Genomic DNA, 54,853 nt, shown 5'->3' with positions numbered 1-54,853 from the left:
TTGAGGTACTGGTACCAGGCGTCCAGCTCCTCGACGCTGTCGACGATGAAACCGTAATGATCGACCAGCGGCACGCCATGGCTTTCGGCGTAGGCGCGGCCGAGCGACAGGTTGTCGTTGCCGCAGGTCAGGTAGACCAGATCCTGGTTGGCGCGGTGCAGCACCTGCATGCCCAGTACATCGACGTAGAAGCGCTCGCACTCCTCCAGATTGGGCACCAGCAGCGCCAGGTGGCGCAGGCCATTGAGGCGGGAAGGACGTTCGAGCATGTGCGGGTACTCCATTATGTATACAATTTGTCTGTCAATATAAGACATAAAGGAGTTCGCTGTGTACTGCCTGCTGCTCAAGACCCAGCTCAAGCCGGGTAGCTTCGATGCCTTCATGGACGCCATGCGCGTCAACGCCGCCGCCTCGGTGCGCGACGAGCCCGGCTGCCTGACCTTCGACGTGCTGCGCGACCGCAGCGACCCGGATCTGCTCTGGCTGTACGAGGTCTACGTCGACGAGGCGGCCTTCGAGGCGCATATGCGCACGCCGCATTTTCTCGCCAGCCGGCCGCTGGTCGAACCGCTGATCGAACGCCAGGACGCCATCGAGGCCGACCTGCTGGCGCTCAATCCGTCACGCTGACGGCGCGGCGGTCGGGTGCGCCGCGCGCCGACCCCGGCGGGCTCAACCCAGATGAAAACCGCCGTCGATGGGGATGATGGCGCCGGTCATGTAGGCGCCGGCGCTGCCGGCCAGGCTCAGGGCCAGCGCCGCCATCTCGTCCTCGCGCCCCCAGCGCTGCATGGGGATGACCGCGGTATCGGCGGCCAGCGCCGCCTGGTCCTCGGCGATAAAGCGGGTCATCTTGCTCGGGAAGCGGCCGGGGGCGATCACGTTGACGTTGATGTGCTCGCCCACCAGCTCCTTGGCCAGCATCCGCGACAGTTGGTGCAGCGCCGCCTTGCTCGGGCCGTAGGCGTAGGCCTGCTCGCCCATGGCGCTGAGGCCAGCCACCGAGCCGATATTGATCACCCGCGCCGGGCAGTCGCTCGAGCCGGCCTTGCGCAGCAGCGGCAGCAACTGCTGGATGCAGCCGAATACCGAGGTGACGTTGAGCTGCATGACCTTCTCCCAGCCCTTGGCCGGGTAGCTCTCCAGCGGAGCGCTCCAGGTGGTGCCGGCGTTGTTGACCAGGATGTCCAGGCGCTCGATGCGTTCGCCCAGCTCGCGGGCCAGCGCCTGCACGCCTTCCTCGCTGGCCAGGTTGGCGGCGAGGCCCTGGCAGTGGCCGAACGCCGACAACTCGGCGGCGGTCTGCGTGCAGGCCTCGCCGTCGCGGGCGCAGATATAGACCTGGGCGCCGGCCTCGACGAAGGCCTTGGCGATCATCAGGCCGATGCCGCGGGTGCCGCCGGTGACCAGGGCGGTACGCCCGGCAAGGGAGAAATAGCGATGCATGGAGCGGGCCTCTGGGTTGGCTGATCGGGCCTCCAGCCTAGGGCCGCGCGTGGCAGAACGCAGGCATCATTGCCGGGCGAAATGCCGTCTTATACGCAGGTTGCGTGGTGTGCTGCGCTGCGGGCCTGTCCTCGATGCGCTTCGGCGCGTCCATCGTGCGGACAGAAAAAAGCCGGGCAGGTGCCCGGCTCTGGTGTCTCGCCAGAAGTCAGTCGCGGCGGCCTTCGACCGGCTTGCCGTCGACCGTGCCTTCTTTGAGCATGATCTGGTATTCCTTGCCGTCCTTCTCCACCTGGTGCAGGCGCACCAGCAGGTGGCCCCAGTCCTTGGCGAACCACAGCACGGTCTTGCGCGTGCTCTGGGTGGGGTCGCGCACCCGCTCGACCTTGATCGCGTCGATCAGACCGGCCTTGGTGCGCACCACTTCCTCGCCGAGCACGCGGAAGTCGTAGGTCTCGATCTCGTCGCCGTCCACCACCTGGTAGCTCATGCTCTGCTTGCCGGCGGCGACGTCCTGCTGCAGGGCGAGCTGGTAGGTCGACTTGTCCTGCAGGCCGCGGTTGAGCGGGAAGCGCACCGCATCGCCGCGGTCGTTGCCGAGCACCTGCTTCTGTTCCCAGTCGAAGTCCTGCTCGACGGTCTTGCCCTTGCCCAGGCCGCTGCGGTTGAAGCGGTAGGTCAGCGGCAGCAGGGCCTGGTTGTCGACGCGGAAGGTGCTTTGTTCGGTGAGGCTGGCGACCAGCATCGAGGCCTCGAAGTTGAGGGTCCAGCGGCCGTCGTCCTCGCGCTTGAGGCTGCGCTCGGCGCTGCCGCTGACCGGCAGCTGCTTCCAGTCCGCGGTGTAGCTGGCGGAGAAGGGTTGCAGCTCGTTGGCGAGGGCGGGCAGGCTGAGCAGGGTCAGGGCGAACAGCAGGGCGCGACGCATAGAGTCTCCTAGGTTCGAATCAGGTGGCCGCTGGCGGGCAGCGGCTGGCCATCCAGCATTGCGCCTTGGGCGCCAAGACGCAAGCGGCCCTCGGCGAACCAGCGCACGGCCAGCGGATAGATCTGGTGCTCCTGGCGGTGCACGCGTTGGGCCAGGCTGTCGGCGCTGTCGTCTGCGGCAACCGGCAGCACAGCTTGTACGACCAGAGGGCCGCCATCGAGTTCCTCGGTGACGAAGTGCACGCTGCAGCCGTGCTCGGCGTCGCCGGCTTCCAGCGCCCGCTGATGGGTATGCAGGCCCTTGTGCTTGGGCAGCAGCGAGGGGTGGATATTCAGCAGGCGGCCTTCGTAGTGGCGCACGAAATCGCCAGTGAGGATGCGCATAAAGCCGGCCAGCACCACCAGCTCGGGCTGGTGGGCGTCGATGGCCTGGATCAGCGCCGCGTCGAACGCCTCGCGGCCGTCGAACTGCTTGTGATCGAGTACCGCGGTGGCGATCCCGGCGGCCTGCGCGCGCTGCAGGCCGTAGGCATCGGCGCGGTTGGAGATCACCGCGGCGATGCGTGCCGGGTTGCCGTCATCGGCGCTGCTGTCGATCAGCGCCTGCAGGTTGCTGCCCGATCCGGAGATCAGGACGACGACGTTGCAGGGCATCAGTGGGCTTTCAGGTTGTTCAGCTGCACCTGGGCCGCGCCTTCGCCGGCCGCGGCGATCTGGCCGATCACCCAGGGCGCTTCGCCGCTGGCGCGCAGGCTGGCCAGGGCAGTCTCGACCTGATCCTGGGCGACGCAGATGACCATGCCGACGCCGCAGTTGAGCACGCGGTGCATCTCGTGCTCGTCGACGTTGCCTTGCTGCTGCAGCCAGTCGAACACCGCCGGGCGCTGCCAGCTGGCCACGTCGACCACCGCCTGGGCGCCTTGCGGCAGTACGCGCGGGATGTTGTCGAGCAGGCCGCCGCCGGTGATGTGGGCCATGGCCTTGACCGCGCCGGTGTCCTTGATCAGCTTGAGCAGCGGTTTGACGTAGATGCGCGTCGGCGCCATCAGCAGGTCGGCCAGGGCCTTGCCGCCGAGTTGCACCTGCTCGATGTCGGCGCCGGAGACTTCGATGATCTTGCGGATCAGCGAGTAGCCATTGGAGTGCGGGCCGGAGGAGGGCAGGGCGATCAGCGCGTCGCCGGTGACGACCTTGGAGCCGTCGATGATTTCGCTCTTTTCCACCACGCCGACGCAGAAGCCGGCCAGGTCGTAATCTTCGCCCTCGTACATGCCCGGCATTTCGGCGGTTTCACCACCGACCAGGGAGCAGCCGGCCAGCTCGCAGCCGGCGCCGATGCCGGTGACCACGGTGGCGGCCACGTCGACGTTGAGCTTGCCGGTGGCGTAGTAGTCGAGGAAGAACAGCGGCTCGGCGCCGCACACCACCAGGTCGTTGACGCACATGGCGACCAGGTCCTGGCCGATGCTGTCGTGCTTGTTCAGGTTCAGCGCCAGGCGCAGCTTGGTGCCGACGCCGTCGGTGCCGGACACCAGCACCGGCTGCTTGTAGCCGGCCGGGATCTCGCACAGGGCGCCGAAGCCACCCAGGCCACCCATGACTTCCGGACGCGCGGTGCGCTTGGCCACGCCTTTGATGCGTTCGACCAGGGCCTCGCCGGCATCGATGTCGACGCCTGCGTCCTTGTAGCTGATGGAGGGTTGCTTGCTCATAGATCCGGGCCTTTGGATGGGGAGTTCGTGTAGGCGCCGATGTGGCGGGGCCCGTGCAGGGGCCCGGCGCATGCACCGGCTGGCGAAGGCGCGCGATTTTATCAGGCTTGCCCGGTAGCGGCCACTCGCGTGCATGCGCTTCGTCGTGGGCAAGCGCTCAGGTTGCCGGGGCTGGAGCGGCTGTTTAAGGTATACGCCTTTGCGCACGGACTCCGTGCCATCACCCCTCTGCGAGAGCCCGCCATGCGCCTGTCCGTCCGCCCGATCCTGTTCTGTCTGTCGCTGCTGTGCCTGCCGGCCCTGGCCGCGCCGGTCGCCGACCTGTACCAGGTGCGCGAGGCGGTGGCCGACCAGCAGCCGGAGACCCGCGATGCGGCCATGCAGCGTGCCCTGCAGACCCTGGTGCAGCGCCTGACCGGCGATGCCGAGGCGCTGCAGAGTGCCAAGTTGGAGGGCCTGCGCCAGGACCCGCAACAGATCGTCAGCCGCTACGGCTACGAGGGCGAGGTGCTGCTGGTGGAGTTCGACCCGGCCAGCACCGAGCGCCAGCTGCGCCAGGCCGGGCTGGCCCTGTGGGGCGCCAATCGCCCGGCGATTCTCACCTGGTGGCTCGGCGAGTCGGCCGAGGGCAGCCAGTTGATCGGCGAGAGCCAGGGCGCCGCGACGATGCTGCGCGACGCCGCCCAGCACCGCGGCTTGCCGCTGCGCCTGCCGCTGGCGGATCTCAGCGAGCAACTGCTGGCCACGCCGGAGACCCTGGCGGCCAACGATCCGCAGGCGCTGCGCGAGGCCTCCGAACGCTACGCCGCCGACGCCCTGCTGGCGGTGCAGGCGAGCGAGAGCGGCGGCGCCTGGCAGGCGACCTGGCGCCTGTGGCTGGGCGACGAACGCGAGCAGGGCAAGGCCGAGGCCGCCGATCCGGCGGCGCTGGCCGATGCCGTGCTGCTGGCGGTCAGCCAGCGCCTGGCCCCGCGTTTTCTGGTCAAACCGGGTGCGGCCGAGAGCCTGACCCTGGTGATCGAAGGCGCCGACCTGAGCCGTTTCGCCGCCCTGGAGCGCCTGCTCGAGCCGTTCGCCGCGCGCCTGCAGGCGATCGACGGGCAGCGCCTGACCTACCAGGTCAACGCCAGCCCGGAACAGCTGCGTGCGCAACTGGCCCTGGGCCAGTTGCAGGAGGTCGCCGAGCCGCAGGGCGCTGCTGCGCCGGCCGACAGCGCCGACGCCGGCACGGAGGCGGCGCCACAGGTGCTGCCGCGCAGCAACCAACTGCGTTTCCGCTGGTAAACTGCAGCGCCCTGGCCATGTGCCGCGCCAGGGCCCTATCCGCGGCGCCGGTTGGGCGCCGTTTCGCATCGAGGACGCGAGCATGACCGATTCCACCCGCTGGCTATGGATGGCTGGGCTGTTCCTGCTCGCCTGGCTGCTGTACCTGCTGCAGCCGATTCTCTCGCCCTTTCTGATCGGCATCCTGCTGGCCTACCTGGGCGATCCGCTGGTCGACCGCCTCGAACGGCAGCGCCTGTCGCGCACCGGCGGCGTGGTGCTGGTGTTCGCTCTGTTCGCCCTGGTGCTGCTGATACTGCTGCTGGTGCTGGTGCCCATGCTGGGCCGGCAAATGGTGCGTCTGTACCAGCTGGCGCCGGAAATCATCGACTGGCTGCAGGGCACCGCCTTGCCCTGGTCGCAGTCGCACCTGGGCCTCGATGAGGGCTTGCTGCAGGTCGATCAGCTCAAGCAGGTGTTTTCCGACAACATCGGCAAGACCACCGATGTGCTCAAGACGGTGCTGGCCCAGGCCACGTCTTCGGGCCTGGCGCTGCTGGCCTGGCTGGGCAACCTGTTGCTGATCCCGGTGGTGAGCTTCTACCTGATGCGCGACTGGGACCTGCTGGTCGAGCGCCTGCGCCGCCTGCTGCCGCGCCAGCGCGAGACGCTGGTGGTCAAGCTGGTGGGCGAGTGCCACGAAGTGCTCGGCGCTTTCCTGCGCGGCCAGTTGCTGGTGATGCTGGCGCTGAGCGTCATCTACGCCGCCGGGCTGATGCTGGTCGGCCTGGAGCTGGGCCTGCTGATCGGCGTGCTGGCCGGTCTGGCCAGCATCGTGCCCTATATGGGCTTTATCGTCGGCATCGGCGCGGCGGTCACCGCGGCGCTGTTCCAGTTCGGCCTGGAGCCCTATCCGTTGCTGGGCATCGCCGCCGTGTTCATGGTCGGCCAGTTGCTCGAAGGCATGCTGCTGACCCCGCTGCTGGTGGGCGACCGCATCGGCCTGCACCCGGTGGCGGTGATCTTCGCCATCCTCGCCGGCGGCCAGCTGTTCGGCTTCACCGGCGTGCTGCTGGCCCTGCCGGTGGCGGCGGTGATCATGGTTCTGCTGCGCCATGCCCATGATTTGTATAAACTTTCCGGTCTTTACGGTGAGACCACCAGCGCTCCCGACGAGCCGCCGAGCCCCGCATGAAACCGATCCAGCTGCCCCTGGGGGTGCGTCTACGCGACGACGCCACCTTTGCCAACTACTACCCCGGCGCCAATGCCGCGGCGCTGGGCTATGTCGAGCGGCTGTGCGAGGCCGACGCCGGCTGGACGGAAAGCCTGATCTACCTCTGGGGCGCCGAGGGCGTTGGCCGCAGCCATCTGCTGCAGGCGGCCTGCCTGCGCTTCGAGCAGCGCGGCGAGGCAGTGGTCTACCTGCCGCTGGGCGAGGTGGTGCAGCACGGGCCCGAGTTGCTCGACAACCTGGAGCTGTGCGAGCTGGTCTGCCTCGACGATCTCGACGCGGTGGCCGGGCGCAGCGACTGGGAGGAGGGTCTGTTCCACCTGTTCAACCGCCTGCGCGACAGCGGCCGGCGCCTGCTGCTGGCCGGCACCGTGTCGCCGCGCGAACTGCCGGTGCAACTGCCGGACCTGAAGTCGCGGTTGACCCTGGCGCTGGTATTCCAGCTGCACGAGCTGGCCGACGAGGACAAGCTGCGCGCCCTGCAACTGCGCGCCTCGCGCCGCGGCCTGCAACTGAGCGACGAGGTCGGGCGTTTCATCCTCACCCGCGGCGAGCGCAGCATGAGCGCGCTGTTCGAGCTGCTCGAACGCCTCGACCAGGCCTCGCTGCAGGCCCAGCGCAAGCTGACCATTCCCTTCCTCAAGGAAACCCTGGGCTGGTAGCGGCAAGCTTCAAGCCGCAAGCCAGTGCGCGTCGGTCGGGGGCGATCATATGCCCGATTCAGAGCCCGAGTGGCCTTCGGTGCGCACGGCGCACCCTACGATGCCCAGGGCTTGAGCCGCAAACATGTAGGGTGCGCCGTGCGCACCAATCCGATGGACCCCGCGACTTCGCTTAATCGAACGGCGTTGCCAGCCAGCGCGAGCCGTTCGAGAGCGCTTGGGGTTGTTTCTTATTCCCCGGCCAGCTTGCGGTCGTACTGGAAGCGCCAGCGGGTGTAGAGCAGGGCGCTGCAGAACAGGCCGAGGCTGATCACCGCTTCCAGGGCGCCGAACAGGGCGCGGGCCGGGTCGATGGCGGCCAGCACGCCCTGGATGAAGTAGAGGTTGACCACGAAGCAGGCCCAGGCGTGGGTGCGGGCGTTGCCCAGCAGCAGGCCGGGGGCGAGCAGCGCCAGCGGCAGCAACTGGATCGCCAGGACCACGCCGATGCGGGCGCCGTGCAGGTCGGCGAAGGCCAGGTTCCACACCAGCAGCAGGGCCAGCAGGGCGAAAAAGCTCAGCAGGCTGAGGGCGCGGCTGAGCTTCAGCCGGGGTTGCAGCCAGTCGAGGCTGGGCAATGGTTTCTTCGCGCGGGCCACGTCAGTTCTCCAGTTTGCCGGCGGTTTGCGCCAGGCGTTGGCCGAGGGCGCGGCACAGGGCGATCTCATGTTCGTCCAGCGGCCGCTTGCCGTCGCCGCCGGCGTGGTGGCTGGGGCCGTAGGGGGTGCCGCCGCCGCGGGTATCGAGCAGCGCCGACTCGCTGTAGGGCAGGCCGCAGACCAGCATGCCGTGGTGCAGCAGCGGCAGCAGCATCGACAGCAGGGTGGTTTCCTGGCCGCCGTGCAGGCTGGCGGTGGAGGTGAATACGCCGGCCGGCTTGCCCACCAGTTCGCCGGTCAGCCACAGGCTGCTGGTGCCGTCGAGGAAGTACTTCAGCGGCGCGGCCATGTTGCCGAAACGGGTCGGGCTGCCCAGGGCCAGGCCGACGCAGTGCCTCAGGTCGTCCAGGGTCGCATAGGGCGCGCCCTCGTCGGGCACGGCCGGGGCCACCGCCTCGCATTCGCTGGACACCGCCGGCACCGTGCGCAGACGCGCCTCCAGGCCGGCCAGCTCGACGCCGCGGGCGATCTGCCGGGCCATCTGCGCGGTGGCGCCGTGGCGGCTGTAGTAGAGCACCAGGATATAGGGCGCGCTCATGCCAGCAGCTCCAGCACCCTCTCCGGCGGACGGCCGATCACCGCCTTGTCGCCGGCCACCAGGATCGGCCGCTCGATCAGTTTCGGATGGCGCACCATGGCCTCGATCAGCTGTGCCTCGCTGAGGCTGGCATCGGCCAGGCCCAGGGCCTTGTATTCGTCCTCGCCGCTGCGCAGCAGCTCGCGCGCGGCGATGCCCAGCTTGCCCAGCAGGCGCTCGAGCTCGTCGGCGCTGGGCGGGGTTTCCAGGTAGCGCACCACGGTCGGCTGCAGGCCGCGGGCTTCGAGCAGCTCCAGGGCACCGCGGGATTTCGAGCAGCGCGGGTTGTGATAGAGGGTCAGGTCGGTCATGGTGGCTCGCATCCGGCTTGAAGTGGCGGCTATTCTAACCGGGTCGGTTGGCCGTGGTTAGCTAAGGAGCAGGCATGCACCATCGCGTGAAGGATTGGCTGGAGTTCTGGCTGACCCTGTCTCGGCGTTTCGTCCAGAATCGCGGCGCCGGCAGCGCCGCGGCCTTGACCTATACCACGCTGTTCGCGGTGGTGCCGATGATGACCGTGACCTTCGCCATGCTCTCCGCCGTTCCGGCCTTTCAGAACGTCGGCGAGGATATCCAGGGTTTCATCTTCCGCAACTTCGTGCCCTCCACCGGCGAGACGGTGCAGCAGTACCTGCGCGCGTTCACCGTGCAGGCGCGGCAGTTGACCTGGCTCGGCGTGGCGCTGCTGGCGGTGACCGCCTTCCTCATGCTGGTGACCATCGAGAAGACCTTCAACCACATCTGGCGGGTGCGCCAGCCGCGCCGCGGCATGTCCAGCTTCCTGCTGTATTGGGCGATTCTCAGTCTGGGCCCGCTGCTGCTCGGCGCCGGGTTCGCGATCAGCACCTACATCACCTCGCTGTCGCTGATCTCCGGGCCGGATGCGCTGCTCGGCGCCAAGACGCTGCTCGGCTTCATGCCGCTGCTGTCCAGCGTGGCGGCCTTCACCCTGCTCTATGCGGCGGTGCCCAACACCCGCGTGCCGCTGAGTCATGCCCTGCTCGGCGGGTTGTTCAGCGCGCTGCTGTTCGAGCTGGCCAAGTCACTGTTCGGCCTCTATGTCAGCCTGTTTCCCGGCTACCAGCTGATCTACGGCGCCTTCGCCACGGTGCCGCTGTTTCTGCTGTGGATCTACCTGTCCTGGCTGATCGTGCTGCTCGGCGCCGAGCTGGTCTACGGGCTGTCGCAGCCGCGCCACTGGCGGCGTCAGCCGTTGCCGCGCACCCTGGTGCTGCTGGGCGTGCTGCGCCTGTTGCTGCAGCGCCAGCAACGCGGCGAGGCGCTGCGCCATGCGGATATGCAACGCGCCGGCTGGAGCTTGCCGGAAGACGAGTGGGGCGAGGTGTTGGATTTTCTTGAGCGCGAGCAACTGGCCTGTCGCGCCAGTGGCGGTTGGGTGCTGTGCCGCGACCTGCATCGCTTCAGCCTGCAGCAGCTGCTGGAACGCAGCCCCTGGCCGCTGCCGCGCCTGGCGCAGTTGCCGGCGCAGCTCGACGAGCCCTGGTTCCCGGCGTTGCGTCAGGCGCTGGAGCACTTGCAGGCCGAGCGCGCCGAGCTGTTCGGCGCCAGCCTGGCTGACTGGCTGGCAGGGCCGGGGTGACCAAGAATTTCTGGGAGAAATTCTTGACGTCGCGCAGCGACGGCCCGAAGGGGCACCGCCAGGGATGGCGGGTGACAAAAAACGTCAGTTTGCGGCGTCCGTCTTCCGCAGCGCGGTCATGGCGATGGCCTGGACGCCAGGCAATGGGGCTACAAGGGGGCTGGCACGCTTCTGGCAAAGGCGGTATCAGCTGCTATCGAACTGCCAGCAGGGCAGGGATCGCTAAGGGTATTGGCAGTAATGACTGGTCGCAAAGACAAGGTAATTCATCTGCATCGGCGTGACCCGCAGGGGGCGCTGACGCGGCTCAACCGCATCACCGGGCTGCACTTTGCACGTTGGCCGGAGTCGCTGCTGGCGCATGCCGAACAGGATGCGCAGCTGCCGGCCGAGGCGCCGTCGCCGTTACCGGCCAGCCCCGGGGTTTCCTCCGGCTGAAACGAAAGGCTATGTACCTGTCAGCTGTTGCTGGTGCTCCAGGGAAGGCTCGGGGCCTTGTAGGGTGGGACGGGCGGCGATCCGCTTAAGCCCACGCCAACCACCGTTGGTGGGCTAAAGCCCACCCTACGGGCCTTTGCACCCACTCCCAACACTGAACGCAGACCTAGTCAAACGAAAACCCCGCGACTGAGCGCGGGGTTCGGCAGCCACTCGCCAGGCGCTCAGGCCATGGCCTGGCGGCTCTCGCTGCTGGCCAGTTCGACGGCCTGGACGAAGAACTCCTCGACCACCAGGCTCTGCGCCGGTACCGCCGAGCGCAGGCGTACCTGCATGTCCTCGATCTTCTGCCTGACCAGCATGCGGGCGATGCCCGACAGCAGGATCTTGCCCTGGGCGTTGACCTTGCCGTGGTCGACGTTGACCTCGCGGCGCTTGTCGCCGTCGCGGTAGCTGACCAGCAGCGACACCGGCAGGTTGGCCAGGCCCGGCAGCTGCAACCAGGCCGCGACGTTGTATTCGGCCACCCGGCCCTCGTAGGGCGTGACCAGCAGGCGGGCGACGTCGACGATGCGCGAGGGCACGGAGCCGATCAGCTTGTCTTGTGCTTGGGACATGACGGGATTCCAGGCTGATAGCGAATTAAATGAAACACCAGTGCCAGGAATTATAAGCAGGCCGCCGCGGCCGAAACTGTGCACTCTGCAGACAGGCGGCGTGACTGGCCTCGCAGTTTCGCGTATCAGGCCAGTTTCAGGGGATGACGGCTGACCGAGGGCGTCTCCAGGTTGCTCGCCGGCAGCGGCAGGATCGCCTGGTTGTGCACGCTGGCCAGTTGCAGCCAGAGGTGCTCGCCGGCGGCGAACTGGCCGTTGGGCAGCCATACCCCGTGGTGCCAGCCGTTGCCCGGCGCCGGGGTGCTCTGCAGCACGCCGGGGTGGGTCTGGGCATTGGGCGCGCGGCGCAGCCAGACCGGGCGCGGCAGGCCCTTGAGGTAGCGCAGGCCGAGGTGCAGGCCCTCGCTGTTGAGGTGGCGCCAGCGCACCAGGGCCAGGGTCGGGGTGCCGTTGGTGAGCAGCAGCACCAGTTGGCCGATCAGCAATTGCCCGCCCTCGTTGGCATTGCACAGCAGGCGCGCGCCGCCGGGGCTGGCGTCGAGGATATGGGCCTCGGTGCGCTGCGGCAGCTTGTCCAGCAGCTGGGCGTGGATGGCCGGCAGGCCGATCACCAGGCTGCACTGGCCGTCGAACTCGGCGCGTTCGTGGCGGCGTTGCTGGCGCCCCAGCCAGTGCTGGCGCACCTGTTCGAGCAACTGGCGCTCGGCCTGGCTCTGCAGCGGTGCCGGCTCGTGCAGGGCGATCAGCAGGGCGCCCAGCTCGAAGCGGCGCAGGTAGGCCTTGTCGCCCTCGATGCGCTGCTCGAACGCCAGGCAGGCCTGCGATTCGCTGAGATCGACTATCGGCCCCTCGGCCTCGTCTTCCTCGTCCCAGGGCAGCAGGCGCGCCAGGCCGGCCATTGGGGCGAGGGCGGCGAACAGGGTGGCGCACTCGCCTTCGGCCAGGTGGAAGGGGTTGCTCAGGGCCAGCAGCAGCATCTGCTGGTACAGGCCGCGCAGGGTGCTGGCCGGCTTGGGCTGGAAGGCGGCGGCGACCGGTTCGTCCAGGCACTGCTGGTGTTCGCCGATCCAGTACAGCAGGTGGCTGTCGCGCCACAGCGCCGGCGGCGGTTCCTGGTACAGCTGGAAGTGGCGCAGCAGCTGCTGGGCGAGGAAGTGCTGGGCCATGTACAGGCACCAGGCCAGGTGCGGGCGCGACGGCTGGCGACCCTGGAGGATCTGCAGCAGCAGGCGCTTGAAGCCGATCGCCAGCTCGCCGCACAGGCGCACGAACAGCGCGCTCGGCGTGTGGCCGCGGCCGAGCAGGGCGGCATAGTGGCGGTATTCGTCGCTGAAATTTTGCAGCGCGCGTTGCCTTTCCAGTAAGGTCAGGCCGCTGCGGTTGAGCGTGAACAGCAGGCCGAGCACCTGTTGCAGGCCGTGTTCGGGCTCCAGGTGGCGGGCGGCGGCGAGCTGTTCGGCGATTTCTGCCGGCGCGGCGGCGCCGTCTTCGCGGATGTCGGGTACTTCCAGGCGCAGGGCATCCAGCGTCATATCAACCCCGGGTGGACGAGGATCGAGTACATGGGCTTACGGCTCCGGATGGTCTGCAAGGCTGTTTTAGGTATCTGCGCCGGTCTGCTGCTGGCTGGCTGCGCCGAGGACTTCGGCCTCGACCAGTATGGACGAAAGGTAACGGCTGGCAGCGTCGATGGCCAGTGGCTAGTCATTAATTATTGGGCCGAGTGGTGCGCCCCCTGTCGCACCGAGATTCCCGAACTCAACGCCCTGGCCAAGCAGCTCGAGGGGCGCTCGGCGCGGGTGCTCGGGGTCAACTTCGACGGCCTGCAGGGCGAGGATCTCAAGCGCGTCTCCGAGGCCTTTGGCATCGCCTTCAGCGTGCTCGCCGTCGATCCGGCGCCGCGCTTTCAGTTGCCGCGCAACGACGTGCTGCCGGTGACCTATATAGTCGACGCCGACGGCCAGCTGCGCGAGCGCCTGGTTGGCGAGCAGACCGCCGCCGGGCTGCTGGCGCATCTCGAGCGCTTGCGCGGCGAATAAGGACGCGTTGCCCCAAGCAACTTGGGGGCTGGTCGTAGGTTGGCGCTGAGCGCAGCGAAGCCCAACGGGGAGCACGCAGTGCTCCGCTCGACGATCTCTGATTCGTTGGGCTTCGGCGCTACGCACCTCAACCCAACCTACGACTCGGTGTGCGCCGCGCCGCGACACCCAGGCAGTGGCCGGCTGGTCGTAGGTTGGTGCTGAGCGCAGCGAAGCCCAACGGGGAGCACGCAGTGCTCCGCTCGACGATCTCTGACTCGTTGGGCTTCGGCGCTGCGCGCCTCAACCCAACCTACGGCGAAATAATGCACTCGCTCACCAACCCGGCACCCCGCTCATGTCCGGCAGCTGGTGGGCGATGCCCTTGTGGCAGTCGATGCAGGTGGCGGAGCCTTCGGCCAGGGCGCTGGAGTGCATCTGCCGGGCGCGCGGGCTCTGCTTGGTGAAATCCATGAAGTCGAAGTTGTGGCAGTTGCGGCACTCCAGCGAGTCGTTGGCCTTGAGCCGCGCCCATTCGTGCTCGGCCAGCTCGCGGCGGTGGGCGAGGAACTTGTCGCGGGTGTTGATGGTGCCGAAGATCTTGCCCCAGACCTCCTTCGACGCCTGCATCTTGCGCGCGATCTTGTCCGTCCACTGGTGCGGCACGTGGCAATCCGGGCAGGTGGCGCGCACTCCGGAGCGGTTGCTGTAGTGGATGGTGTCCTGCAGCTCGACGTAGACGTTGTCGCGCATCTCGTGACAGGAGATGCAGAACTGCTCGGTGTTGGTCGCCTCCAGCGCGGTGTTGAAGCCGCCCCAGAAGATGATCCCGGCGATAAAGCCGCCGAGGGTGAGAAAGCCCAGGCTGTAGTGCACGCTCGGGCGACGCAGGATGCCCCAATAGTCCTTGAGCAGGGCCAGTAATGACTTCATGAATTCTCCTCAGGGCTGCGCCGCGCCGGCCGCTTCGCCCTGCAGCAGCTGGTCGATGTTCTCGAAGCTGTTGCCCACCAGTGGCTGCACTTCTTTCTGCGGCACATGGCACTGGGTGCAGAAGTAGCGCCGCGGCGACACCGCGGCCAGCGCCTGGCCGTCGCGATCCATGTAGTGGGTGATGCTGATCATCGGCGCCTGGCTGCGCGCGCTGTTGGCGCGGCTATGGCAGGCCAGGCACTTGTTGCCGTTGGCGTCGACCTGGTAGCCGCGGATGCTGTGGGGGATGGTCGGCGGCTGCTCGGGGTAGTTGCGCTCGCGCTTGAGGTCCTTGTTCTCCTCGTTGGCGATCACCGGTGCCGGTAGCGTCTGGCTGAGGGTGCCGCCGGGACGGCGGCCGTCCGGCGCCGGGGCGTCGAGGGGGTAATCGAGCTCGGCGGCGACGGCCAGGCCGAAGGCGGCGAGCAGTAGCAGGGGCAGATGACGCAGGCTCATGGCGATGCTCCTCAGGCCAGGCTGACCAGTTCGATCTTCACCGCACACTTCTTGTAGTCGGTCTGCTTGGAGATCGGGTCGGTGGCGTCCAGGGTGACCTTGTTGATCAGCTTGTTGGCGTCGAAGAAGGGCACGAACACCAGACCGCGCGGCGGCTTGTTGCGCCCGCGGGTTTCCACCCGGGCGCGCATCTCGCCGCGCCGGCTGACCAGCTTGACCTCGCTGCCGCGTCGCGCGCCGAGGGTCTTGGCGTCGTCCGGGTGCATGTAGACCAGGGCGTCGGGCACCGCGCCGTGCAGTTCCTCGACGCGCTGGGTCATGCTGCCGGTGTGCCAGTGCTCCAGCACCCGGCCGGTGCTGAGCCAGAACGGGTAGTCGCTGTCCGGTGCCTCGGCCGGGGGCTCGTAGGGCAGGGCGAAGATGATCGCGCGCTTGTCCGGGTGACCGTAGAACTGCACGCCGCTGCCTTTCTCGACATAGGGATCGAGGCCCTCGCGGTAGCGCCAGCGCGTCTCCTTGCCGTCCACCACCGGCCAGCGCAGGCCGCGTTCGGCGTGGTAGGTGTCGAACGGCGCCAGGTCGTGGGCGTGACCGCGGCCGAACTGGGCGTATTCCTCGAACAGGCCCTTCTGCAGGTAGAAGCCGAAGGCCTCAGCCTCGTCGTTGGCGTAGCCGGCCTCGATCTGCTCGCGCGGGAACTGGTCGACCTGGCCGTTGGCGAACAGCACCTGGTACAGGCTTTTGCCTTTATAGGCCGGCGCCTTGGCCAGCAACTCGGCGGGCCAGACCTCGTCGGTGCTCAGGCGCTTGGAGAATTCCACCAACTGCCAGAGGTCGGACTTCGCTTCGCCCGGCGCCTTGACCAGCTGGTGCCAGAACTGCGTGCGGCGCTCGGCGTTGCCGTAGGCGCCTTCCTTCTCCACCCACATGGCGCTGGGCAGGATCAGGTCGGCGGCCTGGGCCGAGACGGTGGGGTAGACGTCGGAGACCACGACGAAGGCCTGCGGGTTGCGCCAGCCCGGCAGCACCTCCTGCATGATGTTCGGCCCGGCCTGCATGTTGTTGCTGGCCTGGGTCCAGTAGACCTTGAGCACGCCGTCCTTGAGCTTGCGGCTCTGCTCCACGGCGTGGAAGCCGACCTTCTCCTGGATGGTGCCGGGCGGCAGCTTCCAGATCTTCTCGGCGGTTTCGCGGTGCTTGGGGTTGGTCACCAGCAGGTCGGCCGGCAGGCGGTGGGCGAAGGTGCCCACCTCGCGCGCGGTGCCGCAGGCCGAGGGCTGGCCGGTGAGCGAGAAGGGGCTGTTGCCCGGCTCGCTGATCTTGCCGGTGAGCAGGTGCAGGTTGTAGATCAGGTTGTTGGCCCACACCCCGCGGGTGTGCTGGTTGAAACCCATGGTCCAGAACGACATGACCTTGCGCTTGGGGTCGGCGTACAGCTCGGCCAGGGCCTTGAGCCGCTCGGCCGGCACGCCACTCTCCTTGGCGGTGCGCTCCAGGGTGTAGGGCTTGACGAAGGCGGCGAAGGCCTCGAACGACATGTCGCTCCAGCTGTTGGCCTTGGCCGCGTTCTTGGCCTGTTGCTCCAGCGGATGGTCGGCGCGCAGGCCGTAGCCGATATCCTCGGTGCCCTTGGCGAACCTGGCGTGCCGGGCGACGAAGTCCTGGTTCACCGCGCCGCTCTCGATGATGTGATTGGCGATGTAGTTGAGGATCAGCAGGTCGCTCTGCGGGCTGAACACCATGGGGATGTCGGCCAGGTCGAAGCTGCGGTGCTCGAAGGTCGACAGCACCGCCACCTGCACATGCGGATGGCTGAGGCGGCGGTCGGTGACCCGGCTCCACAGGATCGGGTGCATCTCGGCCATGTTCGAGCCCCACAGGACGAAGGCGTCGGCCGCCTCGATATCGTCGTAGCAACCCATGGGTTCATCGGCGCCAAAAGTGCGCATAAAGCCCATCACCGCCGAGGCCATGCAGTGGCGCGCGTTGGGGTCGATGTTGTTGCTGCGCAGGCCGGCCTTCATCAGCTTGTTGGCGGCGTAGCCTTCCCACACCGTCCACTGCCCGGAGCCGAACATGCCGACCGCCTCGGGGCCGTGCTCGGCGATGGCCTGCTTGGTCTTCTGCGCCAGGATGTCGAAGGCCTGCTCCCAGCTCACCGGCTGGAACTCGCCCTGCTTGTGGTAGGCGCCGTCCTGCATGCGCAGCAGCGGCTGGGTCAGGCGGTCGACGCCGTACATGATCTTCGACAGGAAGTAGCCCTTGACGCAGTTCAGGCCGCGGTTGACCTCGGCCTTGACGTCGCCGTGGGTGGCCACCACGCGGTTGTCCTTGGTCGCCACCATCACGCTGCAGCCGGTGCCGCAGAAGCGGCAGGGCGCCTTGTTCCAGTCCAGGCGGGTCATGTCCGCCTCGGTGACCAGGTTGCTCGCCGTGCTGGCGAGCGGCAGGCCGGCGGCGGCCGCGGCGATGGCGGCGGCGTTGGCCTTGGCGAAATCACGGCGGGAAAGCTTCATTGTGGGTCCCCTTCGGCGGCGAGGAGTTCGTGATAGACCAGGGCGGCGTTGAGCACCCCGGGCAGGGCGTTGATCTGCTCGATGCGTTCGAGAATCTGCCGCTCGTGCTCGGCCTCCAGCACCACCACCAGCTTGCCCTGCGGGCTTTCCTGGTGCAGTTCGAGGCCGCCCAAGCGGCGCAGGTTGGCCTTTACCGCCTCGAACAGTTCGGGGCGGACGTGAACCAGCAGGCTGGCGATGTGCAGGGCTTCGGCCATGTTCCGTGGCTCCAGGGGTAGTCGGGGTCAGCTGGGCGGGCCGGGCGGCCCCAGCAGCATCTGCATGAACCAGATGAAGAAGCCGTAACCGCCGACCAGGGCGACCGACAGCAGGGGAAAGAGGCAGACCACCAGGAACAGGAACAGGCGGGTTTCCTTGCCCTTCGGGGTGGCTTCGGCGGCGGCTTTGCGCATGCGATCGACTCCGTTCTCGTGTCGACTTCAGGCTAGACCTTATAAGCAGTGCGGGCAAAAGCCGTTGAGCTGGATCAAGACAAATGGCTTTCGTCCGCCCGCGCGGCGCGCAGCGCTTGTGCCGGTGCGGCACAGCCAGGTTGATAGGTAGCGTGCTAAGCTTTTTGTCGGCCGTTCCAGCGCCCCGTTTCGTGAGTCCGTTCCATGTCCGCTACCCATCTCGCCCGCGGCACCGCCGCCTACCGGCGTGCCACCCTGGCGCTGTTCTGCGCCGGTTTCGCCACCTTCGCCATGCTCTATTGCGTGCAGCCACTGCTGCCGCTGCTGGCGGCGCATTTTCGCGTATCGGCGGCCAGTAGCAGCCTGGCGCTGTCGCTGACCACCCTGAGCCTGGCGCTATGCCTGCTGGTGTCCGGCGCGCTGGCCGAGAGCTGGGGGCGCAAGCCGGTGATGGCCGGCGCCCTGGGCCTGGCCGCGCTGCTCGGCATCGCCTGCGCGCTGGTCGACAGCTGGAACCACCTGCTGTGGCTGCGCGCCTTGCTCGGTCTGGCCCTGAGCGGCCTGCCGGCACTGGCGATGGCCTACGTCGGCGAGGAATTCGACCCGGATGCGCTGCCCGCGGCCATGGGCCTGTATATCGGCGGCACCGCCCTGGGCGGGCTGCTCGGGCGTCTGCTGGCCGGCCTGCTCAGCGACCTCGGCGGCTGGCCCTGGGCGCTCGGCGGCATCGCCGGCCTCGGTCTGCTGGCGCTGGCGCTGTTTCTTTGGCTGCTGCCGCCGTCGCGGCATTTCCGCGCCCAGCCGCTGTCGCTGCGCGGGCTGCTCGGCAACTTCGCCCTGCACCTGGGCAACCCGCGGCTGCGCCTGCTGTTCGCCCTGGCCTTCCTGCTGATGGGCGGCTTCGTCGCCCTGTTCAACTACGTCGGCTTTCGCCTGGCCGCGGCGCCGTTCAACCTCTCGGCCACGGTGATCGGCCTGCTGTTCACCGTCTACCTGCTGGGCATCTTCAGCGCCGGCTGGTCCGGCCGGCTGGTGCCGCGTTTCGGCGCGCGCCGGGTGCTGCTCGGCGGCATCGCGCTGATGCTGCTCGGCGTGGCCCTCTGCGCGACGCCCTGGTTGAGCGCCGCGGTGGCCGGCCTGGCGCTGTTCACCCTGGGCTTCTTCGCCGCCCATGCGGTGGCCAGCGGCCAGGTCGGCGCCCATGCCCAGGGCGCCAAGGCGCAGGCCTCGGCGCTGTACCTGTGCGCCTACTACCTGGGCTCGAGCCTGGTCGGCTACGGCGGCGGCTACGTCTGGGAGCATGCCGGCTGGCTGGCGCTGCTGGCCGTGCTGGCGACCCTGTTCCTGCTCGCCGCGGCCCTGGTGCGGCGGTTGTAGGCGCTCTGCCGGTCGTTCAGTGCGGGTTCAAGGTGGAGGCAGTAGTCTTGGTGCAGGCGCTGCATCGGGATCGGCGCCAAACGTCAGGGCCGGGCCTCTCGCCCAGCCCGTCAGCCAATAGGGGATGCGTCATGAAATTGTTGGTGGTGGAAGACGAAGCGCTGCTGCGCCACCATCTGTTCACCCGTCTCAGCGAGCAGGGCCACGTCGTCGACGCCGTGCGCACCGCCGAGGAGGCGCTGTACCGGGCCGAGTCCTACCACCACGACCTGGCCCTGGTCGACCTCGGCCTGCCCGGCATGAGCGGCATCGACCTGATCCGCCAACTGCGCAGCCAGGACAAGCACTTCCCGATCCTGATCCTCACCGCCCGCGGCAACTGGCAGGACAAGGTCGAGGGGCTGTCCTGCGGCGCCGACGACTACGTGGTCAAGCCGTTCCAGTTCGAGGAACTGGAGGCGCGCCTGAACGCCCTGCTGCGGCGTTCCTCGGGCTTCACCAAGTCGACTATCGAGGCCGGCGGCCTGGTGCTCGACCTCAATCGCAAGCAGGCCGCGGTGGACGAGCAGCCGCTGCAGCTGACCGCCTACGAGTACCGCATCCTCGAATACCTGATGCGCCATCACCAGCAGGTGGTGGCCAAGGAACGGCTGATGGAGCAGCTCTACCCGGGCGACGAGGAACGCGACCCCAACGTCATCGAAGTGCTGGTCGGGCGCCTGCGCCGCAAGCTGGAGGCGGCCCTCGGCGGCAAGCCGATCGAAACCGTGCGCGGCCAGGGCTACCTGTTCAACGAGCGCTGCAAGTGAGCCGCAGCCGCGCCTACCTGCGCCGGCTGCGCGCGCGCCTGGGCTCGCTGCGCCTACGCCTGATGCTCGGCACCGCCGTGCTGGCGGTGCTGTTCATGCTGGTGCTGCTGCCGGTGCTGCAGGGCGTGTTCAACCAGGCCCTGGAGCAGACCGTGGAAAAGCGCCTGGCCTCCGACGCCACCGCGCTGATCTCCGCCGCGCGCATCCACGACGGCCAACTGCGCATGCCGGAGAAGATGCCGGACGAGGAATTCGACAACCTCGACTCGCACCTGCTCGGCTTCATCTATGACCGCGACGGCCAGCTGCTGTGGCGTTCGCGCTCCTCCGAGGACGAGGCGATCGGCTACCGGCCGCGCTACGACGGCCGCGGCCACGAGTTCGCCCGCGTGCGCGACGAGCACGGCGAGGAATTCTTCCTCTACGACATCGAGGTCGACCTGCTGCGCGGCAACGCCGCCGCCTTCAGCATCGTCACCATGCAGCCCACCCGCGAGTACCAGAAGCTGTTCGACGGCTTCGTCTGGCGCCTCAAGCTGTGGCTGGGCATCGCCCTGCTGGCGCTGCTCGGCCTGCTCTGGTTCGGCCTGACCTGGGGCTTTCGCAGCCTGCGTGGCCTGAGCGACGAACTGGACGGCGTCGAGGCCGGCACCCGCCAGCACCTGAGCGACCAGCACCCGCGCGAACTGCTGCGCCTGACCGGCTCGCTCAACCGCCTGCTGGACAGCGAGCGGCGCCAGCGCGAACGCTACCGCGACTCCCTGGAAGACCTGGCGCACAGCCTGAAAACCCCGCTCAGCGTGCTCCAGGGCCTCGGCGAAACCCTCGCCGGCCAGCCGGCCAACCGCGACCAGGCGCAACTGATGCAGGCGCAGATCGAACGCATGAGCCAGCAGATCGGCTATCAGCTGCAGCGCGCCAGCCTGCGCCGCAGCGGCCTGGTGCGCCACCGCGAGGCCGTCTGGCCGCTGCTCGACGGCCTGTGCCTGTCGCTGGACAAGGTCTACCGCGACAAGCGCGTGCAGGTGGACCTGCAGGTGGCCGAACACAGCCAGATCAGCATGGAGCGCGGCGCGCTGATGGAACTGCTCGGCAACCTGCTGGAAAACGCCTACCGCCTGTGCCTGCACCGCGTGCACGTGAGCTTGGAGGAACTGCCCGACGGCTGCCGCCTGACCATCGAAGACGACGGTCCCGGCGTGCCCGCCGACCAGCGCGCCCGCGTGCTGCGCCGCGGCGAACGGCTGGACGCGCAAAACCCGGGGCAGGGCATCGGCCTCGCCGTGGTGCAGGACATCATCGACAGCTACGACGGCGAACTGAGCCTGGAGGATTCGCCGCTGGGCGGGGCCTGTTTCAGGGTGCGCCTGTACGATTGAGGCAAATCCGGAACGCAACGCAGCGCCACTGCCCGTAGGGTGCGCCGCGCGCACCATCCATCCGCTCGCCGTGGCCGGCCTCTTACCTACACAGGCTAGCCGGTAGCCGCGTGTAGAGTGGTCGATGCTGAGATGGCGCCCTTGGGCTCTATCGATGGACGTGGCCGGGAGCCGCCTTAGCCCCTACTTCACCTCCAACCGATAGACCCGCTCCACATCCTGACCGGTGCACTGGGTTCCGAAGGTGTTGCCGTACACCCGCACCTCATAACTACCCGCTCGAGTCGGAACGCCCTGAATGACGCCATGCGTTTCTGGCCTCACATGGATCAATTCGAGGCCATCGGGTAAGGGCTGAGCAGGAGCAACCAGGAGCTTGCTGACGGGGGTACTGGCGTTGATGACGTCCAGCCGCACCTTATAGGGCTCTCCCGCGCCGGCGGTCGGTAGCTCCTTGGGCATCAGCTCCGGCTCTGGCCTCGTCGCGCAACCGGTCAGAACATTGCCAAGTGTGACGGCTTCGCAGCCGGACAGCGCAGCAGCCAGCCCAGCGACAGCGAGCGATCTTAGTTTCATAAATACGTTCCTCTGGGCTATGGGATGCGGCTGAATACCCGGCCGCCGTATATGTCGTTGAGCAGTTGCCGCAACGTATAGCTACGCGTTGCCAGATGCCCGACCATGCCCCATGAGAAGAACTTGGAAGCGACAATTTTTTCTTCGAATGACGTGGTCGAAGTGACGACGCCGTTGGATGTCTCGGGAGTGCCCTCCCACGCGATCCAATGGTTTTTCCCCACGCCTACACCGCCTTCGACCATGGAGGCGTTCACGAGCGACACCACATGGTGCGACGGCCCAATAAAGTGGAGGAGGTCCAGCAAGCGATCGAGGCTAACGCTCCGGAGTTGAATGTTGTCATGCACAAGCGAAGCGCCGGCTCGTGTGAACCAAGACTCAAGAGCGCCAGGAAAGGTAATGCCTGCCGTCTGGTCATCCGGCGAGTCGTAGTTCAGCAGGCCATTTTCGCTGTCGCGCAGGCTGGCCAAGGAAATCCAGTCGATTGGGGGTATTCGATCGCCCGGCGCGGCATTGCTAAAGTTCTTGGGGTTTCGGCAACCGCGGCTGGGCTTGATATACAAGCTGCCAATGGAGGTTTCTCCTTTCTCCCAGAGCTCAAGAATGGAGCGAGCATATAGATCGGGTCTGTCCATCAGCAGTGCGTAGAAGAACGCGGCGGGGCCGCACAGAGATGTTCGATCCTGATCGGGATAGGAAGGAAGTGATAACCGGCTATTGATTGAACGCCCGTGCGCTCGTGCGATTCGAACTCTTAACTGCTCGAGAATGTGCTGCTTCTCGAACGGATCACCCACTGAACCGAGCGGATAGTCGCGGTCGTTGAAGACACGTGTCGGTGTCGCTCTGCAGTCAAAGTCGTCAATGAGGCGTTCCGCCGCGTGCAGCCTGTCAACAAGCGGTACAGCAGGAGCTCGGGGCGATATGGGAGTGGAGGGTTGTACGAAATGCGACGCCATCCCCATCGCAGGTACTTGAGCGCCTCGAATCGCCACAGTCGGTATGGACGGACTCGCAGTCGCGGAGTCTCCAGACGGCGCAGTAAACGGAGCCGTAACAACCGAGTCCCCAATAATCACGGTACCCGAGCCGCCAACAACCACACTGCCATGCCCTCCTGTGCTACCTAGGGTCGCCGCCGGCAGACCGTTGATGAAAACGGTGCTGGCGACTGCTCCGACAATTGGGCTGCCGCAGGCCGACGTATCGGTCATTCGTGCTGCTGGTAGATTGTCGAAGAGAACGTCGGGGGACCCCGTCGCTATGGGGTTTGTGCCATGCCCAGGCAGCGGGCAGGAGGTTGGATCGGATTGGCGAGCCGCCGGCTTTCCGCTCATTTTCGAATGCTCCCTGCATGAAAGCTGCCGATGCTAACCCAACGATCGTTTTCGGTAGACCCCCATACGATTGCGCTGCTTAAACTGCGTGGCTCTTCACAGAGCGGTTCCTCGCGATTAGGTCTGGGTGCAGTACGTAGAGGCGTGCAACTGGCCCAAGGCTAATTCATGCGTTGGGTTCTTGCGCCTCTCGATTGCCTACGCACCATTGATAGGGGCATTCAGCTAGATGCTGTCACTCCGCGGCCTCAGGCGCGCGCAACGCCTTGCTGTAGTAGCCCGACTGATCGAAGCAGCACACCCGCTTCTTCCCCTCGCCGAGCATGGCGCAGGCGTCGGCGATACGCTTGGCGCGGGTCTTGGCCTGCTTGGCCGACTCGATCCAGTGAATCCAGTCCAGCCGCGCGATAGTCGTCGTCGCCTCCCAGACGCTGCGCGCCGCGGGTGCGGCGGCCAGTGCCGCGGCCAGATCCGCCGGCACCTGCGGCTCGGGTTCCTCCGCCACCGGTTCGATTTCCAGCGTGACCAGATCGCCGACCGTCGCGCCCGCCGCCTGCAGCAGGTCGCTATCCACCCGCAGCCAATGACTCAACTGGCCATCCGGCTCGAGCCTGGCGCGGAACGGCTGCCTATTGAGCCGACCGTCCACGCTGGTCCTGCCGCGCCTCGGCAGCTGCTCGCTGACCTCCCGCGGCAGCACCACGAATGCCCAGGAAGACTCGCCAGCCGGCAGGTGAGGGCGCAGTAGGGTGGCCTGGAACTGGGCGTTTCTATCCGTCTGAGGCATTGGGATAAATCCTTGGGGATTGAGCCTAGGGGGCAGCCAAACGCGTCGGCTGCTGTGGTCAGACTAGCGCGACGATGAGGCTTGCCACGTTGCAGACCCGGCTGGCCCCTGTTGTGCGAGCTACAGAATGCCCCGGGCAATGCCCGACGCAAGGCCGGATATACGAATGCAACTGCGCTGACGACAGCTGCAAAGCAAAGCTTTGCTCTCTACTTGTGGGGAGAGTCCATATACATTTTTAGAATTTCTATTCATCTGTTCCAATTAGGGCGCTGCGAACTGAAATTTTTGCTGTGTAGAAGGAAAAGGCATTTAGCGACGCAGCTATAGCAAACATGAAAAATAGCCAAACCCCTTCAAATTTATCGAGTCCACCAAAAAACCAGACGCTTACACACGGCAGAAGATAGATTATGCTATTTAGAATGCCTACATCGAAATGGGCTTTAAGCCTCCAGTAGTCAGGCCATTCATGTAAAATTCTACTTGTACGGTCATCAGGAAATATGACGCCAACTCCATCTTTTAGAGTCCATCCAGAAATGCCAATTGGAAATAGCATGGCCCATTTTAATGCATCTTCGTTCATGGGGAATTTGAGAAAATATCTTCCAAGTGAGTCTCCGAACCAAATGTAGATGGCGCCACAAAAAACCAGAAATAAAAACTCATAACTGATGAGGGAAATTCTTAAGTAATAGAGTGCTTTCATTAATGCTTCATATCCCTCTCATTTGAGACTTTATCAAGCTGAGATTTAGCCTTTACAGCAAGCTCGTTGGGCTCCGGTTCCTTGTCATGGAGGAAACTTTTCTGGGTGTCACTTGTTTTTATTACTACCTCATCGCCACTTTCAATGCCGACTACTTTGCCTCGTCCATAACCATCTGCAGCCATAAGGATTGCTGCATCACCAATTGCAGGTATTTCATTAGGTTCATAGTCTGGCGAGTCCATAATCCTGTCCATAAGCTCAATTATTTTTGACTTTAGACCTGCTGGCTTAGAAGTTTGCTCTTTGACTGCTATTTCTGATGCATTTCGACTGGCAATGTATTCATTTAGACTGCCCCACAATCTGCCAAACAGAGGGTTTGGTGGATAAACAGTTGCCGAAAACTCAGTAAATTTACTAAGTTTTTTCAGTCGACTAGTAAAAGCTCGGTAATCAGAGATGGGCTCAACATCACAGGCAACCATAAAGCCATTAAAGGCAGCCTCAATTACTGATTTAAATCGACGAGGAAACACATCTTCTTGAATGCCGTTCCACACATGCAAAAAAGCTATACCTGAGCACTCAGGTAAGTACACGAAGGGTGAGCTTGCCTCAAGAAGGTTTGGCACGTCAGTGTTAATTTGTGATTTGCTAACCTCGTCAATAACTTTTGCGTGCCCGTCCTTTGCATACTTGGATAGTTTTCCAAAAATATAAGGAAAATCTTCGCGCCTATTATCTTCGATGTCGGTAATGGTCCAGTCAAATTTGCCAAGCGTTATGATAGGGGCGTTTGTGATTGCATCCATTAAGCTTTCTTGGTCAAGATTTATTTTAACGACTCGACCAAGATAATATCGGCCTCTTCTCATCGGATATCCCTATGCTTCTTAAAAAAACTAACGTTTGGTTAAGAGGCGGGCTTTAGCCCGTCCCCGTGAGCGCAGCGAGCGATTTGAATCGCTATTACTATGCGTTTAGCTGCCGATAATGAATGCAAGGAAAATAGCACCAATAAAGAATACTAGTAAATTAATCCAAGCATGTGACTTGTCCCAAGTCTCACTATTCTCGCTCCAATTCTCAGGTGTGACTGTGCTCTTGTTTTCTTGAGCGTGATACTTGTCTTTTTCTGTTTCTTTGTACTTGGCTGCTAGAGCAATTTCATCTCTAATAGAATCTGCGCGGTATTTTATATAAAGAGATTTTGCTTTTTCATTGCTGCCGTCGCTATGAGCTAGGGCTTTCGCCCATAAGCCGTTTCTGCGCTGACCATTTTCAATCTCGCTTAGAACTTGGGCATATATCTGTTCATCAAGTAGACGGGACGATATTGCATCATTCTTAATTTTGTTTAGCCAGCTCATGGTTCTCTACCTAATAAGCGCATGACTATTAATTAGGCGGCATAGCTGTCGCGTTTAACCACGGCCGCTTTCGCATAACCTTCCTTGTCGTCATGTAAGTCCTTGTCTGGCCTGAAGATGCTCGCGGCAAACGCGACAGCACTCAGGGAGAAACGCGACAGGGGTGACGGCAAGCTTGTCACGTCTGGCGCAATGCCGGCAGGCTTGAGCCAGAAGCTAGTGCATGACTGCCGGTTCTGTCCATGTACAGCGCCAGGGAGCTTGCGCCGGCAGCGAATGCGGCGGTTGCAACGCCGCCAGCGCGTCTTACCCCTCTTGGGCGCGATAGGCCCCCGGCGTCAGCCCGGTCCATTTCTTGAACGCGCGGTGGAAGGCCGAGGGTTCGGAGAAGCCGAGCTGTTCGGCGATGTCCTGGATGGCCAGCTCGTCGCGGCCGAGGTGGTAGATGGCGAGGTCGCGGCGCAGGTGATCCTTGAGTTCCTGGAAGCTGGTGCCTTCCTCGCGCAGGTGGCGGCGCAGGGTCTGCGGGCTGATATGCAGCTGCTGGGCGACCCGTTCCAGGTCCGGCCATTGCTGGCAGTCGCGGCCGAGCAGGCGGCGGATCTGGCTGGTCAGGCTGTCGCCGCCGTCGGGGCGAGCCAGCAGGTCGGCGGGGGAGTGCTGGAGGAACTGCTTGAGCGTGCGTTCGTCCTGCAGCAGCGGCATGGCCAGGTAGCGGGCGTGGAACAGCAGGCTGGTGGCGCCGGCGCAGAAGCGCCGGGTGCAGGGAAACAGCAGTTCGTACTCGGCGGCGTGCTGCGGTTCGGGGTAGGCGAAGGTGGCTTCTTCCAGGCGGATGCGCTGGCCGATCAGCCAGCTGCCGAGGCGGTGCCAGATCACCAGCAGGCTTTCCACCAGGAAGTGGTCCGGGTCCCACAGGCTGCTGTCGTCCACGCTCAGTCGCGCCCAGTCGCCTTCGCGCTGCAGGCGGATGCCCGGCGCATCGGGGAACAGACCGTAGAACAGCGCACCGCGGCTCAGCGCCTTTTCCAGCGTGCGGCAGTGGATGATGGCGTGGCCCATCATGGCGAAGGTGCCGCGTTTGCTCGGTTGGCGGCCGAAGCCCAGGTACTCGTCGTCCAGCGCTTCCCACAGCAGTTGCATCAGCCGGGCGAACTGCTCGGGGGCGATGCGCGCGCGCGGTTCGATGAGCACCGCCGGCTGGATGCCGGCCTGGCGCAGCAGCGGTTCGCAGGCCAGGCCCCGACGTTGCGCGCCGCGCAGGGCGGCGCGGACGAAGTGGCTGGCGATGGTGCGTTCGCGCATGTCGAGCTTCCGTGATCGGGGTGGCCGATGGTAGGCAGCGGCTGTGGTGCAGGGCAAGCCAGCCGAGCGATTGGGTCAATCGAGGCTGAGCGCATGGGTCATTGAGGGGGGCAGGGGCGGCGCCTAACCTGCGCTGAATAACAATCAGCGGAGGAACCGCCCCATGCAGCGCAACCATTTCGACACCGAGCACAACCTGTTCCGCGACGCCTTCGCGGCCTTTCTCGCTAAGGAGGTGGTGCCGCATCAGGAGGAGTGGGAGGCCGCCGGGGTGGTCGACCGCAGCGTATGGGCCAAGGCCGGCGAGATGGGCTTTCTGCTGCCCTGGGCGGACGAGGAGTACGGCGGCGCCGGGCTCAAGGATTTTCGCTACGAGCAGATCATGTGCGAGGAGCTGGCGCGGATCAACGAACCGGGCTTCATGATCCCGCTGCACTCGGCGCTGTGCGGCCCCTATATCGCCGAGTACGGCAACGCGCAGCAGAAGGCGCGCTGGCTGCCCGGCATCGTCCGCGGCGAGACCATCCTCGCCGTGGCCATGACCGAGCCGGCCGCCGGCTCCGATCTGGCCGGCATGCGCACCACGGCGGTGGACCAGGGCGACCACTGGCTGCTCAACGGTTCCAAGGTGTTCATCTCCAACGGCTACCTGGCCGACCTGGTGATAGTCGCGGCCAAGACCGACCCGGCCAACAAGCACGCCATGGGCCTGTTCCTGGTCGAGCGCGGCATGCAAGGTTTCGAGCGCGGCAAGAAGCTGAAGAAGCTCGGCATGCACAGCCAGGACACCGCCGAGCTGTTCTTCAACGACGTCAAGGTGCCCAAGGAGAACCTCTTGGGCGATGCCAAGGGCGGCTTCTTCTACCTGATGAACATGCTCGCCCAGGAGCGTCTGACCAACGCCTGCGGCGCGGTGGCCGGCGCCGAGGCGGCGCTGCAGACCACCATCGACTATGTGAAGGAACGCCAGGCCTTCGGCCGCCCGGTGGCGCATTTCCAGAACACCCGCTTCAAGCTGGCGGAGATGCGCACCCAGATCGACGTGGCCCAGGTGTTCACCGACCGCTGCGTGATGGACCACAACCAGAAGAAGCTCAGTGCAGAAGTCGCCGCAGAGGCCAAACTGTTCACCACCGAGCTGCTGTGCAAGGTGGTCGACGAGGGTGTGCAGCTACATGGCGGCTGGGGCTACATGTGGGAGTACCCGATCTGCAAGATGTACGCGAACGCGCGCATCCAGCGCATCTTCGCCGGCACCTCGGAGATCATGAAGGAGATCATCAGCCGCGGCATGAAGCTGTAGTTCGCAGGGCGACGCGCAGTTTGCCCAGCGTCACCAGGGACTCGCCAGGCCCTGCAGGAGCCAGCTTGCTGGCGATCAATAACAAGAAGAGCATGCCATGACCCTGCAACTGCCGCTGCAACGTTTCAACCACTGGCTGGACCGGCAACCCGACGCGGTCTGGCTGCGCCAGCCGGTGGCCGGCGTCTGGCACGATTTCACCTGGCGCCAGGTCGACGAGCAGGCGCGACGCCTGGCCAGCGCGCTGCTGGCGCTGGGCTGCGTGCCCGGCGAGCGCGTCGCGCTGCTGGCGAAGAACTGCGCCGAATGGTTTATCAGCGACCTGGCGATCCAGCACGCCGGGCTGGTCAGCGTGCCGCTCTATCCGCTGCAGGCGCCCGAGCAGATCGCCTATGTGCTGCAGCACGCCGGCTGCAAGCTGATCCTGGTGGGCAAGCTGGACCAGCCGGACAAGCTGGCCGCCGGCATCGGCCCGCATATCACCCGCATCGCCATGCCCTATCCGAGCATGCCGGCCGAGCACCGCTGGCATGAGCTGCTGGCCGCCCACGAGCCCCTGGCGGGTAGCCGCCAGCAGCGCGGTGACGAGCTGCTGTCGATCCTCTACACCTCGGGCACCACCGGGCAGCCCAAGGGGGTGATGCTCTCGGCCCATGCCATGGCCTTTTCCGCGGCGCACGCCACGGCGGAGATGGGCATGACGCCGCAGGACCAGTTCTTCTCCTACCTGCCGCTGTCGCACGCCGCCGAGCGCTTTCTGGTGGAGTTCAACAGCCTCTATTGCGGCGCGCCGGTGGCCTTCGTCGAGTCGCTGGAGACCTTCGCCAGCGACCTGCGACGGGTGCGGCCGACCGTGTTCTTCTCGGTGCCCAGGCTGTGGACGCGCTTTCAGCAGGGCGTGCTGGAGCAGCTACCGGCGCACAAGCTCGACCGCCTACTGCGCATCCCGCTGCTCGGCCGCCTGGTGGCGCGCAAGGTGCGCGCGGGGCTGGGGCTGGATCGTGCGCGCATCCTGGTGTCCGGCGCGGCGGCGATTTCCACTGGGCTGCTGGACTGGTACCGGCGCCTGGGCATGACCATCTGCGAGGGCTACGGCATGACCGAGCACTTCGCCTACGGCTGTTTCAACCGGCCGGGGCAGGTGCGTTTCGGCACGGTGGGCCGGCCCATGCCGCACCTGCAATTGCGCATCGACGCCAGCGGCGAGATCCTGTTGCGCAGCGAGACGCTGATGCAGGGCTATTACCGCGAGCCAGAGAAGACCGCCGAGACGCTCGAGGGCGGTTGGTTGCATACCGGCGACAAGGGCGCGGTGGATGCAGACGGCTACCTGCGCATCACCGGGCGGGTCAAGGACATCTTCAAGACCAGCAAGGGCAAGTACGTGGCGCCGGCGCCCATCGAGGGCGAGATCGCCAAGAGCCACTGGGTCGAGCAGGTGTGCCTGATGGGCAGCAACCTGGATCAGCCGCTGGCGCTGATCGAGCTGTCGCCGGCGGCCCGCCAGCAAGCGCAGGCGGCGGTCAGCCAGGATCTGCAGGCGCATCTGCAGGCCGTCAACGAGCGCCTGGCGGCGCACGAGCGCGTCAGCCATTTCATCCTGGTGCGCGAGGCCTGGACGGTGGACAACGGCTGCATGACGCCGACCATGAAGATCCGCCGCAACGTGCTGGAGGCGCGTTACGCCGAGGCGCTGGCCGGCCTGTCGGCGAGCGAGGCCATCGTCTGGGAGCCTTGATCCCTGGCCCGGGTTTCACCGTTCCACCCCCTCGCCCCTCTGGGGAGAGGGCCGGGGAGAGGGGCTAGGGCCTCTTGCCCGATACCACATCATCCGATCGGGAGTCGCCATGTCCGGCCTACTGTCTTCGCTGAAAATCCTCGACTTCTCCACCCTGTTGCCGGGGCCCTTCGCCTCGCTGCTGCTGGCCGACCTGGGCGCCGAGGTGCTGCGCGTGGAGTCGCCCACGCGCATGGACCTGGTGCGCGTGCTGCCGCCACACGACGGCGGCACCTCCACCAGCCACGCCTACCTGAACCGCAACAAGCGCGCCATCGCCCTCGATCTCAAGCGCCCCGAGGCGCTGGAGGTGGTGAAGAAGCTGGTGGGCGAGTACGACATCGTGCTGGAGCAGTTCCGCCCCGGGGTGATGGACAAGCTGGGCGTCGGCTACGAGGCGCTGAAGGCGATCAACCCGCGGCTGATCTACGTGTCGATCACCGGCTATGGCCAGAGCGGGCCGTACAAGGACCGCGCCGGGCACGACATCAACTACCTGGCGCTGGCCGGCCTCGCCAGCTACACCGGCCGCCGCGACAGCGGCCCGCTGCCGCTGGGCGTGCAACTGGCGGATATCGCCGGTGGCTCGCTGCACGGGGTGATCGGCCTGCTCGCCGCGGTGGTGCAGCGCCAGGTCACAGGCCTGGGCCAGCAGGTGGACGTGAGCATGACCGACTGCGCCTTCAGCCTGCACGCCATGGCCGGCGCCGGCTACCTCGGCGCCGGGGTGGAGCCGGACATGGAGAACCAGGCGCTCAACGGCGGCAGCTTCTACGACTACTACCGCACCCGCGACGGCCGCTGGCTCTCGGTGGGCAGCCTGGAGCCGCAGTTCATGCAGCAGTTCTGCCAGGCCATCGGCCGGCCGGAGCTGGCGGCGCGCGGGTTGTCGCCCAAGCCCGAGGATCAGCGCGCGCTCAAGCGCGAGATCGAGATCGAGTTCGAGCGCCGCGACTTCGCCGACTGGTGCCAGCGCTTCGCCGCCCTGGACGCCTGCGTCGAGCCCGTGCTGCCGCTGTCCGAGGCGGTGGAACATCCGCAGATCAAGGCGCGCGGCCTGGTCACCGAGGTGCCGCGCGATGGCTTGCCGGCGCAGCGGCAACTGGCCTGCCCACTGAAGTTCTCCGCTGGTTTACCGGCGCCGCGGCATATCGGCGCGGCGGTCGGCGCGCATACCGACGAGGTGCTGGGCGAGCTGGGCTACAGCGCCGAGCAGATTGCCGCGCTGCGGGCGGCCAAGGCATTGGGGTGAGCCCCGGTGTGCGCGGCGCACCCTACGGAGCCCGCGGCTATGCTGAAGCGGGAGGGCCAGTCCCATGACCGCCACGCTCGAAGCGATCCAGGCCGATATCGCCACGCTGGACGTCGACGCCATAGTCAACGCCGCCAACAGCTCGCTGCTCGGCGGCGGCGGGGTGGACGGCGCCATTCACCGCGCCTCCGGGCCGCGGCTGCTGGAGGCCTGTCGGCCGCTGGGCGGTTGTCCCACCGGCGAGGCGCGGCTGACGCCGGGTTTCGCGCTGCCGGCGCGCTGCGTGATCCACACCGTGGGGCCGGTCTGGCACGGCGGCGACCAGGGCGAGGCGCAGCTATTGGCCAGCTGCTATCGCAACGCGCTGCGCCTGGCCGCCGAGCACCAGCTGCGCAGCATCGCCTTTCCGGCCATCAGCACCGGCATCTACGGCTATCCCGCCGAGCAGGCGGCCGCCATCGCGGTGGCGACGGTACGCGAGGAAGTCGCCCACCTGCCGAGAATCGAGCGCGTGCTGTTCTGCTGCTTTTCCGCCGCCGATCTGGCGCGGTATCGGGATTTGCTTGCGTAGGGTGCGCCGGGACCCTTGTCCGTCGCTGTATGCCAGGTGGCGGACAAGCCTTCGGCATGTCCGCCCTACGCGGGCATTGGCGATCAACCTATCACTCCACCCGCTGCTGGCCGGTGAACTGCAGGGTCACCTTGCAGCGTCGGCAGTAGTAGCGCCGGCCCTTGGCCACCAGGGCGTGGCGCTGGGCGGAGAAGGGGAATTCGCCGTCGGGGCAGCTGCAGCGGTAGATAAAGCGGCTGACCTTGCGCCGCTGCACGTCGTAGTTGTGGCAACGGTGCGGCGGCAGTTCGTAGACCCCGCGCATGATCAGTTGCCATTCCTCGCCGTGGGGCTGGATGCGCGGGCCGAACAGCTGGTGGGCGATCAGGTGGGCCACCTCGTGGGCCACGGTCTGCTGCAGGAAGTCCTCGCGGTTGTCGCGATACAGCTGCAGGTTGAAGCGCAGCTTGTTTTCCGTCAGATGGGCGACGCCGGCCTTCTGCCCACGCAGCTTGAAGCTGATCTCGGGGCGAGCGAAGCGTTGCTTGAAGAAGGTTTCGGCCAGCTGGTAGCAGGCCTCGACGCGGGCGTGGAGCTGTTCGGGCATGGCGGCGATTATGCCTAACCGCACGGGTTACGGCAGCCCATAAACGACGAAACCACCCGCAGGTGGTTTCGTCGATTCGCCATTGCCCTCAGCTGGTGTAGACCGGGCCGACGCCCAGGCCCCAGAGGATCACCGAGGTGGCGATCATCGCCACCAGCACCACCAGGCCTACCGCCAGCACCGAACTGGAGAACATGAACCCCTCGTCCTCGGGGATGTTCATGAAGGTCGGGATGCCGACGTAGAGCAGGTACACCGTGTAACAGATGGCCACCGTGCCGACCACCATCGCCAGCCACAGGTGCGGGTAGAGCGCCGCCAGGCCGCCGATAAACAGCGGGGTGGCGGTGTAGGCCGCGAACACCACGCACTGGGTCAGGCTCGGGTTGGCGTCGTAGGTGCGCGCCATCCAGTGGATGAAGGCGCCCATCACCGCGACGCCGGCGAGCATCGCCAGGTAGGACATGATGGTCATGCTCAGGGCGCTGCCTTCGGTGAGCATCACCGGCGCTCGGTCGCCGATCGACCAGCCCACCTGGGTGGTGCCGATAAAGGCCGAGACCGCCGGGATGGCGGCGAGCAGCAGGACATGGGTCAGGTACATGTGGCTGATGGTTTCTTCCTCGCCACGGATTTCTTGCCATTCTTGGTCGGGATGGGTGAAGAGCCCCCAAACGTGGTGGATCATGCCAGACACCTCCTCTTTTTATGACGATCGCCCCCCAGCGGACGCCCGGCGCGCGTGTACAGCGCCACCGGGTGCCAGGCCGAACCTATGCGACCGTATGTCGCAGTATAGGCAGGGCCTGAAGGGCGCGTGGTATCTGGCTTTAGAGCGAATTGCTCTCTGCCGGTCAGTTGTAATAGCGCTCTAGAATTTCCATGGCCTTGTTGATCGACTGCAACCGCTCTGTGCTGCCGCCGCGATCCGGGTGGTGCTGGCTGACCAGTTGGCGGTAGCGCCGCTTGATGCTGGCCAGATCGAGGGGCGTGCCGGCAGCGTCCAGTTCGAACAGCGCCAGCGCCGCCTGTTTTTCCTCGCCGCCCTGCATGCGGGTCCAGAAGCTGGCCAGCAGGCGCTCGACGTCGCGTTCGTCGGTATCGCGCAGGTTGCTCATGTCCAGGTAGTAGTCGCGCAGCCCGTCGCGCTCGCTGAGCGCCGCGCTGCCGGCCTGGTAGGGCTGCAGGCGGATGCACAGCGGGGCGATCTGCAGCAGGTGACGGCGCTCCTGCCAGAGCCGCTCGCGCAGGCGATACAGGGCGTTGAACAGGAGGAAATGGGTGCGAAACAGCACCAGCTTGTCGGTCAGCGGCAAGTTGGGAATATGCCCGCTGTGACGTTGCTTGAGTTGCTGGATCAACTGGTATTCGGCCAGGCCGTCGGGCGCGGCGAGCAGCAGTTCGAGCACCTGGTCGGCCAGATCCAGGGCGGGGTCGAGGTCATCGTTCATCGGCCGAGCCTAGCATTTCGCCGCCGCTGGGGTAGGGCGCGAGGCCCATTGTGCGTAAAATGTCGCGCTTTCGTTCCTACCCCCGGATTCCGACGCACCATGGGCACCCTTTCGGTCAACCAGAACAAACTGCAGAAGCGCATTCGCCGCCTGGCCGGCGAGGCCATCACCGACTTCAACATGATCGAGGATGGCGACAAGGTGATGGTCTGCCTGTCCGGCGGCAAATTATAACCAAAAAAATATTTGTAAAGCCTATAAACCTGTAGACATTGCCTGTAAGCCCCGCCTTCTGTCGTTTGTTCTTTCCTCTCGTTTGACAGAACTCATTTGTGGGCTAGTCTGTAACTAAATCGGTTATTGGACTAGCTTTTTTGTCAATCATGAAAGTCAAACGATACCAATTCAATTCGTTGCCCTTCGTGTCGATAGTGGACGAAGCGGATTGCCCTATTGATCCGTATGTTTCCTGCTATCTCAATGGCGCTTTATCTGCTAAATCGGCCAATACGAGATTTAGGTACGCAAATGAACTGCTGTTCGTGCTGCAGTACTTTTCGGAAAAAAATATTGACCTACCCGAACGAGTTGCATCGGGCATTTTTATATCCCAGATGGAGTACATGCAGTTCTATGACAGGTGCTGCTTAAGTAAGGGTTCTGGTGATGAAGCTATAAATATAAGATTTCTAGATATAAATGATAAACATCTAAGGAACATCATTGTTGCCAATCAGAAAGGGATGACAAAGGTCGCTAGCGAAACCTTTCAAGGTCGCATCAGACGACTTCGACAATTTCTTTTATGGCTGTTCGATGAGTTTCACGAAGTGCAAGATGCTGACGAAAAAACAAAAAATAAATTTAATGAGCTTATTTCAAAAATTAGGTTAGATGAAGATGCCCTTGGCAAGAATGGAGGGCAACATGTCGGCGATCCTGAGGAATCGGTGATCCCGGATGACGTTTTCGTAAAGTTTTTAGAGATGGTGATGCCGTCCTCTCCTAATAATCCCTTTAAAGCATCTAGGGTGAGGAATTACTTGATCGTCAATTTGCTAGTCCTAAGCGGCATCAGAAGAGGTGCGCTGGCAAAATTGAAGATTTCTGACTGTCTATTTCATGGCACTAACGATCAGCTAGCTATTTATCGATCTGCAAATGATCCAACAGATCCGCGCTCTGAAAAACCCAATCAAAAGACAAAAGCACACTTCGCCTCGGTTGATCCAGGTTTTTTGGAAAAGGTTAAGTTCTATATTGACAACGTTCGTATTGTCTTTCCTCGTGCGCAATTCCATGACTTCGTGTTTGTCAGCGAAAATGACTCTAAAGGCACTGCGGGTCAGCCTCTTTCTTTAAAGGCAATAAATGCAATATTTCAAAAGCTCTCTAGATCGCTGGGCTTTCATGTCCATCCTCATTTGTTGCGCCACAAATGGAATGAAATTTTTGATAAGAAAGGGGAGTCGCTTGGGGTCAATCCGGCTTTGCTTGAGGATGCTAGAAAATATGCCATGGGCTGGTCGCAAAATACGACTCAGAACAGACGATATAATGAAAAGCGAATTGCGCTGAAGACGAGAGAGATATCAATGGCGCATCAAAAAAGAGTGGATCCGCAAAAATGACTCGCGAGAAGAGGCGGGAAGTTTTTAAGTCTCTGACTAATGAAGGCTCATGGATTACGGCCAAATCTGGCCTGATGGTAAATACCTCGGAGGATGTATGGATATTACTGCCGAATAATGGAAAAGGAAAACGGTTGTGCGTTGACTGGGTTCATTCGTCTAACATGCCAGATGATGATAAAAAATTAATTCTGAGTGTATTTGTAGACTACGTGCGAACCAAGGCTGCGAGTACGGCGTCAGGTATCGTTTGCAATGTAAAGCCATTTATGTTGAATGGCATTCCGTCCTTAGCCAGAGTTAAATCTATATGGAGTGGGCTGCAGACAAACAATAAGAAGGGGCTCAATCAGTTCTTTGGGACGCTCTCTAGGCAAGGTAATACACGGTATGAAGAATATCACAAGTATACGCGGACACATTTGGACAAGGGTAAAGACAATACTCTTGATCCTTCCATTGGGGCACTAAGCGATATTGAGTTTGACTCGTTAGCCAGGCAGATCAATGAAAATATACAAGAGTTCGACTGGGGCGCCAGTCGGGATCTTTTGTTTTTTCAGTCGCCGAGGCTATATGCGCGGCTCAGAAATATAGTCACTAACAAGTTGTTGCTCTCCATCGTAAGGCGGCCAATTCAAATTGCGCTATTGAAATGGTCTGATTTGATCCCCTCGGGTGCGAGTTTTCGCGACGCGGGAATTCTTCCTGTGGACGAAATCGGCACGGTAGGGGGGCAAACATTGCAGCTTAGAGTGTTCATGGCTAAGTCTAAGGGCGCACAATTCTCAAGGGAGCGGCCCGAGCGCTATCCAATACATCTTTCCGAATATATCTCAGGGGTTCTTATAGACTATAAACGGGTGGTATTGGAAGGGCTCAGACTAGTGATGGACTCAGCAGAGATTCAAGTGGATCAATCTGAACTCTTGAGCCTCATGAATGATATGCCTATGTTTCCAGCGGTTGATTTTTTTAAAGTGCGATTTGACTCTTTAGATTTGTTCAAAAGCATGTTTACGCCAAAGTCTACTGCCTACCACATATCGGAGACTGCAGTTGCACACGCCATGAGATGGGTTCCGGTTGCCTCTGATCGAACTGTCGAATGTATGGCTACTTCCAATAGAATTCGTCACACCGTATTAACTCGCGGTGCTCAAAATGGTCTGCCCGCCGTTCAATTGGCCAAGATGACAGGTGTCACCGTGCCGGCTGCAAGGCATTACATAGATTTGGATTATGTATCTAGGAGAGAGATTGACACAAAGTATATCGGAAATGAGTTTCTAAAGAAGGCTTTTAGCCATACCTTAACTGTCGTTCCGGAAGGCGATGAGGTCATTGTCGACAATAAGTTCAACCCTGTTGGTGGGGCACTCAACAAGCATTCCTGCGCGACCTGTTCAACTGTTTTAGGGAGACCATTGGGGTGTTATGGGTGCCCAAACTTTCGTCCGATGCTAGAAGCTGATCACAGGTCGGTATTGGCTGATGCAGAGGGCAAGCTTGCTGCAAACCGCAACTCCCTAGTTAGTCCTATTTACGCCCGAAGTATTGAAAAACTGGAGAGACAGATTGTTTGGGTGAAGCAGACAATAATGGTTTGCGATGAAGAACTCGCAAGGCAGCGCACAATCAATGCTTAACAAATACCTTGGCCGATTGGAGCGGCTCATCAACGAATATCGCGAAGCCGAGCTAGCGCAATTTGAAGGACATGGCGGCAAGAAGGCGGAGTTTGATGATTTGGTCTGGTATCACGTGGACCCCAATACTGGCCGCCGAACCAGATTCTTGTGTGGTGTACATGGGCGTAAGGGCAAAGGCAACGCCGGCAACCATCCCATATACGCCCTTCCTTACCCCTATGACCACCTGATAAAAGTGTGGATCATAGAAACAACGAACACACCACTTTCCGTCAACGAGAAAAAAATTCGGACGTCGGTAGCTAGGAAATTGTTGTCACTCATGGATGGTGATCTCTATGAGCAATCAGAGTGCACAATCACCAGTCTTAATTTGGGGGCGCGTTCAGCTGACCGCTTGCGGCCGTTTCTCGCGTTCTGCGCTGAAAAGGGGGTGATGCGAAAGGTCAACCTGAAGGGCAGCGACAGCAGAGACAGGACGGGACATGCCACGTTTGACAATACGCTGGAGAAACTTCCAGATATCCAAGCAGTGCTTGCGCTAGCCGACATCTTCTCTACTGTATTTGAGTATGTGGATGAACATGGCTCGCTGCGCCCTGGTAAAGAGATAAAAATCCATGATGCCTTAGTAGTGACTTTTGGAACGCTGTCGCTGGCGTCGCCTAATCGAACTTCTGCGGAAATACCTGTTCTTCCTAAACAAAGACTGCATTGTTACTCTGAAAGCAATGGAGAGCCAGTTTATTACCTCGACTGGATTGGAAGTAAAGGCTACGGGAACAACAAGAACCACATACTTGCGGTGCTCGCTGATCCGATAAAGAAAGCCATGAACTTCTTTTACAAAGCATGCGAGCCAGCGAGAATTCTATGTCGATTCTACGAGAACCCGGACCAAAGCTTGAAAGCGTTGCTTGGTGGGTTCGAGATAGCGCCAGAACTAAAGAGGAATTTAAATTTAGCCCAGCGGCCCAATCTTTTCACATTGGGTTATGCATTAGGGTTCTATGGGGCTAATGATTGCGTTCCGATCCTTAAGGAAGGAGTTGATCTGACTTCCACCTATAAAAGTCAAAGAGGCCATTTTTTCGAAAAAAAACCGATTTATTCATTGCGGCCTAAAGATCAGTTGTCCGTGTCGCAAACAAGAAGTGCAGCTTTAGCAGGATTACCCCACTTGTTCGGGTACGCCAATATGCCAAAAGTTTTTTCCGATAAGTCTGTCGTTTCGGTTGAAGAAGTGCAGGAGTGGTGGATTGCTTTCTATAGGACATCAATTTTGCCGGAATTTCCACTCTCATTTTCAAGCGGAGAATCAAGTATCAAGCTTAAGGATGCCATGTTCTGCTTCTTGGGGAGTTGGCTTTATGGTGCGCCCGAGAGTGTCGGAAGTGGTGGGAAAGTTTTTCAAAAGACAAACTATGCGGTGGTGCCATTAGCTTCGCTAGGCGCCTCGGTTCTTACTCGACTGGTCGGCCAGGGGCGCTACACGACATCGATTTTTCAGGATTACGGATTTTCGTCAGAATTAATTCTGCGACCGCATAGTCTGCGGCACTTATCTAACACCCTTGCTGATTTAAGTAGCATTCCAGTTGAAATTATCACTGCTTGGTCTGGCAGAAAGAATCCCGAGCAAACCCATACTTATATTCATACGACTCACGACGAGAAAGCCAGTCGTGTGAGTGCGATATTGAATCCGCCAGATATCGACAGGCGGGATATTCGAGTCGTTTCCCAAAATCAACTTACACAAACCACCAACCTGCCGGCATCTGTCACCTCCACCGGTCTTTGTACTCAAAATCTTAATGTAACGCCTTGCAATTATTTGAACGATTTCGTCTCGCAGTGCTTCATGTGTCCGGAGACTTGTCACATAGCAGGCGATGTGAAGACAATCGAGTTTTTTGAGAAAGATTTATCGTTTCAAACTTTGAGATTAGAATCGGTAGCGTGTGATCCACGCTTACCAAACTCCCAGGCGATGAGGCGGTGGTATCTAATTCACTCGCGAAATACCCATATTCTATCCATGCTGAATGATTTGATGAAAAGTAAGCCTGTCGGAACGATGATTCGTTACTCAAATAAAAATTCTGAGTTCAGTTTGACCGATCTAAATACCAAGATCATTACAAAGGTCGCGTGTGCCCTACCGGATTTTGAGGCTCGCCTGAAGGGTATTATTGAAGATAAGACTGCCAGAACAGCATCTGATGCTAATCCCGAGTTGCGCTCTCTTTTATCCTCTTTCGGTCTGTCTGAAGGGGAGGTGTGATGTGGTAGTACCAAAAATATCAGCTCAGCAACAGCGTAAAATTGAGATTATGTTAGCTAAGTGGGTAGGTAAGCTGACTTGGGACGCGCTGGTCGCTAAGGTAGAGCTTGAGCTTGGCATAAAAACAACTAGACAAACCCTATGCACTTATGTCGGTATCAATACATATTATAAGAATAAAAAAGCTCAACTTCGTGGCACAACTCCTTCCCTGCTCACAAAGATAACTGCTTCTGAAGTAAAGCTTGTGGAGCAAATAGAGCACTTGAAGGCTGAGGTTGCGGTTCTCAAAAGAAATAATGCAGAGCAACTGCGTATGATTGAGAGGATGCTTTTGAACGCCAATGCCATTCCCAACCTTGATCTCTATGCCTTGATCAAGAAAAGACCTGAAGAGATACAAAATGGCTAATCATTCGTACACCTCCTCGACTATGCCGTATTGGGCACACGCTTGGTGTGCAATCCAAGGGGGCATCCAGGAGAGAAGAATTGCTTTCTCCCGGATATGACCATCACGCTTTAATTGCCCCTTCGCTGACTAGGCGAGCTGTTTGCGGGTCATACGCAAAACCGGTAATCGACCCATCTCGAATGCGCTCAACCGCCTCATTGATCACATGCAGCGGCACCAGAAACCACTCCCTAGGTTTGACCGGATGGCCGAAGCGGTCTTCGATGGTCAAGTCCAGCTGCGCCGCGCCGAACAGGCGGTGGAAGATGTTTTCCAGCCGGGTGCGGTTCAGGTTGTGCAGCTTGTAAGTAGCGACCACCTCCACATCAGCCAGCAGGTAGGTGGCGTCTTTGTCTGCGCCTGCGATGCGGGTTTCCACTCGGCCTCCGGTCACGCCGATCTTGTGGATCAGCTCGCGGTGCTCGGCCACGAAGGGGTGGTTAGACTGGCTGCGCAGCACATAGATAGTGCCGCTTTCTATGTCGTCCGGCTCGGCGATGTCGCTGAACAGTGGGCCTGAGTCGACCTTGATCAGCCGAGATCCGGCACGCCCCTCACTGTCCTTGTAAAGCGCCCGCTGTAGGGATCGTAGCAACAGATCACTTTCCGTCTCATTGGAGTAGATGACGCGCAAACGCCCGTTCGTCTCCGCATTCGGCGTTTTGTAGGTGTCCCCGACTTCGGCGACGTAGGCAATGAGCCCGCTCAGAATGAAGAAGTCTCCAGCCTCAATGCTGGCGTTCTTGCCAAAAGGCTTGGTCACCCAGCGCTTTTGCTTGAGGCCTACTTCCACTTCATCAAACAGCGGCTTGAAATTCTCGAAGTCTTTACAGGGGTTCCGAGCGGCCATCTCTTCTGCCGCCTTGATTGCCGCACTGGAGCGCACATGCCGGAGTACCGTGATGTCGTCCTGCTCGACGGACTCACTGCCGATGCCCAGCTCGGCGAGCAAGGCGTCCTCATCCAGGTCATCCACATTAATCGTGGTGACCGCAGTGCCTGACAGTAGGCCGTGACTATCCCAGCCTGCCAGTAGGGTTTGCGCCTCCGGCAACTTGCGCAGCTGATCCAGGCGCACGGCATACAAACGCTCAAAGATGTCGCGGCCTTCGCCATGCAGTGGGGCGCGGCCGTGGGTTTGATAGAAACGCTGAATATCCTCGAAGCCGGCGATGATGCGTTCTTCGCGAGGAGTTCGAGTGGCTGTCTTGAGCGTGGGAACTTCTACCCCCAGCGCATCCAGCAGGTCGTCATCGTTCATATCAGCCATTGGCGGATTCCCCCTGCGCTGCTTTGGCTTGGGCGCGGTAGCGTGCCAATGCGGCTACGCCTTCAGCCATGCGTTTTTCCCAGGCATCGGCAGAGTTGATGTCGGGCAGACGGCCGCGCTCGTTCTTAAACTGCAGGGCACGCTTAGCCAGTTCTCGCGCCTCATCTTCAGGGATGCTCACCTTCTTGGCCGCAATGCTGGCCTGCACCTGGCGCAGGGATTTTTCATCCATCGCCTTCGCCAGTACCGCATAGGCCGCATCGAAGGGGTTGATACGGTCGATCAGATCTATGTCCAGCTCGCGCACGTTTACGAACTTGCGCACGCCATCAAGCAGTGCGGTACTGCCCTGCACGTTGTCACTTCCGTTTGCATCTGCCTGCGCCAGAGCCAGCTTGGCCTGCTGGGTAATGTTCATGGCGGCGATGGCGTGCTGGCGAATGGCTTCCTGGTCAACCTCGCTCAGGTCGGGGTAACGCTCGCGCACGATCTTGCCCATGCGTAGCTGGGTCAGCTCTTCCGGCAGGGTGTTTTCCTTGTCGAACAGGCCGCGCTCCAGGACGGTTTTGTCTTGCAGGAAGCTGGTCACCACTTCGTTCAAGTCTTCTTTGCAGATGCGCGTGGCTTCCGTACTTTGCGGTGTGGTCAGGCCGTTAATCTCAACATGGAACTGGCCCGTGGCTTCATTTACACCCAGGTTGGTGCCACCGGGTTGATACCCCTCCGGCCCGTAATTGAAGCCTTCTTTCGGCCCGGTATCTTTCGGGGTGAACTCATAGCGCGGGGCGAGCACCTGTTCCATCAGCAGGCTGGCGGAAATGGCCTTGAGCATATCGTTTACCGCCTCGGCTACAGCTGCTTGATCAGCCATTGGCTCGGCGATCAGGTTGGTGAAGCGCGAGCGTTCCTTGCCCTCAGCATCGCGCGTGGCGCGGCCAATGATCTGCACGATTTCGGTCAGGCTCGAGCGGTAGCCGATGGTCAGGGCATGCTCACACCAGATCCAGTCAAAGCCTTCCTTCGCCATGCCCAAGGCGATGATTACATCCACGTTGTCGCGGTTGTTCTTCTGAGCCGGGTCTTTCAGTGCGCCTAGCACTGTGGAGCGTTTTCCTGGGTCGCTGTCATCCACAAGGTCGGCCACTTTCAGCGTGCGGCCGTCCTTGGCTTTGATCAGGTGGAAGCCGGTCACCGAGTCGACACCCTGCCAATCGCCCAGCGAGCTCATGATCTCATTGACCTCACGCTCCTTGTCTTTAAGGCTTTCGCGAGCAGCTGGATGTGGGATGTGGACGATGGTTTTCAGCGCCGGGTCCAGCACCTTAGCGACCGCATCCACGTACCTCCCAGTGTAGAAGAAGTAGCCAATATCCAGTGACTTGAGCCAGCGATAGCCGTTGAGCTGCTCGTAGTAGGTGTATGTCACCGTCTCGAACTTGTTCTCGTCCGACGGGGCCAGCACGGCCTCGCTGTCGCCACGGAAGTACGAGCCGGTCATGGCCACCAGATGCACCTTGTCGCGGCTGATGAACGCGCTCAGTTGGCTACCCAGTTTGTTGTCCGGGTTGGCGGAAACGTGGTGGAACTCGTCGATGGCAATTAGGCGGTTGTCGAAGGTGTCAATGCCCAACTCTTCCACGGCAAAACGAAAGGTGGCATGGGTGCAGACCAGCACCTTGTCGCTGCTGGTCAGGAAGGCACGCACGGCATCCACCTTGGACTTGGCCACACGCGGTTCATCAATACCTGGTGCATTACACAGGTTCCACTGTGGGGCTACTTGCCAGTCCCAGTAAAAGCCGTGTTGGCTCAGCGGCTCATCTGCAAAGCTGCCGCCAATGGAGCGCTCCGGCACTACGACGATGGCCTGCTGCAGTCCTTGGCTATGGAGCTTGTCTAAGGCGATGAACATCAGGGCGCGGGACTTGCCAGATGCGGGCGGCGACTTGATCAGCAAGTACTGTTCACCGCGCTTGGCATAAGCGCGCTCCTGCATGGTACGCATGCCTAGCTGATTGGCCTTGCTGGATGCCCCTGTGTGCGCGGTAGCAATGGATACCGACGGCACTGTGTAGCTGTTGGTCGGGTTGGTAGTGTTAGTCACTGTGATTCTTGCTCCATGAGAGTGCCATCGCCTGAGCATTGTGGATGCGGCCTTCAAGATCAGCTAACCAATCGCCGCAGCTTTCAGGGGAGGTGGTCAGGCTAGCAGGGATATCGCTCATACCTTTTTCCCTCGTGGCTTTTTCGATGCGGCCCCCAATGTACCCGCTGTCATCTTGGCGTAGAGATCAAACAGCTTTTCCAGTCGCTCGGTATCGTTTTTGAAGCGACGACCAATGTAAATACGCTCCAGCACTTCATCGTTGCGTTCGTGTGCATGACGCAAGTTGTCCGGCATGCTGTCCGGATCGTACAAGTCAGCGATAGTGGCGGGAAAATGGGCTTCGCGGGCTAGCAGAATGGCTTCAGCGCAGGCTGTCAGATCGATTTTGTTCTGCTCGGTGAGCAGTGGTATGGGGAAGGTATTCCAGCCGAGCAAGTTTGAGTAACGAATGTCCGTCTTCAGCTTTCCACATACTGTAGAAATCCACACATGATGAATTCTGCTGCTGATAATTGCGAATTCATAACTGTGCCCGCCGACGATTTGCATGTGCGGAGCAATAACGAGAGCATCACTACCTAACAGCCCCGATGTAACATATTCCCTTCGCTCAGATAGAACCTGAGGTATAAATATCTTACATGCCGCCGCATGCCTTCTTTCGGCAAAATACATTGGAACTGCGCTTAGCTTTCGAGTTGCTTCTCGATTGCTTGCTGCGCGATATTTGCGCACGCGATCAAATACGCCCGAAAACTCTTCTTCCTGAGCACTTGATAATGTGGTTGCCTCATCGATATATATATTCCTTCGCACAATCCCCCTGATGAATTCAGCTCCTCCTACGGCGACTTTGAAAATACTCTTATTTTCCGGATTGGCACTGATGCTGGCTCTGTATCTGTCATCGGAGAATGTGAATTCACCGTTGTCGTTAGACATGCTCCCATAACTCATTGCAGATACCTGCGACAATGGAGTCTGTCGCTTTGAGACAACAATGTCGGGCATTGGAACAAGATATGGGCCGATGTTCTCAACTCTGCGCCTAGACTCATCACCATATATGTATCGCTCAGGTCGAGCCCCGTCACGAGCACAGCCAACGATACTGCATGTTACACCTGCATTATTAGATGCATTGTTCGACCACATGAAGCTTGGATGACACCAGTAAATTTTCAGACTATAGCGAGAGATTGTATGGAGGACTATTTCAGCCTGCTCTCCTTGGAATAAGCTGGAGGTTGTCACAAACGAGAAGGCGAATCTCTCAACTTTAGAAGCATACTGCGCCGCCTTTAAGAGCCAGCAGCCAACGTAGTCTAGGTTTCCGGAATTTATGCCTTCGCTTTTAAATAGTGCCGCTATGTCGTCTTTTTGGTCTTTTGTTTGGTACTTTGTCCCAACATATGGCGGGTTTCCGCAAATATATGTTTCTCCACCTTCGTTCGCGAATTCGATCTCCGCCTGATTAAGTGGAGTACTGAACAAGTCATCTGCGAGTAATTTCACAGCTGTGCCTGTAGGAGGACAGATGTTCAGCCAGTCCAGCCATAGCGCATTACCGCAGATGATCCAATTTTGCGCATCCAGCGGTAGAAATTCCGCCAACGCATCCTGCTGGCCTCGATAGAGCACGTCGCACTGAAACTCGGCAATGATCAGCGCCAGGCGGGCAATCTCTGCCGGAAAGTCGCGGAGTTCGATACCGCGGAAGTTAGTCAGCGGTATTTCGGATTTGTTGTGGGCTTCGCCCCGGCGACGATTGATTTCCGCCTCGATCTCACGCATCTGCTTGTAGGCAATGACTAGAAAGTTGCCGGAGCCGCAGGCTGGGTCAAATACGCGGATGCGTGCCATACGCTTGCGCAGATTGAGCAGCTTGGCTTTGTTGTCACCGCATGCATCCAGTTGCTCCCGAAGGTCATCCAGAAACAGCGGATTCAGCACCTTGAGGATATTGGGCACGCTGGTGTAGTGCATGCCCAGTGCGCCGCGCTCTTCATCATCGGCTACGGCCTGGATCATGCTGCCGAAGATGTCTGGGTTGATTTTTTTCCAGTTGAGCTTGCCAGCGTGCAGCAGGTAAGTGCGCGCCATGCGCGTGAAGCGTGGCACTTCGGTACTACCGGAGAACAAACCGCCATTCACATAAGGGAAGGTGTTGGCCCAGCTGGGCAGGCGTGGCTGAGCAGTGGCGCGCTCGGCCAGCTTGATGTTCATGGCGCGGAAGATTTCCGACAGCAACTGGTGGGTGTTTGAACCGTCGCGCTCGCTAAACTGCTCAACTGTCTTGGTAAACAGACCATCGCCACGGAAGATATCGGTATCTTCGGCAAAGAAGCAGAAAATCAGCCGCGCCATAAAGTGATTCATGTCATGGCGGCGTTCGGCCTTGGCCCAGTCCGGGTTCTCGTTTAGCAGCTCGACGTACAGCTTGTTCAGGCGGCTGGTGGCGCGCACGTCGATGGGGTTGTCCTTGATCTCCTTGATGGTGGAGATACCGGCCAGCGGCAGCAGGAAACCGAAGTGGTTGGGGAGGTCCGGGTAATTGCAGGTGATGGTTTCACCCGTGATCAGCTCTTCGGCCTCCAGCGTTTGCCCGTCGGTGGCGAGGATGATCTTGGCTTTGGCTTTTGTGGTGGCCAAGCTGGTGCGCAGCGCCTTGAGCGTTTCGCCCACAGTGCCGGGCTCGCAGGCAGCGATATGAATGTTATTGCGCAGTAGTACGCCGCCGGGTACGTCTGAGGCGTTGTTGTTGCCGGCTCGCAGACGTTTGATTTCCGCGTCTTTTCTGCCAAATGCAGCCAGGAAGGTGAACGGAAACTCCGCTGCATCAAAGGGCTCAAGGGCCAGGTCCGAAATGGCGGACTCAATTTCTACTGCATTCATGGTTTACCACTATCCAGACGCGGATGCGCGAAGGCGGCGATTTTAGCCGCTAAATTTTTGGTGATGGCTACATCCCGGCGGGTACCTGCCGTTCTGTCGGTTGGCCGCCTGCAACGGCAACTCAGCACTGCTAAGCAGCATTGACGTATGCCTAATACAATCGGCAGCGGCAGCCGAGCGCCCTGAGCCAGTGACCGGGAAATTAACCACTGCACGATGCCGGAGATGATAAAGGAAGGCGCTTCTGTAGTGCGAAAAAGCCGCAGACCAGGTTTTGATCTGAGAGCGAAATTAGGCCCCGATCTGGTCAGGCCTTCTTGGACACCGCTCTCGATCAGATGCGGAGCTACAGCTCTGACAACTGAGGCAGAAGGCAGGATGGATCGCAAGCGAGCTCGCCTGCGATCCGATACAGCTTCTCGACGGTGATGTTTACTTCGCCACGCTCGATCCGGCCTACATAGCTACGGTCGAGACTGCACGCCAGCGCCAATGCGTCCTGGGAAATCCGGCAGGCCTTCCTCTGCATTCGGATGCGTTCCCCTAACGCCTTCGCCAACTTATCCATGACCGTCTCAATTCAACCTGAGGCGGCAATATCGTGCGTTTGCGGACGCACAGGCCACGGATTATAATCCGCATTTTCGTGCTATTTCTTCTGGTGCCTCAATGAAATCGGCCTCGTTTACCTTCGACAGGCGTCTGTATGAGCTGCTTCAGGAGGAAGGGCGTTCAAGGTTCACGACGCGTGAACTGCGTGATGCCTATGCCAAGCGCCTGGATGGCATGACTTTCCGTATCGGTGATGTGCGCCGCTATGTGTATGAGCAGATCCGCCGAATGCTGCGCATGGGTTGGGTTGTGCTCGATGAAGAGCGCCGTTCGCGGGGACAGGTCTACCACTTGCAGCCGATTCCGGCACATCTGCAATTGGAGCTGATCGACAACGGGTTCGAGAACAGCCATAAGACTGCTTGTGAGCCAGAGCAGGAGCCGTCAGCGTTCGATAATGCGGCGGTGCCGCAACCATCAGTCGATGCGGATCAGCACCTGGAGGCGCTCCTCAAGGAAATCAGGCTGGACTTCCTCGCATCGATGGGCGAGGCGGAGCGATACAAGCTGCTCCTCGATGATATGCCGCATCTCCGGGATAAGGTCGAAGGCGAGTACCTGGAAGCTAGAGACCGAAGCTCGCGCCTGCTGGGCCATCTTCGCGCCATCGAGAAGACACTCAAGACGCTTGCCTCCGCACGATGACCACACTGCTGCGAAACTGGCAACGCCGCTGCATCGACGCGGCACTGGAGCACTTTACTGCCACGCCGCACTTCTTCTGCCAGGCAACGCCGGGTGCCGGTAAGACGCGTATGGCGGCAGAGCTGGCCAGCAGGCTGCTTGAGCAGGACCGGATCGATCTGGTGCTCTGCTTCGCTCCCTCCTGTCAGGTTGTCGAGGGCTTTCGCTCGTCCTTTGCTGCGGTGCTCGGCAGACGCTTGGATGGCCAACTCGGCGCAGTTGGGGCAGCGTTCACCTATCAAGCCATGGAATACCGAGATGAGGCGTTCTGGCGACTCCTCGATGACTACCGTGTATTCGCGGTTTTTGACGAGATTCACCACTGCGCCGGCCACGATGTACTCCTGAGCAACACCTGGGGCCAACAGATTCTTCAGCGGGTACAGGACAGGGCCACCTTCACCCTGGCCCTCTCCGGCACCCCATGGCGTTCGGACGATAGGGCCATTGCCCTGGCCCGCTACTCGACGCCCGAGGGGCACCTGATCTGCGACTACCGCTACGGATTGAAAGAGGCCATTGCTGATGGTGTGTGCCGCTCCCCTCGCATTGTCCTGCTCGACAACCAGAAGGTGAAACTTACCGAGGAGCTGGACACAGAGAGCACTGTCAGGATGTTTCCCAGCATTGCCAAACTATTGGGGGAGTCCCCTGTCACCTACGAAGAGCTGTTGCGTCATGACGAGGTGATTGATCAGTTACTCGGTCTCGGGTGCAGCAAGCTGGATGAGCTTCGCCTGATCAAGCCTGATGCGGCAGGCTTGGTGGTTGCCACCGACATCGAGCACGCCCAGCAAATTGCCTTAGCCCTGGAAACCCTGGGTGAAGGTTGCCGCATCGTGACCAACAAAACCCCGGCTGCGCAGCAGGTTATCAATGCGTTCAGACACAGCGCCTGCCGTTGGATTATCGCAGTTGGAATGATCAGCGAAGGCACGGACATTCCTCGACTCCAGGTGTGCTGCTACCTCAGTCGCATCCGCACTGAGCTGCATTTCCGACAAGTGCTGGGGCGAGTGCTTCGGCGCACAGGCGAGCCCGATAATCAGGCGTGGCTGTTCATGTTAGCGGAGCCGACACTGCAGTGCTTGGCTGAGAGAATTGCAGATGATCTACCGGATGACCTGGCAGTGCTGAACGAGATAGGGATGCCAGCCTCCACTTCAGGTTCAATATCTGGCTGGATTGGGGCTGCTGGCAATATCGATGTCGTGGATGACAGTAATGGAAGTGGCATTGCGCAGGTAATTGGGGCAGGTGCTACATGCACCTTATCCCTGGGGGGCTCTGCCGCTGAGCCAAACCATCTGGTCAGCTTTTCCAAGCACTACCGGCAACAGTTGCTGGCTTGCTTTTGATGCTTGTATGGAGGACAGAATTCAAGCGTCGGCAGACGTGCTTGACTGAATCAGGAGATAGCCGCATTGACCCTTCCTCACGAAAGAACCCGCAGCGTCATCAAGACCGAAGAGTTCCTGCGAGAACTCGCCCGTAACACTGAGCTGCCTCAGGATATCCGCAGCTATGCGAAAAGCCTGCTCAGGCACTACCCGTCGGCCGACCAGATACTCTCGTTGGGGCGCCTTGAAGAGTGCCTGGTGAGCGATGCACCAGATGATGAATATCGACGGCGGGTGATCGCTTTCCATCAGCCGCTGTTCAGCTCGTCATTGGACTTCACGCGATAGAAATGAGAGCCGCAATGTCCAGCACTGATTTTGCTCTGTCGGTATCCACCCGCATTGCGCAACGGGTCAAGCGCTTACCCAAAGGGCAACCCTTCTGCATCAGCCGCTTTGCGGAGCTTGGAGCGCGTGGCGCCATATCCAAGGCGGTAGCTCGGCTGGTCAGCCAAGGCGAACTTGAACGGGTGCATCGAGGAATTTACATGCGCCCGAAATCCAGTCGATACGTTGCACGGGTTCGCCCAAATGTATGGGAAGTAGTGAGCTTGATCACTAGGCAGAACCGCCATGTTCTACAGATTCATGGCGCTCATGCGGTCAGGTTGTTTGGACTGAGCACCCAGATGCCGCTCATTCCGATCTATTACACCAGCGGACCCAGCCGATCATTTTTTATAGGGAAGGGTGAGGTCCGGCTGGTACATGCGGCGCCAATGGTCATGCAGCGTGCCGGGACCGAGGTGGGGACGGCTATCAGCGCACTATTTTATCTCGGTAAAGACGGCTCGACCCCGGAATGCATTGCCGCGATCAAGAAGGTGCTCAGGCCCGAAGACCTAACCACATTAATGGCCTGCAAAATGCCGAAATGGATGCGCATGGCGTTGGAGCTGACATGACCTGTTGCCGCCGGTGCAGTTTCCACCCACATGCCGGAATTTCATTGATCCAGTTTCGATCACCAAACGAGTTGTAGAATTTCGCTTTCAGACTGCTGGGTTGGGTCAGAATAGCGTCGGCACCTGGGTCAAAAATGCATTGGCGGTAATATTTGATGTTTGCGGCAGTACCGCCTCCCGTTCCGGATTGGCACAACAAAAGACTTGATTCGAATTCGGAGGAAACATGAGTATTTCGTATTACCTTGCATGTTTGGAGACCCGGCAATATGTCTGGGTTGGCAGGCTTGACCCACAGGGAGAGGTGCCGGTGGCGGATGTCGAAGGCTCCATCGCCATGTTCGCGCTGGTGAATCGGAATAAACCGTTGATCGTCGTGAGTGAAAGCCATCCGATCCTCGAAGAGGGAATGGAGTGGTCGCCGCCGGCAACGCAAGAAACGTGCAGCGGACAACCATGACGAACCACCGCCAACCGCATCTGTCGAAGACCTGCCATATCCACCGCCGGCATGGCACAGAAGACCTGCTTTAGCTAACGCAGCGGGGCTGGAAAATTGGCAGAAGGCGCTCCGTTGCGCAGTGCCCCCGGTTAACCTCTTTATACGAGCACAAGGACTGCCCGGTGACAGAGCCCCATGAAGACACCATTTGCGATGTATGCGCTACCACTACGAGGGTGCCGGGATACGGCGAGCAGTTCGGGACGCTCCAGGCGCTCTGGGGCTATGGCGCAGGGCATGATGGCGAACGCTATCGAGTCAATCTATGCGAAAGTTGCTTTTTCGCAGCGCTAGCGTTTTTGAAGCAGGAGCGCCGCACCCAGAATCTGTTCAGCGATGAGCAGCCCTGCGAGGAACGCCCATTCGGACTAGTCGAGCGTGATGACTACTTTGGCGATTCGTAGCCGTATCGTAGAAATGAGGTTGCTGGCTCGCCAGCATCGAGCTCAGGTCATGTCAGCACGACTTCTCGCTACAATGGCGTCACCCCGCAATCGTCTAGGGATCTCGCTTGACTGACACAAAACTCACTGAAGTCGAGATGCGGCGCGCACTCGGTCTCGATCCCGCGCCATCAGAATCGAAGCAGCCCATACCCAAACAGCACTCCACCTTCACACTCGTTGAATTGAGCGTGCGCAAGAACGGTGGCTCGCCGTTCCGCTTCGAGCACCACTCCCGTTCCATCAGTACTCTCGTTGCCCAACTCGAGGCCGAGAAAGCAGCACGGGAGAAAGGGTATGAGGTCTGGGTCGTGTTGGATATCAGGCAGGTTTCATCATAGAGCCACAACAGCCGCCAGTCAGTCCAGCCTCGCTGATTGCTCTGGGGCAATGAACGCTTGAGTCGACTAGAGCGAGTCAGTTCGCACTCGGGCAGCTCTTGGTCGGCACCTGTATCTTCCAGGGTAGGCCGCCTCAAGCTCTTACTTTACCGTCCATAACTGATCAATCCGCGTCGTATAGCTCGGACTCATCATCTCTCGCCGCATGCCCCAGTCCGGATTCGCCGGCACCCCTGCAGGCCGCATGGTTCCACGCCCCCATCGTGCATTGATCGCATCCGTCACCCCCATCACCCGCTCGGCAGCCACCGGCGGTGTCGCGACGAACAGGTCGTCGGTGAACTCGCCACGCTGGCGCAGATCAAGCAACAGGATTTCCGCCTTGCTGAATGCAAAGCCGGCCCGGAAGATCAGTTCCAGCCCCCTGGAGGCAGCCTTGGTTATCAGTCTGGTATCGTCGGTCGGATGCGGTAATGCTGCCGGGGGGCGGTGGGTAACCACCGTCTCTACCGCGCCCCCGATTGTTCTTACAGACATCGCGAGCTGCGGCGCAAGGGCGTCACCCTGCAACTGCTGTGGGAGGAGTACGTCTGCCTAGCCACTCCAGTGGCTGTGATCCACTACACCGATGATCCTGAGCCATCGCTAAGGCATGCAGCTAACTGGCCGCATTTCACCCTCAGGTGTCGTTTGCCTATCAACACCCAGCCGTGATACGCTTTTTTTACGCCAGCGACTAGGAGTAGCTCCAGTCTAATGTCTGGTACGTAGGGCGTTTTATCCAACTTACGCATGCCCGGTCGCAGGCTCACGCCCGACCGGGCATTTCGTATGTGCTATTTACAGGATGTAATCGGCTACGATTCGCCTCAATCGCGAAGAGAAGCTCAAGGTAAGTGATCCATGAACCCACGACCGCTACGCCAGCTGTTCGATGCCATGTATCACGAGAAGTATCGGTTCGAAGAGTTCTTGGCGCTGAAGCCCGAAGAACACTACAGCCCCGTCCGCTGGAACAGGCGAACCATTTATAAGCCATCCCCAACGCTAAAGGAGTTCCACCACTTTCTCAGTGGCTTCCTCCTTGACTATCTTCCAGTCGATCAATCGGTCTCGTTTGCCTATCGTAGAGGAGCAACGCTTCTACAAGCTGTCGCGCCCCACGCACACAGCCGAGCCTTCTTTCAGACCGATCTGGAACGGTTCTTCGACAGCATTACTTCGGATCTAATACGGTCAGTCCTTAATCGAGCCGCAACCCCTATCTCGGATCTACCCGAGCACATTGAGCACATTATTGGACTTCTCACCATCAACGGTAAACTGCCGATTGGCTACTCGACATCCCCCGTGTTGAGTAATGCTTGCTTATTCGGATTCGATAAACGGCTGGCCGTAATTAGTAACGAACGTCAATGGATATACACACGCTACGCTGATGACATCATAATCTCAGCGGAAGATCGCCTAGCGATTGAAGACGCTAGCCACGTAATTGAGAACTGCCTTAATGCTGAACTCGGCGATGGTTTTATTCTCAATCAGAGCAAAAGCAAGCTGACTACAATCGGTCGAAAGGTGAAGCTACTAGGGCTTGTAATTTTGCCCACTGGCACTATTGCCATTGATCGTGACGTTAGAAATAAGATGGAGTCTTGGCTCTACTTCTATATAAAAGACCGCTCCCGATTGGCCAAGATATTCCAAGAGGAGCGAAGCGAGGGAATGGAAGAGGGTCTGCAAAGGCTCAGTGGCTTTATCAGTTACGCCTACGCAGTCGATCCGGCTTATCTAGAAAAACTCAGGTCGAAGTTTGGAAATACCGTCATTGATAGCTTCCTGCACAGGTCTGCTCAATGAATCGCCTCCAAGTGAGTCTCGAGTCGATTCAACACGTCACTAGTCTCACATTGGATTTGGATCTATCAACCCCTGGACTGGTTTGCTTAGTAGGGCGAAACGGCGCTGGTAAAACGACCTTGGTTCGGGCGTTGCGCAACCTAGCTAGTGCCGATACTTTTGTCAGGACTGCAACACCCTACGCGTTCTCCCCTAATAGCCGTATCACCTATGCCGTAGACGGTGTCGAGATAGTGTTCGCGTATGACGATAAAATTCGATCATTAAACTGCAGAGGATCTATCCCGCCCGAACTGCGCGACCTCATCGCAGCCGAGCTGCCGATGCCCCACGGTACACGCTTCAACTACTTCAAAAGCGCTAGCGAGGCTGACCGGGACATTCGCAGGGCAATTGCACTTGGCAATCATGCCCATCCCGAGGAGCTAATTTCCTTCCTCGCCGCAATATATGGTTCTACACGTTATTCGAGCACTGTAGAGGTGAGCGTTAAAGGAAAGAGCTACTACGCCGTCGTCAGGACCGACGGAACCTACATCCGAGAAGACTACCTAAGTTCTGGTGAATATTTCCTGATAAATCTTTACCGAACCATTAAAGGGTCTGCAAAGCTCATCGTTATTGATGAAATAGATATTTCTCTGGATACGGCGGCTCAAGCAAATCTAGCGGCGTGGCTAAGAACTTTCTGTAGTCAGTACGGGCGCAAGATTCTATTTACAACACATTCGCTTGCCCTAATGCAGCAGCTTTGGTCGGACGAGCTATTTTACATTGAGGACAGCAGCGGGCATATTTCCATAAGCCCAACGTCCTACAGCTTCGCGAAAGCGCGCCTTTTCGGATTCTTAGGATGGGACAAATACATTCTGACGGAAGACCAAGTGCTGCTTGGTTTTATTCAAGCCGTAATAGAAAAATACTGCCCTCAAACTTTTTTTCGCTACAAAATCATCCCCATTGGTGGAGGAGCGCAGGTAACCACACTAATGGGGCACAACGTGCATGAGCAGTTCTTGTCTTCACCAGAAGAGGTAATTGCTATCTTGGACGGGGACCAGAAAAACGAGAAATTCTTCGGTCATCCCGGTGTTCACATGGTACCCATTGAGAGCGTTGAGAAAGCCATCTACGCATATAGCCAGGCAGACGACGACTTCCCATTTGTGACGGATAGGAAAAATTTCACAAGCGCCAAGGACTTCCACAACTATCTTCAGCAAAAGAAGTTGGCATCGCAGAAACAGATCTTCGAATATTTGATAAGCAAAAATGAAGAGGCGCTTCAAACCATAGGCGGCGTGCTTCGCAATTTCCTTGCTCCTCCTGCCTGAGCGAGAATCGCTTCTGGCCGAAGGCGGTCGGCGGGAACGAGGGGTTAGGTTATCGATAAGCCAGAAATATCAAAGGGCGTTTCAGTCCTGTGTTCTTAATTTGCGATCCTGCATAGCTCGACCTGATACCCCATGGCAATCAAGCGCTGAGCAAACTGCCGGAAGTTAACCTTCGAGAAAAAAGGCATATGGAGACGCTCATTGGTTTGCATAATGGCGAATACGATCTTATTTCTGGGCTGCCTAGCAGAATCGAATGCGAATTGAAAATCACCATTTTGGGCTAAATG

Annotated in this window: 57 protein-coding genes and 3 pseudogenes (2 of these 60 running past the window's edge); 28 read left to right on the top strand and 32 right to left on the bottom strand. The window is 60.8% G+C overall.

What is annotated here, in order from left to right; all coding sequences use genetic code 11:
* Positions 1-269: the 5' portion of a VOC family protein gene (locus tag ACIGKL_RS03615; RefSeq protein ID WP_397485331.1), read on the bottom strand. The gene continues 142 nt to the left of window position 1, outside the view; 269 of the gene's 411 nt are visible here — the first part of the coding sequence; the start codon lies at positions 267-269; its stop codon lies beyond the left edge, outside the window.
* A 61-nt stretch (positions 270-330) separates the two neighbouring features.
* Here ACIGKL_RS03615 and ACIGKL_RS03610 point away from each other — a divergent pair, with 61 nt between their 5' ends.
* Positions 331-633 carry a putative quinol monooxygenase gene (locus ACIGKL_RS03610; RefSeq protein ID WP_397485330.1) on the top strand — a complete coding sequence of 101 codons (303 nt, stop codon included), beginning with the start codon at positions 331-333 and terminating at the stop codon, positions 631-633.
* Positions 634-675: 42 nt separating this feature from the next.
* Here ACIGKL_RS03610 and ACIGKL_RS03605 read toward each other — a convergent pair whose 3' ends face one another.
* The 4 genes from ACIGKL_RS03605 to purM form a co-directional block, all read right to left on the bottom strand.
* Positions 676-1,449: an SDR family oxidoreductase gene (locus tag ACIGKL_RS03605; RefSeq protein ID WP_397485329.1), complete on the bottom strand. Its 774-nt coding sequence runs from the start codon at positions 1,447-1,449 to the stop codon at positions 676-678.
* 208 nt (positions 1,450-1,657) lie between these two features.
* Positions 1,658-2,374, bottom strand: a complete 717-nt coding sequence (locus ACIGKL_RS03600) for a DUF3108 domain-containing protein (protein ID WP_397485328.1) — start codon at positions 2,372-2,374, stop codon at positions 1,658-1,660.
* Positions 2,375-2,382: 8 nt separating this feature from the next.
* Complete coding sequence (gene purN, locus ACIGKL_RS03595; protein ID WP_397485327.1) at positions 2,383-3,027, bottom strand: phosphoribosylglycinamide formyltransferase; 645 nt, start codon at positions 3,025-3,027, stop codon at positions 2,383-2,385.
* Positions 3,027-4,085 carry a phosphoribosylformylglycinamidine cyclo-ligase gene (purM, locus tag ACIGKL_RS03590; RefSeq protein WP_397485326.1) on the bottom strand — a complete coding sequence of 353 codons (1,059 nt, stop codon included), beginning with the start codon at positions 4,083-4,085 and terminating at the stop codon, positions 3,027-3,029. The genes purN and purM overlap by 1 nt, the downstream gene beginning before the upstream one ends.
* Before the next feature lie 243 nt (positions 4,086-4,328).
* On the opposite strand from purM, the gene ACIGKL_RS03585 reads away from it, so the two are divergent.
* The 3 genes from ACIGKL_RS03585 (at position 4,329) to hda (ending at position 7,244) form a co-directional block, all read left to right on the top strand.
* Positions 4,329-5,369 (top strand): DUF2066 domain-containing protein, encoded by a 1,041-nt coding sequence (locus ACIGKL_RS03585; RefSeq protein ID WP_397485325.1) that lies wholly within the window; start codon positions 4,329-4,331, stop codon positions 5,367-5,369.
* 82 nt (positions 5,370-5,451) lie between these two features.
* Complete coding sequence (locus tag ACIGKL_RS03580; protein ID WP_397485324.1) at positions 5,452-6,543, top strand: AI-2E family transporter; 1,092 nt, start codon at positions 5,452-5,454, stop codon at positions 6,541-6,543.
* Positions 6,540-7,244 carry a DnaA regulatory inactivator Hda gene (hda, locus tag ACIGKL_RS03575; protein ID WP_031304327.1) on the top strand — a complete coding sequence of 235 codons (705 nt, stop codon included), beginning with the start codon at positions 6,540-6,542 and terminating at the stop codon, positions 7,242-7,244. The genes ACIGKL_RS03580 and hda overlap by 4 nt, the downstream gene beginning before the upstream one ends.
* Before the next feature lie 230 nt (positions 7,245-7,474).
* Here hda and ACIGKL_RS03570 read toward each other — a convergent pair whose 3' ends face one another.
* Genes ACIGKL_RS03570 through arsC form a run of 3 tightly spaced genes read right to left on the bottom strand, consistent with a single transcriptional unit; the run spans position 7,475 to position 8,830 of the window.
* Complete coding sequence (locus ACIGKL_RS03570; RefSeq protein WP_397485323.1) at positions 7,475-7,882, bottom strand: DUF2069 domain-containing protein; 408 nt, start codon at positions 7,880-7,882, stop codon at positions 7,475-7,477.
* 1 nt (position 7,883) lies between these two features.
* A complete protein-coding gene (gene wrbA / locus ACIGKL_RS03565; RefSeq protein WP_397485322.1) occupies positions 7,884-8,480 on the bottom strand; it encodes an NAD(P)H:quinone oxidoreductase in 597 nt (198 codons plus the stop codon).
* Positions 8,477-8,830, bottom strand: coding sequence for an arsenate reductase (glutaredoxin) (arsC, locus tag ACIGKL_RS03560; protein WP_397485321.1), 354 nt, complete (start codon positions 8,828-8,830; stop codon positions 8,477-8,479). The genes wrbA and arsC overlap by 4 nt, the downstream gene beginning before the upstream one ends.
* A gap of 74 nt (positions 8,831-8,904) precedes the next feature.
* Between arsC and ACIGKL_RS03555 the strand changes: the two genes are divergently transcribed.
* Both ACIGKL_RS03555 and ACIGKL_RS03550 read left to right on the top strand, forming a co-directional pair.
* Positions 8,905-10,119, top strand: coding sequence for a virulence factor BrkB family protein (locus ACIGKL_RS03555; RefSeq protein ID WP_397485320.1), 1,215 nt, complete (start codon positions 8,905-8,907; stop codon positions 10,117-10,119).
* A 240-nt stretch (positions 10,120-10,359) separates the two neighbouring features.
* On the top strand, positions 10,360-10,557 hold the full coding sequence (locus tag ACIGKL_RS03550) for a hypothetical protein (RefSeq protein ID WP_397485319.1): 198 nt from the start codon (positions 10,360-10,362) through the stop codon (positions 10,555-10,557).
* Between the two features lie 224 nt (positions 10,558-10,781).
* Here the strand turns inward: ACIGKL_RS03550 and ACIGKL_RS03545 are convergent, their stop codons facing one another.
* Both ACIGKL_RS03545 and ACIGKL_RS03540 read right to left on the bottom strand, forming a co-directional pair.
* Positions 10,782-11,174, bottom strand: a complete 393-nt coding sequence (locus ACIGKL_RS03545) for a hypothetical protein (RefSeq protein WP_397485318.1) — start codon at positions 11,172-11,174, stop codon at positions 10,782-10,784.
* Between the two features lie 125 nt (positions 11,175-11,299).
* On the bottom strand, positions 11,300-12,706 hold the full coding sequence (locus ACIGKL_RS03540; RefSeq protein ID WP_397485317.1) for a PilZ domain-containing protein: 1,407 nt from the start codon (positions 12,704-12,706) through the stop codon (positions 11,300-11,302).
* 48 nt (positions 12,707-12,754) lie between these two features.
* Here ACIGKL_RS03540 and ACIGKL_RS03535 point away from each other — a divergent pair, with 48 nt between their 5' ends.
* Positions 12,755-13,213: a TlpA disulfide reductase family protein gene (locus ACIGKL_RS03535; RefSeq protein WP_397486242.1), complete on the top strand. Its 459-nt coding sequence runs from the start codon at positions 12,755-12,757 to the stop codon at positions 13,211-13,213.
* A gap of 315 nt (positions 13,214-13,528) precedes the next feature.
* Here ACIGKL_RS03535 and ACIGKL_RS03530 read toward each other — a convergent pair whose 3' ends face one another.
* From ACIGKL_RS03530 to napE, 5 genes are read right to left on the bottom strand one after another with little or no spacing between them, the layout of a single operon-like run.
* Positions 13,529-14,125 carry a cytochrome c3 family protein gene (locus ACIGKL_RS03530; protein ID WP_397485316.1) on the bottom strand — a complete coding sequence of 199 codons (597 nt, stop codon included), beginning with the start codon at positions 14,123-14,125 and terminating at the stop codon, positions 13,529-13,531.
* Between the two features lie 9 nt (positions 14,126-14,134).
* Positions 14,135-14,620 carry a nitrate reductase cytochrome c-type subunit gene (locus tag ACIGKL_RS03525; protein WP_397485315.1) on the bottom strand — a complete coding sequence of 162 codons (486 nt, stop codon included), beginning with the start codon at positions 14,618-14,620 and terminating at the stop codon, positions 14,135-14,137.
* Positions 14,621-14,631: 11 nt separating this feature from the next.
* A complete protein-coding gene (gene napA, locus ACIGKL_RS03520) occupies positions 14,632-17,136 on the bottom strand; it encodes a nitrate reductase catalytic subunit NapA (protein WP_397485314.1) in 2,505 nt (834 codons plus the stop codon).
* Complete coding sequence (locus tag ACIGKL_RS03515; RefSeq protein ID WP_397485313.1) at positions 17,133-17,393, bottom strand: chaperone NapD; 261 nt, start codon at positions 17,391-17,393, stop codon at positions 17,133-17,135. Before ACIGKL_RS03515 ends, napA begins: the two co-directional genes overlap by 4 nt.
* A 27-nt stretch (positions 17,394-17,420) precedes the next feature.
* The gene (gene napE, locus ACIGKL_RS03510) at positions 17,421-17,588 is read right to left on the bottom strand and encodes a periplasmic nitrate reductase, NapE protein (RefSeq protein ID WP_397485312.1); all 168 of its coding nucleotides are present in this window, start codon (positions 17,586-17,588) and stop codon (positions 17,421-17,423) included.
* A gap of 204 nt (positions 17,589-17,792) precedes the next feature.
* Between napE and ACIGKL_RS03505 the strand changes: the two genes are divergently transcribed.
* From ACIGKL_RS03505 to ACIGKL_RS03495, 3 genes are all read left to right on the top strand, one after another.
* Positions 17,793-18,965: an MFS transporter gene (locus ACIGKL_RS03505; RefSeq protein WP_397485311.1), complete on the top strand. Its 1,173-nt coding sequence runs from the start codon at positions 17,793-17,795 to the stop codon at positions 18,963-18,965.
* Between the two features lie 131 nt (positions 18,966-19,096).
* Positions 19,097-19,774 carry a response regulator gene (locus tag ACIGKL_RS03500; protein WP_397485310.1) on the top strand — a complete coding sequence of 226 codons (678 nt, stop codon included), beginning with the start codon at positions 19,097-19,099 and terminating at the stop codon, positions 19,772-19,774.
* A complete protein-coding gene (locus ACIGKL_RS03495) occupies positions 19,771-21,153 on the top strand; it encodes an ATP-binding protein (RefSeq protein ID WP_397485309.1) in 1,383 nt (460 codons plus the stop codon). Before ACIGKL_RS03500 ends, ACIGKL_RS03495 begins: the two co-directional genes overlap by 4 nt.
* 183 nt (positions 21,154-21,336) lie before the next feature.
* Here ACIGKL_RS03495 and ACIGKL_RS03490 read toward each other — a convergent pair whose 3' ends face one another.
* The 7 genes and pseudogenes from ACIGKL_RS03490 to ACIGKL_RS03460 form a co-directional block, all read right to left on the bottom strand.
* Entirely contained in the window at positions 21,337-21,729 is a 393-nt protein-coding gene (locus ACIGKL_RS03490) for a hypothetical protein (protein ID WP_397485308.1), read from the bottom strand.
* Between the two features lie 1,043 nt (positions 21,730-22,772).
* Positions 22,773-23,069 (bottom strand): annotated as a pseudogene (locus ACIGKL_RS03485) (PAAR domain-containing protein); the annotation flags it as partial.
* 235 nt (positions 23,070-23,304) lie between these two features.
* Positions 23,305-23,856 (bottom strand): YdeI/OmpD-associated family protein, encoded by a 552-nt coding sequence (locus ACIGKL_RS03480; RefSeq protein ID WP_397485307.1) that lies wholly within the window; start codon positions 23,854-23,856, stop codon positions 23,305-23,307.
* 247 nt (positions 23,857-24,103) lie between these two features.
* The gene (locus ACIGKL_RS03475; RefSeq protein ID WP_397485306.1) at positions 24,104-24,568 is read right to left on the bottom strand and encodes a hypothetical protein; all 465 of its coding nucleotides are present in this window, start codon (positions 24,566-24,568) and stop codon (positions 24,104-24,106) included.
* The gene (locus tag ACIGKL_RS03470; RefSeq protein ID WP_397485305.1) at positions 24,568-25,383 is read right to left on the bottom strand and encodes a hypothetical protein; all 816 of its coding nucleotides are present in this window, start codon (positions 25,381-25,383) and stop codon (positions 24,568-24,570) included. Before ACIGKL_RS03470 ends, ACIGKL_RS03475 begins: the two co-directional genes overlap by 1 nt.
* A 168-nt stretch (positions 25,384-25,551) precedes the next feature.
* Complete coding sequence (locus tag ACIGKL_RS03465) at positions 25,552-25,941, bottom strand: hypothetical protein (protein ID WP_397485304.1); 390 nt, start codon at positions 25,939-25,941, stop codon at positions 25,552-25,554.
* 306 nt (positions 25,942-26,247) lie between these two features.
* Positions 26,248-27,246, bottom strand: coding sequence for an AraC family transcriptional regulator (locus ACIGKL_RS03460; RefSeq protein WP_397485303.1), 999 nt, complete (start codon positions 27,244-27,246; stop codon positions 26,248-26,250).
* Positions 27,247-27,409: 163 nt separating this feature from the next.
* On the opposite strand from ACIGKL_RS03460, the gene ACIGKL_RS03455 reads away from it, so the two are divergent.
* The 4 genes from ACIGKL_RS03455 to ACIGKL_RS03440 all read left to right on the top strand — a co-directional run bounded on the left by ACIGKL_RS03455 (position 27,410) and on the right by ACIGKL_RS03440 (position 32,149).
* Positions 27,410-28,549: an acyl-CoA dehydrogenase family protein gene (locus ACIGKL_RS03455; protein ID WP_397485302.1), complete on the top strand. Its 1,140-nt coding sequence runs from the start codon at positions 27,410-27,412 to the stop codon at positions 28,547-28,549.
* 97 nt (positions 28,550-28,646) lie between these two features.
* Entirely contained in the window at positions 28,647-30,287 is a 1,641-nt protein-coding gene (locus ACIGKL_RS03450) for an AMP-binding protein (RefSeq protein ID WP_397485301.1), read from the top strand.
* A 109-nt stretch (positions 30,288-30,396) separates the two neighbouring features.
* Positions 30,397-31,578, top strand: a complete 1,182-nt coding sequence (locus ACIGKL_RS03445; protein WP_397485300.1) for a CaiB/BaiF CoA transferase family protein — start codon at positions 30,397-30,399, stop codon at positions 31,576-31,578.
* 64 nt (positions 31,579-31,642) lie between these two features.
* A complete protein-coding gene (locus ACIGKL_RS03440) occupies positions 31,643-32,149 on the top strand; it encodes an O-acetyl-ADP-ribose deacetylase (RefSeq protein ID WP_397485299.1) in 507 nt (168 codons plus the stop codon).
* A 91-nt stretch (positions 32,150-32,240) separates the two neighbouring features.
* Here the strand turns inward: ACIGKL_RS03440 and ACIGKL_RS03435 are convergent, their stop codons facing one another.
* From ACIGKL_RS03435 to ACIGKL_RS03425, 3 genes are all read right to left on the bottom strand, one after another.
* Entirely contained in the window at positions 32,241-32,735 is a 495-nt protein-coding gene (locus ACIGKL_RS03435; protein WP_397485298.1) for a SprT family zinc-dependent metalloprotease, read from the bottom strand.
* Positions 32,736-32,823: 88 nt separating this feature from the next.
* Positions 32,824-33,423 carry a Yip1 family protein gene (locus ACIGKL_RS03430; RefSeq protein ID WP_397485297.1) on the bottom strand — a complete coding sequence of 200 codons (600 nt, stop codon included), beginning with the start codon at positions 33,421-33,423 and terminating at the stop codon, positions 32,824-32,826.
* A 166-nt stretch (positions 33,424-33,589) separates the two neighbouring features.
* Positions 33,590-34,186 carry a DNA-J related domain-containing protein gene (locus ACIGKL_RS03425; RefSeq protein WP_397485296.1) on the bottom strand — a complete coding sequence of 199 codons (597 nt, stop codon included), beginning with the start codon at positions 34,184-34,186 and terminating at the stop codon, positions 33,590-33,592.
* A gap of 99 nt (positions 34,187-34,285) precedes the next feature.
* On the opposite strand from ACIGKL_RS03425, the pseudogene ACIGKL_RS03420 reads away from it, so the two are divergent.
* The 5 genes and pseudogenes from ACIGKL_RS03420 to ACIGKL_RS03400 all read left to right on the top strand — a co-directional run.
* A pseudogene (locus tag ACIGKL_RS03420) lies at positions 34,286-34,414 on the top strand (tRNA 2-thiocytidine(32) synthetase TtcA); the annotation flags it as partial.
* A gap of 203 nt (positions 34,415-34,617) precedes the next feature.
* Positions 34,618-35,817, top strand: a complete 1,200-nt coding sequence (locus tag ACIGKL_RS03415; protein ID WP_397485295.1) for a site-specific integrase — start codon at positions 34,618-34,620, stop codon at positions 35,815-35,817.
* Positions 35,814-37,466: a hypothetical protein gene (locus ACIGKL_RS03410; protein ID WP_397485294.1), complete on the top strand. Its 1,653-nt coding sequence runs from the start codon at positions 35,814-35,816 to the stop codon at positions 37,464-37,466. Before ACIGKL_RS03415 ends, ACIGKL_RS03410 begins: the two co-directional genes overlap by 4 nt.
* The gene (locus ACIGKL_RS03405; RefSeq protein ID WP_397485293.1) at positions 37,429-39,756 is read left to right on the top strand and encodes a hypothetical protein; all 2,328 of its coding nucleotides are present in this window, start codon (positions 37,429-37,431) and stop codon (positions 39,754-39,756) included. The genes ACIGKL_RS03410 and ACIGKL_RS03405 overlap by 38 nt, the downstream gene beginning before the upstream one ends.
* 1 nt (position 39,757) lies before the next feature.
* Positions 39,758-40,168, top strand: a complete 411-nt coding sequence (locus ACIGKL_RS03400) for a hypothetical protein (RefSeq protein ID WP_268128026.1) — start codon at positions 39,758-39,760, stop codon at positions 40,166-40,168.
* A gap of 103 nt (positions 40,169-40,271) precedes the next feature.
* Here ACIGKL_RS03400 and ACIGKL_RS03395 read toward each other — a convergent pair whose 3' ends face one another.
* The 5 genes from ACIGKL_RS03395 to ACIGKL_RS03375 all read right to left on the bottom strand — a co-directional run bounded on the left by ACIGKL_RS03395 (position 40,272) and on the right by ACIGKL_RS03375 (position 47,050).
* Entirely contained in the window at positions 40,272-41,480 is a 1,209-nt protein-coding gene (locus ACIGKL_RS03395; protein WP_397485292.1) for a GIY-YIG nuclease family protein, read from the bottom strand.
* Positions 41,473-43,623, bottom strand: a complete 2,151-nt coding sequence (locus ACIGKL_RS03390) for a DEAD/DEAH box helicase (protein WP_397486241.1) — start codon at positions 43,621-43,623, stop codon at positions 41,473-41,475. The genes ACIGKL_RS03395 and ACIGKL_RS03390 overlap by 8 nt, the downstream gene beginning before the upstream one ends.
* Positions 43,577-43,705 (bottom strand): hypothetical protein, encoded by a 129-nt coding sequence (locus tag ACIGKL_RS03385; protein ID WP_257648654.1) that lies wholly within the window; start codon positions 43,703-43,705, stop codon positions 43,577-43,579. The genes ACIGKL_RS03390 and ACIGKL_RS03385 overlap by 47 nt, the downstream gene beginning before the upstream one ends.
* Positions 43,702-46,482 (bottom strand): class I SAM-dependent DNA methyltransferase, encoded by a 2,781-nt coding sequence (locus tag ACIGKL_RS03380; protein WP_397485291.1) that lies wholly within the window; start codon positions 46,480-46,482, stop codon positions 43,702-43,704. Before ACIGKL_RS03380 ends, ACIGKL_RS03385 begins: the two co-directional genes overlap by 4 nt.
* A gap of 346 nt (positions 46,483-46,828) precedes the next feature.
* Positions 46,829-47,050 (bottom strand): helix-turn-helix domain-containing protein, encoded by a 222-nt coding sequence (locus tag ACIGKL_RS03375; protein ID WP_397485290.1) that lies wholly within the window; start codon positions 47,048-47,050, stop codon positions 46,829-46,831.
* A 101-nt stretch (positions 47,051-47,151) separates the two neighbouring features.
* Between ACIGKL_RS03375 and ACIGKL_RS03370 the strand changes: the two genes are divergently transcribed.
* The 7 genes from ACIGKL_RS03370 to ACIGKL_RS03340 all read left to right on the top strand — a co-directional run bounded on the left by ACIGKL_RS03370 (position 47,152) and on the right by ACIGKL_RS03340 (position 51,369).
* A complete protein-coding gene (locus ACIGKL_RS03370; protein WP_062832656.1) occupies positions 47,152-47,739 on the top strand; it encodes a hypothetical protein in 588 nt (195 codons plus the stop codon).
* The gene (locus ACIGKL_RS03365; RefSeq protein ID WP_397485289.1) at positions 47,736-49,136 is read left to right on the top strand and encodes a DEAD/DEAH box helicase; all 1,401 of its coding nucleotides are present in this window, start codon (positions 47,736-47,738) and stop codon (positions 49,134-49,136) included. The genes ACIGKL_RS03370 and ACIGKL_RS03365 overlap by 4 nt, the downstream gene beginning before the upstream one ends.
* 66 nt (positions 49,137-49,202) lie before the next feature.
* A complete protein-coding gene (locus tag ACIGKL_RS03360) occupies positions 49,203-49,466 on the top strand; it encodes a BPSL0761 family protein (protein ID WP_023083089.1) in 264 nt (87 codons plus the stop codon).
* 14 nt (positions 49,467-49,480) lie between these two features.
* The gene (locus ACIGKL_RS03355) at positions 49,481-50,083 is read left to right on the top strand and encodes an AbiEi antitoxin N-terminal domain-containing protein (RefSeq protein ID WP_397485288.1); all 603 of its coding nucleotides are present in this window, start codon (positions 49,481-49,483) and stop codon (positions 50,081-50,083) included.
* Between the two features lie 226 nt (positions 50,084-50,309).
* The gene (locus ACIGKL_RS03350; protein ID WP_125851136.1) at positions 50,310-50,543 is read left to right on the top strand and encodes a hypothetical protein; all 234 of its coding nucleotides are present in this window, start codon (positions 50,310-50,312) and stop codon (positions 50,541-50,543) included.
* 164 nt (positions 50,544-50,707) lie between these two features.
* Entirely contained in the window at positions 50,708-50,989 is a 282-nt protein-coding gene (locus ACIGKL_RS03345; RefSeq protein ID WP_397485287.1) for a hypothetical protein, read from the top strand.
* A gap of 107 nt (positions 50,990-51,096) precedes the next feature.
* Positions 51,097-51,369, top strand: coding sequence for a hypothetical protein (locus ACIGKL_RS03340; protein WP_397485286.1), 273 nt, complete (start codon positions 51,097-51,099; stop codon positions 51,367-51,369).
* 141 nt (positions 51,370-51,510) lie between these two features.
* Here ACIGKL_RS03340 and ACIGKL_RS03335 read toward each other — a convergent pair.
* A pseudogene (locus ACIGKL_RS03335) lies at positions 51,511-51,843 on the bottom strand (DUF4113 domain-containing protein); the annotation flags it as partial.
* A gap of 429 nt (positions 51,844-52,272) precedes the next feature.
* Here ACIGKL_RS03335 and ACIGKL_RS03330 point away from each other — a divergent pair.
* A complete protein-coding gene (locus tag ACIGKL_RS03330; protein WP_397485285.1) occupies positions 52,273-53,229 on the top strand; it encodes a reverse transcriptase domain-containing protein in 957 nt (318 codons plus the stop codon).
* Positions 53,226-54,563, top strand: coding sequence for an AAA family ATPase (locus ACIGKL_RS03325; protein ID WP_397485284.1), 1,338 nt, complete (start codon positions 53,226-53,228; stop codon positions 54,561-54,563). The genes ACIGKL_RS03330 and ACIGKL_RS03325 overlap by 4 nt, the downstream gene beginning before the upstream one ends.
* 95 nt (positions 54,564-54,658) lie before the next feature.
* Here ACIGKL_RS03325 and ACIGKL_RS03320 read toward each other — a convergent pair whose 3' ends face one another.
* Positions 54,659-54,853, bottom strand: the end of a protein-coding gene (locus tag ACIGKL_RS03320) for a TIGR04141 family sporadically distributed protein (RefSeq protein WP_397485282.1). It continues 1,356 nt past the right edge of the window; the window shows 195 of its 1,551 coding nt (coding positions 1,357-1,551); its start codon lies beyond the right edge, outside the window; its stop codon occupies positions 54,659-54,661.

This window comes from Pseudomonas sp. NPDC077186, from assembly GCF_044543505.1.
GTDB lineage: Bacteria > Pseudomonadota > Gammaproteobacteria > Pseudomonadales > Pseudomonadaceae > Aquipseudomonas.
The sequence above is the reverse complement of the archived record's forward strand: the minus strand, read 5'-3'. Positions and strand labels throughout refer to the sequence as shown.

Coding starts and splice junctions, on each gene's coding strand:
- ACIGKL_RS03530 (WP_397485316.1), bottom strand. CDS start 14,125: ATGAAGTCATTACTGGCCCTGCTCAAGGACTATTGGGGCATCCTGCGT.
- ACIGKL_RS03405 (WP_397485293.1), top strand. CDS start 37,429: ATGAAGAACTCGCAAGGCAGCGCACAATCAATGCTTAACAAATACCTT.
- ACIGKL_RS03410 (WP_397485294.1), top strand. CDS start 35,814: ATGACTCGCGAGAAGAGGCGGGAAGTTTTTAAGTCTCTGACTAATGAA.
- ACIGKL_RS03370 (WP_062832656.1), top strand. CDS start 47,152: ATGAAATCGGCCTCGTTTACCTTCGACAGGCGTCTGTATGAGCTGCTT.
- ACIGKL_RS03365 (WP_397485289.1), top strand. CDS start 47,736: ATGACCACACTGCTGCGAAACTGGCAACGCCGCTGCATCGACGCGGCA.
- ACIGKL_RS03435 (WP_397485298.1), bottom strand. CDS start 32,735: ATGCCCGAACAGCTCCACGCCCGCGTCGAGGCCTGCTACCAGCTGGCC.
- napE (WP_397485312.1), bottom strand. CDS start 17,588: ATGCGCAAAGCCGCCGCCGAAGCCACCCCGAAGGGCAAGGAAACCCGC.
- ACIGKL_RS03380 (WP_397485291.1), bottom strand. CDS start 46,482: ATGAATGCAGTAGAAATTGAGTCCGCCATTTCGGACCTGGCCCTTGAG.
- ACIGKL_RS03580 (WP_397485324.1), top strand. CDS start 5,452: ATGACCGATTCCACCCGCTGGCTATGGATGGCTGGGCTGTTCCTGCTC.
- ACIGKL_RS03375 (WP_397485290.1), bottom strand. CDS start 47,050: ATGGATAAGTTGGCGAAGGCGTTAGGGGAACGCATCCGAATGCAGAGG.
- ACIGKL_RS03385 (WP_257648654.1), bottom strand. CDS start 43,705: ATGAGCGATATCCCTGCTAGCCTGACCACCTCCCCTGAAAGCTGCGGC.
- ACIGKL_RS03450 (WP_397485301.1), top strand. CDS start 28,647: ATGACCCTGCAACTGCCGCTGCAACGTTTCAACCACTGGCTGGACCGG.
- ACIGKL_RS03585 (WP_397485325.1), top strand. CDS start 4,329: ATGCGCCTGTCCGTCCGCCCGATCCTGTTCTGTCTGTCGCTGCTGTGC.
- ACIGKL_RS03330 (WP_397485285.1), top strand. CDS start 52,273: ATGAACCCACGACCGCTACGCCAGCTGTTCGATGCCATGTATCACGAG.
- ACIGKL_RS03325 (WP_397485284.1), top strand. CDS start 53,226: ATGAATCGCCTCCAAGTGAGTCTCGAGTCGATTCAACACGTCACTAGT.
- ACIGKL_RS03555 (WP_397485320.1), top strand. CDS start 8,905: ATGCACCATCGCGTGAAGGATTGGCTGGAGTTCTGGCTGACCCTGTCT.
- wrbA (WP_397485322.1), bottom strand. CDS start 8,480: ATGAGCGCGCCCTATATCCTGGTGCTCTACTACAGCCGCCACGGCGCC.
- ACIGKL_RS03470 (WP_397485305.1), bottom strand. CDS start 25,383: ATGGATGCAATCACAAACGCCCCTATCATAACGCTTGGCAAATTTGAC.
- ACIGKL_RS03465 (WP_397485304.1), bottom strand. CDS start 25,941: ATGAGCTGGCTAAACAAAATTAAGAATGATGCAATATCGTCCCGTCTA.
- ACIGKL_RS03460 (WP_397485303.1), bottom strand. CDS start 27,246: ATGCGCGAACGCACCATCGCCAGCCACTTCGTCCGCGCCGCCCTGCGC.
- ACIGKL_RS03425 (WP_397485296.1), bottom strand. CDS start 34,186: ATGAACGATGACCTCGACCCCGCCCTGGATCTGGCCGACCAGGTGCTC.
- purN (WP_397485327.1), bottom strand. CDS start 3,027: ATGCCCTGCAACGTCGTCGTCCTGATCTCCGGATCGGGCAGCAACCTG.
- ACIGKL_RS03550 (WP_397485319.1), top strand. CDS start 10,360: ATGACTGGTCGCAAAGACAAGGTAATTCATCTGCATCGGCGTGACCCG.
- ACIGKL_RS03515 (WP_397485313.1), bottom strand. CDS start 17,393: ATGGCCGAAGCCCTGCACATCGCCAGCCTGCTGGTTCACGTCCGCCCC.
- ACIGKL_RS03490 (WP_397485308.1), bottom strand. CDS start 21,729: ATGAAACTAAGATCGCTCGCTGTCGCTGGGCTGGCTGCTGCGCTGTCC.
- hda (WP_031304327.1), top strand. CDS start 6,540: ATGAAACCGATCCAGCTGCCCCTGGGGGTGCGTCTACGCGACGACGCC.
- arsC (WP_397485321.1), bottom strand. CDS start 8,830: ATGACCGACCTGACCCTCTATCACAACCCGCGCTGCTCGAAATCCCGC.
- ACIGKL_RS03440 (WP_397485299.1), top strand. CDS start 31,643: ATGACCGCCACGCTCGAAGCGATCCAGGCCGATATCGCCACGCTGGAC.
- ACIGKL_RS03605 (WP_397485329.1), bottom strand. CDS start 1,449: ATGCATCGCTATTTCTCCCTTGCCGGGCGTACCGCCCTGGTCACCGGC.
- napA (WP_397485314.1), bottom strand. CDS start 17,136: ATGAAGCTTTCCCGCCGTGATTTCGCCAAGGCCAACGCCGCCGCCATC.
- ACIGKL_RS03540 (WP_397485317.1), bottom strand. CDS start 12,706: ATGACGCTGGATGCCCTGCGCCTGGAAGTACCCGACATCCGCGAAGAC.
- ACIGKL_RS03455 (WP_397485302.1), top strand. CDS start 27,410: ATGCAGCGCAACCATTTCGACACCGAGCACAACCTGTTCCGCGACGCC.
- ACIGKL_RS03505 (WP_397485311.1), top strand. CDS start 17,793: ATGTCCGCTACCCATCTCGCCCGCGGCACCGCCGCCTACCGGCGTGCC.
- purM (WP_397485326.1), bottom strand. CDS start 4,085: ATGAGCAAGCAACCCTCCATCAGCTACAAGGACGCAGGCGTCGACATC.
- ACIGKL_RS03475 (WP_397485306.1), bottom strand. CDS start 24,568: ATGAAAGCACTCTATTACTTAAGAATTTCCCTCATCAGTTATGAGTTT.
- ACIGKL_RS03350 (WP_125851136.1), top strand. CDS start 50,310: ATGAGTATTTCGTATTACCTTGCATGTTTGGAGACCCGGCAATATGTC.
- ACIGKL_RS03600 (WP_397485328.1), bottom strand. CDS start 2,374: ATGCGTCGCGCCCTGCTGTTCGCCCTGACCCTGCTCAGCCTGCCCGCC.
- ACIGKL_RS03355 (WP_397485288.1), top strand. CDS start 49,481: ATGTCCAGCACTGATTTTGCTCTGTCGGTATCCACCCGCATTGCGCAA.
- ACIGKL_RS03390 (WP_397486241.1), bottom strand. CDS start 43,623: ATGCTCAGGCGATGGCACTCTCATGGAGCAAGAATCACAGTGACTAAC.
- ACIGKL_RS03545 (WP_397485318.1), bottom strand. CDS start 11,174: ATGTCCCAAGCACAAGACAAGCTGATCGGCTCCGTGCCCTCGCGCATC.
- ACIGKL_RS03500 (WP_397485310.1), top strand. CDS start 19,097: ATGAAATTGTTGGTGGTGGAAGACGAAGCGCTGCTGCGCCACCATCTG.
- ACIGKL_RS03430 (WP_397485297.1), bottom strand. CDS start 33,423: ATGATCCACCACGTTTGGGGGCTCTTCACCCATCCCGACCAAGAATGG.
- ACIGKL_RS03480 (WP_397485307.1), bottom strand. CDS start 23,856: ATGCCTCAGACGGATAGAAACGCCCAGTTCCAGGCCACCCTACTGCGC.
- ACIGKL_RS03525 (WP_397485315.1), bottom strand. CDS start 14,620: ATGAGCCTGCGTCATCTGCCCCTGCTACTGCTCGCCGCCTTCGGCCTG.
- ACIGKL_RS03445 (WP_397485300.1), top strand. CDS start 30,397: ATGTCCGGCCTACTGTCTTCGCTGAAAATCCTCGACTTCTCCACCCTG.
- ACIGKL_RS03535 (WP_397486242.1), top strand. CDS start 12,755: ATGGTCTGCAAGGCTGTTTTAGGTATCTGCGCCGGTCTGCTGCTGGCT.
- ACIGKL_RS03395 (WP_397485292.1), bottom strand. CDS start 41,480: ATGGCTGATATGAACGATGACGACCTGCTGGATGCGCTGGGGGTAGAA.